The following is a 55162-nucleotide window of genomic DNA, read 5'->3' as shown; positions in this document are numbered from 1 at the left end:
CTGCGCGGCAGGAAGCGCTGCCTGATCGTCACCGACCGCTTCCTGTTCGAGAACGGCCATGTCAACGACAGCGTCCGCGTGCTGAAGTCGCTGGGGCTGGAGGTCGAGACCTTCTTCGAGGTCAGCGCCGACCCGACGCTGGCGGTGGTGCGCAAGGGTGTCGCTCTGGCCAACGCCTTCCAGCCCGACGTGATCCTGGCGCTGGGCGGCGGCTCGCCGATGGATGCGGCCAAGATCATCTGGGTGATGTACGAGGCGCCCGAGGTGGCCTTCGAGGATCTGGCGCTGCGCTTCATGGACATCCGCAAGCGCATCTACACCTTCCCCAAGCTCGGCGTGAAGGCGCAGCTGGTGGCGGTGCCGACCACGTCCGGCACCGGGTCTGAGGTGACGCCCTTCGCCGTGGTGACCGACGAGCGTACCGGAACCAAGTACCCGATCGCCGACTATGAGCTGACGCCGACGCTGGCGATCGTCGATGCCAATCTGGTGATGGACATGCCCAAGGGTCTGACGGCGGCCGGCGGCATCGACGCGGTGACCCATGCGCTGGAGGCCTATGTCTCGGTGGTGGCGAACGAGTATTCCGACGGTCAGGCCCTGCAGGCGCTGAAGCTGCTGAAGGAGAACCTGCCCTCGGCCTACCGCAACGGCGGCCAGGACCCGAAGGCGCGGGAGCTGGTGCACAATGCGGCGACGCTGGCCGGCATCGCCTTTGCCAATGCGTTCCTGGGGGTGTGCCATTCGATGGCGCACAAGCTGGGGGCGGAGTTCCACATCCCGCACGGCATCGCCAACGCGCTGCTGATCGCCAACGTGATCCGCTACAACGCGGCGGACATTCCGACCAAGCAGACAGCGTTCAGCCAGTATGACCGTCCCAAGGGCGTGGCGCGCTATGCGCAGATCGCCCGTCACCTGGAGTTGGGCGGCAGCCGCGACCATGAGCGGGTGGAGAAGCTGATTGCTTGGGTCGAGGAGCTGAAGCGGGCGCTGGACATCCCGGCTTCGATCCAGGCGGCGGGGGTGCCGGAGGCGGCGTTCCTCGCCAGGGTGGATGCGCTGGCGGAAGCGGCCTTCGACGACCAGTGCACCGGCGCCAACCCGCGCTATCCGCTGGTCGCCGAGATCAGGCAGCTCCTCATCGACAGCTATTACGGACGCGCCTATGTCGAGCCGGCGGATGACCGGACCCCGGCTGAGTTGACTGTCGTCGGCCAGAAGACTGCCGCAGAGTAAACGGTAGTTCCTTACATCAATGCCAAAAGCATCGGGGACCGCCCTGTCGGAAGCATTTGCTCCGACAGGGCGGTCCCCGTTTGCCTGTGGCCGGACCCGATTAGCGGTCCGATTGCAGGCCGCTGTCCGCCACCAGATCGGCGATGCTGACGATCGGCATGGACTGTTCCTCGGCAAAGGCGATCAGTTCCGGCAGGCGGGCCATCGTGCCGTCCGGGTTCATCACCTCGCAGAGCACGCCCGCCGCCTTGCGGCCGGCCCGCGCCATCAGTTCGATGGTGGCTTCCGTGTGGCCGCGGCGGGCCGCCAGCCCTTGCGGATGGGCGCGGATCGGGAAGACATGGCCCGGCCGCGCCAGATCCTCCGGCCGGCAATCGTCGGCGATGGCTGTGCGGATCGTCGTCACCCGGTCGGCCGCCGAGACGCCGGTGGTGACGCCGTCGCGCGCCTCGATCGACACGGTGAAGGCGGTTCCGAAGCGCGAGCTGTTGGCCGGCACCATCGCCGGCAGCTCCAGCCGCCGCAGATGCTCGTCGGGCAGGATCAGGCAGACGATGCCGCTGCACGCGCGGATCAGCAGAGCCATCTGTTCGACGGTGATGCTGTCGGCCGGATAGATGATGTCGCCTTCGTTCTCGCGGTCGTCGTCATCGACGACGATCACCCCTTCCCCCTGCTGAAGGCTTTGCAGGGCACGGGCGACCCGCTCACCCGGCGTGCCGAAGCGGGCGAGAAGGTCGTTCTGACGGTAAATCTGATTCATGGTTCTCACATCCGGTTAAGAGTGAGCCTGAATCAGGGCGTAAAGAGACCTCCGGCGCCCCGGACCGGGGCCCGAAGCACTGGCGCGAACCGACGGCGGCGGGCCTGCTCGCGGCAAGCCACCGGCGCGGTCTGCTCATTCTCTTCCATCCGGACTGTAACCGTCGGCCCCGGCTTCTCACCGGGTCTGCTGACCTCGCCGCCCCTGGGTCCTTCCCTGGGGGGCGGCAAGCGCTCGCGGGCTCCCCCTCTGTCGAAGGGATACCGCCGGTCGGGAGTTTCACCCTGCCCTGAGAACAAGCTTATGTTCGCCGACCGGGATCGGCCGACCATCCCACCATTCCGCACCCCGGCATCCGCTGTCAAGGAAGCCCGCTCTCCTTGCGGGGCTACACCTTGGTGCAAGGCGCTTTTCCGCGGGTCATCGCGTAGGGTCGGCCTGTCGAAGCGATCCAGCCGGGGCGGTCCGGCCGGGCTGTTCCGGCAGGCCGATTCCGATGGAGACCCCCGCATGACCGACGCCGCAGCGCCACCCCAGCAAGCGGCCCAACAGGCGCCCCAACAACCGGCTCCGCCTCCGCCGGCCGCCCCGCCGCCGGTGGCCTGGAGCCCGTGGGTGGTGCGGCTGGCGGTGCTGGGGCTGGCGGTGGTGCTGGTGGTGGCCTTCGCGACGCGCTGGGACCGCTGGATCGGCTCCGCCGCGCGCCAGACCACCAATGACGCCTATCTGCAATCCGACATCACCCCGCTGTCGGCCCAGGTGTCGGGCGTCGTCCGCGAGATGCCGGTCGGCGATTTCCAGCGAGTGAAGGCCGGTGACCCGGTGGCGATGATCGTCGACGACGACTACCGCGCCCGCGTCCAGCAGGCGGAGGCGGCGCTGGAGGCCGCCGACGCCGCCATCGCCCAGCTCGACATCCAGAAGCGCACCCAGCGCGCCCTGGTCGATCAGGCCGAGGCGAACGTCCATGGGCTGGAGGCCGAGGCATGGCGGGCGCGGCTGGAGGAGACCCGGCAGCGTTCCCTGAGCGAACAGGGGGTGGCCGGCACGCTCCAGGCCCTGCAACAGGCGCAGGCGACTTCCCGCCGCGCCCAGGCGGCGCTGGACGCGGGCCAGGCCCAGGTCGACCAGCAGAAGGCGACGCTCGACGGCATCGACGTGCAGGTGCGACAGGCCAGGGCCACCCGCCTGCAACGGCAGGCCGACCTGGACCTCGCCCGCATCACGCTCGACCGCACGACGATCCGCGCCCCGGCCGATGGTATGGTCGGCCAGCGGCAGGTCCGCCCCGGCCAGTATGTCGGGCAGGGCAGCCAGATCGTTACGCTGGTGCCGCTGCCCACCGTGTGGGTGATGGCCAACTACAAGGAAACCCAGATGACGCGGATCCGGTCCGGCCTGCCGGCGACGGTCCGCATCGACAGTTTCCCCGACGTGATGCTGACCGGCCGGGTCGCCGCCCAGTCGCCGGCCAGCGGCAGCCAGTTCGCCCTGCTGCCCCCCGACAATGCCACCGGCAACTTCACCAAGATCGTCCAGCGCATTCCGGTGAAGATCGTGCTGGACGACCCCAACCCGTTGCAGGACCGCCTGCGGCCGGGCATGTCCGTCGTCGTCACCATCGACACCGATGGAGACGTAAGGGAGGGCGGCCAGGAGAACGGGTCATGAGCGTCGGGCTGGCCGGCGGACGGCTGTCCCGGATCCTGCTGCGCCCGGCCCAGCCGATCCTGACCCACCATCCGATCGTCGGCCTGCTCGGCGTCATGCTGGGGGCGCTGATCTCCACCCTGACCTCGCGCATCACCACCTTCGGGCTGGCCGACATCCGCGGCGCCATCGGCGCCGGTTTCGACGAGGGGGCCTGGATCACCACCGCCTACACGGTGGCGCAGATGCTGGTCGCTCCGGCCGCCGCCTTCCTCGGTGTGGTGTTCGGGCCGCGGCGCGTGCTGCTGGTCTCCTCCCTCACCTACGGGCTGGCGATGCTGGCCCTGCCGCTGACCGGCACGCTGACCGGGGTGCTGACCTTCCAGCTGCTGGCCGGCCTGTCGTCGGGCACCTTCATCCCGCTGACCATCGGCTTCATCGTCCGCAACCTGCCGCCGCGCTATGTGGTCTACGGCATCGCCGTCTATGCGATGAATGTCGAGCTGTCGCTGAACTTCGCCGCCTCGGTCGAAGGCTGGGTGATCGAGCATCTCGACTGGCGCTGGCTGTTCTGGGACACCGCCCTGCTGGCGCCGCTGATGGCGCTGTGCGTCCATTTCGGCATGCCGGCCGAGCCGGTGCGCCGCGACCTGCTGAAGGACGGCGACTGGTGGGGCATCGCCTATGCCAGCCTCGGCTTCGCCCTGCTCTATGCCGGGCTCGACCAGGGCAACCGGCTGGACTGGTTCAACTCCGGCCTGATCACCGGCCTCTTCCTGGCCGGCGGCCTGCTGGTGACCGCCTTCGTCGTGCAGGAGCTGACCTGTCCCAAGCCCTGGATCACCTTCAGCGTGCTGTTCCGCGGCAACATCCCGCTGCTGTGCCTGCTGCTGGTGCTGCTGCGGCTGATCATGCTGTCCACCGCCTATCTGGTCCCGCAATTCCTGATCACGGTGAACAATTACCGGGCGCTGGAGGTGGGGGACACGCTGCTGCTGATCGCATTGCCGCAATTCCTGCTGGCGCCGCTGGTCGGCACGCTGCTGCGCCATGCCGATCCGCGCGTGGTGATGGCGGCCGGCTTCGCCGCGGTGGGGACCGCCTGCTGGCTGGCCTCGCACCTGACGGCCGACTGGGTCGGCGCCGATTTCCTGCCGTCGCAGATGCTCCAGGCCTTCGGCCAGTCCTTCGCCATGACCTCGCTGATCTACTTCAACATCAAGAACCTGTCCCAGGCCCACATCCTGGCGCTGGGCGCCCTGTTGCAGACCGCGCGCCTGCTGGGCGGCGAGCTGGGGGCCGCCTTCATGCAGACCTTCGTCCGGGTGCGCGAGCAGTTCCACAGCTTCCGGCTGGTGTCCGACGTGGTGGCCGGCAGCACCGACACCGTCCACCGGCTGGCCGGCACCGTGGCGCGGGTCGCCGCCCAGTCAACCGGAGCCGAGGAGGCGACGGGTCGCGCCCTGTCGCTGCTGTCGGCGGCGGTGCGCAAGCAGGCTTACGTGCTGGCCTACATCGACGGCTTCGTCGTCATCGCCTGGTTCATTGTCGGCGGCCTGCTGCTGATCGCCCTGCTGCGCCCGGCGCCCAGGCAATAAGGGGTGGTCAGATTCTGACCACCTTCCGCCGGCTCTTACGGCAGCAAGGACTGGAGCACCAGCTCCACCATATGGGCCAGCCGTTCCTCCTTGGCCGGTTCGGCCAGCAGGTCGCGTCCGAAGATCACCGACAGGGTGTGGACGTTGGACAGGTAGAAGTAGGACAGCCCGGCGATCGAGATGTAGAGCTGCACCGGATCGACCCCGGCGCGGAACACCCCCTGTTTCACCCCGCGCGCCAGCACGTCGGCGATCATCTGCACGAAGGGGGAGTGCATCGACTGCACCTGCGACGAGGTCTTCAGCAACTCCGCCCGGTGCAGGTTCTCGATGTTCAGCAGGGCCATGAATTCGGGATGGTCGATGAAATACTGCCAGGTGAAGCCGATCAGCCGGGCGATGGCGTCGGGTGGGGCCAGCTTGTCCAGGTTCAGGGTGCGTTCGGTGGCGCGGATGTGGGCATAGGCGTCCTCAAGGACCGCCAGATACAGCTCCTCCTTGTTGCCGACATGGTAATAGAGCATGCGCTTGTTGGTGCCGGCCTGCTCGGCGATGCGATCGACGCGGGCGCCGCCCAGGCCGTAGCGCGCGAACTCCTCCGTCGCGGCGGCCATGATGCGGGCGCGTGTCCCCTCCGGGTCGCGGGTCACCTTGACCGGCGCCGCAGGGATTGCGGGGGCGGGCGGCACCGGGTCGGGTGTGTCGGTCAGGCTGTCCATGCGGGAAGCCGGCTCCTGGGGTCCGGGGGGAGGGGGGTGGTTCTCCCCCATCGTAGAAGCCCCGGCCACCAATTTCAAACCACGCTGCGGTGCCGCTCGATGCAGGTGTCCAGCACCTCGCCCATTGGCTTCTCCCACCAGTTGCCTTGCGAGAAGATCTCCACCTCCGAAAAGCCGGCGAAGCCGCAGTCCTCGACCCAGCCGCGGATGCGCGGGATGTCGATGACGCCGTCGCCCATCATGCCGCGGTCCAGCAGCAGGTCGGTGGTCGGCACCAGCCAGTCGCAGACATGGAAGGCCAGCAGCCTCTCCTTGCCGGCGCGGCGGATCTGCGCCTCCAGATCCGGATCCCACCAGACATGGTAGACGTCGACCGCCACCCCCAGCGATCCGGTCCGCTCCGGATCCAGCCGGTCGCAGAGGTCGAGCGCTTGGGCCATCGTGTTCACACAGGCGCGGTCGGCGGCATACATCGGGTGCAGCGGCTCGATCGCCAGCGGCATCCCCGCCTTGCGGGCATAGTCCAGCAGCTCGGCGATGCCGTCCTCCACCTGCGAGCGGGCGAGTGCGATGTCCTTGCTGGCCGGCGATCCGGGGCGGGAATATTGCGGCAGCCCGCCGACCACCAGCACCAGGCAGGCGGCACCCAGCGCCGCCGCCTCGTCCACCGCGCGGCGGTTGTCGTCGCGCACCTCCGCCGCCTTGGACGGATCGGCCGGGAACATGCCGCCGCGGCAATAGCCGGACAGCGCCAGTTCGCCGCTGCGCACCGCCCGCACCGCGGCGTCCAACCCCACCGCCGCCACCTGATCGCGCCAGGGCGCTACGGCGCGGATGCCGCGGCGGGCGCAAGCATCGAGGATCTCGACCAGATCGCCCTGCTTGCGCACGGTGGCGGTGTTGATCGACAGCCAGCGGTGATCGCGTGAGAAATCCCGCATCACGAAATCCCCCGCACCGCCAGGACCGCCGCCATCCGCTGCGCCGCCCGGTCCGGGTCGGACAGCAACCCCGCCTTGTCGGCCAGCCGGAACAACTCGGCCAGATGCAGGGTGGAGCGCGTGCTCTCCTGCCCGCCGACCATGGTGAAATGGTCCTGATGGCCGTTCAGATAGGCCATGAAGACGACACCGGTCTTGTAGAAGCGGGTTGGCGCCTTGAAGATGTGGCGCGACAGCGGGACGGTCGGCGCCAGGATGTCGTGGAACCCCGCCTCGTCGCCATCGGCCAGATGGGCCAGCGCCGATGCTGCGGCCGGCGCGATGGCGTCGAAGATGCCGAGCAGCGCGTCGGAATGATGCTGCCCGTCTCCGGCGATCAGTTCCGCGTAATTGAAGTCGTCACCGGTATACATGCGGACCCCGCCCGGTAGGCGCCGGCGCATGACGATCTCCTTGTCCTTGTCGAGCAGCGAGATTTTGATGCCGTCCACCTTGGGCGCGAAGTCGCCGATGATCGACAGCGCGGTGTCCATCGCCGCGTCCACATCGCCGGTGCCCCAATAGCCGGCCAGCGCCGGATCGAACATGTCGCCCAGCCAGTGCAGGATCACCGGCTGCTTCACCTGCGACAGGATGCGGCCATAGACGCGGACGTAGTCCTCCGGCCCCCTGGCGACGCGGGCCAGCGCGCGCGACGCCATCAGGATGATGCGGCCGTCGAGCGCCTCGATGGCCTCGATCTGCTCCTCGTAGGCGCGGATGACGTCGTCGACGCTGCGGGCGTTCTCCGGCGGCAGATGGTCGGTGCCGGCGCCGCAGGCGATCACCCCGCCGCGCGCCTTGGCCGCCGACTGCGAGCGCCGGATCAGCTCCAGCGAGGTCGGCCAGTCCAGCCCCATGCCGCGCTGCGCCGTGTCCATCGCTTCGGCGACGCCGAGGCCGAGGTCCCACAGATGCTCGCGGAAGGCGATGGTCCGGTCCCAGTCGATGGCCGGGGCCAGCCACGGATCCCCCTCGGCCAGCGGGTCGGCGACCATATGGGCGGCGGCGAAGGCGATGCGGGTCAACGGCCGCTCGGTATGGGCGGGGAAGCCGCGCGGCGGGGCCAGCGTGTAGCTTTCGATGCTGCGGTCGGCGCGGGGGAGGCGAATGGTCGGCATGGGATGGTGTTCCTGGGAAAGGTCAGGGGAGAGGGTTGGGGAGGGGGCGATCCGCACCCCTCCCGCTCGACGCCTCACCCCGCGATGGCCGGCACGTCGACCCAGCGGCGCTCGCGCCAGCTCTGCAGCGCGCATTCCACCAGCTGGACGCCCTTGGCGCCCTCGATCAGACCGTGCTTGTAGGGCGCATCCTCCACCACATGGCGGATGAAGGACTCCCACTGCACCTTGAAGCCGTTGTCGAACACGGCATTGTCCGGCACCGGCTGCCAGGTGTCGTAGAAGTCGATGGTCTGCTTCTGGTCGGGGTTCCACACCGGGCGCGGCGTGCCCTGGCGCGGCTGGATCACGCAATCGGTCAGGCCGGCCACCGCCGAGCCGTTGGTGCCGTCGACCTGGAAGGTGACCAGATCGTCGCGGTAGACCCGCGTGCACCAGGAGGAGTTGATGGTGGCGATCACCCCGCCCTCAAGCTCGAACATCGCATAGGCGGCGTCGTCGGCGGTCGCCTTGTAGGGCTTGCCCTTCTCGTCCCAGCGTTCCGGAATGTGGGTGGCGCCCAGGCAGGAGATGCTCTTCACCTGACCGAACAGGTTGTCGAGCACGTAGCGCCAGTGGCAGATCATGTCGAGGATGATGCCGCCGCCATCCTCTTCGCGGTAGTTCCAGGACGGGCGCTGCGCCGGCTGCCAGTCGCCCTCGAACACCCAATAGCCGAACTCGCCGCGCACCGACAGCATGCGCCCGAAGAAACCGCTGTCGCGCAGCATGCGCAGCTTCTCCAGCCCCGGCAGGAACAGCTTGTCCTGCACCGTGCCGTTCTTCACCCCGGCCTCCTCCGCCAGCCGGACGACGCGCAGCGCCTCGTCCAGATTGGTGGCGATCGGCTTCTCGCAATAGACATGCTTGCCGGCGCGGATCGCCTTTTCCAGCAGCGTCGGGCGCATCTGGGTGGTGCCGGCGTCGAAGAAGATCACGTCGTCGCGGTTCTCCAGCGCGGCGTCGAGATTGTCGCTCCAGCGCTCGATGCCGTGGCGGCGGGCCAGCTCCTGCATCTTCTCGGCATTGCGGCCGACCAGGATCGGATCGGGCATGACGCGCGAGCCGTCGGACAGGGTGACGCCGCCCTGGGCGCGGATCGCCAGGATCGAGCGGATCAGGTGCTGGTTCATGCCCATCCGCCCGGTGACGCCGTGCATGATGAGGCCAAGGCGCTTGGTGCTCATGGGGGAACTCCTTCAGGAAAGCGCTGATGTCGGGTTTGAAAGGGGGGAAAGGCCGGCCCAGTCGGGCTCGGCGATATGGGCGAAACCGGGACCGGACAGCGGCGCCGTCGGCAGCCGGCCGCTGCCGGTGGCGAGCCTGACCGCTCCGCCGGCATGGCGTTCATAGAAACCGGGATGGGCATCGACGAAAGCGTCGGCCTCGGCGGCGCTGCCGAAGCCCTCGCCATACTGGTGCCCGTTGCGCTCGGCATGCGGGATGCCGAGGAAAGCGACCAGGGCGGTGTCCTGCTGCACCGACAGCCCGGCCTGACAGGTCAGATCCTCGGCGGAGATGAAGTGCGGCGGCCCCCACGCCGCGCAGCGGGCGCGGTTGAGCATCGCCTTGTAGAGGCCCTTGCAGGATTTCGACGACACGCCGCGATAGCCCAGGACGCGGGCGCGCGGGAAGGCGTCGTAGCCGTCGTCGGACTCGTCGATGATCACCGGCACCCGCTCCGCCACCGCGCCCAGCGGACGGGCGAGCGCCGCCTCCCGCGCGATCGGCTGTTCCAGATAAGCGAGCGCCCGGCGGAAACCGGCCAGGGCGGGGGAGGCGTCGATCCGGTCGAGCAGTTCCGCGACATGGGCGGCGTCGCGATACTGCTCGTTGCCGTCCAGCGTCGCGCGGTAGCCGGGGGCAGCCGTTTCCAGCACGCTGGCCAGTTCCGCCAGCCGCTCGACATCGGCGGAAACGTCACCGCCCAGCTTGATCTTGAACCAGCGCAGCAGTGCTTGCTCCAGCAGCGCGCGCAGGTCTTCGGGTTTGTCCAGCAGCCCGACGGTGTGCCGCAGCTCCACCTCGCCAAGTGGCGAGAGACCGCGCAGGAAACCGTCCAGATCGAAGCCGGCGAGGTCGGGCGCCAGCCGCGCATCCAGCCCGGCGACATTGCCGCCCAGCCCGTCGAACGCATTCAGTCCCAGCACCCGCAACAGCCCGTCGAGCACCGCCTTGTCGATCTGTGCCGGCCCGAAGGCGGCGGCCAGCTTCGGCTCCAGCGTCGGGCTGAAGGCGGCATGATGCCCAAACGCGGTGTCGAGACGGTCGTCGGACAGGTAGGCGTCGCGCGCCTCGACCAGCGAGCGGCGCAGCCCGTCAACCGTGTCGGCCGGGCTGCGGTCCGGACGCTTGTCGAACCATTTCGGCATCATCATCTCGGCCGTCGCCCCCCAGGCCTCGCCCCGTCCCTCCACCGCGACCAGGGCGCGGACGAAGGATTGCGGAGCGGCTTCCACCGTCACCGCGCCGAAGCGGAACGGCTTCACGAAGCGGACGGGCCGCTCGTACAGCTCGATGGCGCGGATGCGGAGACGGGGGGCGGACATCAGGGCTCCGAACTCAGGTTAACGGTACGCGGCGTAGGCCCTCTCCCCCCCGGGGAGAGGGAGGGGACCCACGCCGGAGGCGTGGGGAGGGTGAGGGGGCCGGCGCGCAAAGCGCGCCGCCAAGGGGCATACTGCCCCTTGGCAATCCCCTGGCGCAGGCGTTCTGCCCGCGCTGCCCCCTCACCCAACCCTCTCCCCGCTTTCGGCGGACCTTTGGTCCGCCTGTCGCGTCAGCGCAAACGAAGTTTGCGCGAGAGCAGGGGGGAGAGGGCTTATAGGGGCCCTTCTTAACTTGGCTTCGTTGCCCTGGGGCGGACATGGGATGGTCTTTCGTGTGATGGCGTCTCGTTCCCGTCGGCCCCGTGTGCGGGCGCACAGGGCCGCTCCCTTCCCCGCAGGGCGAAGAAGGGATGGACCGGGGAAGCTCATGGAAACTCAGTCCAGATGCCCCTGCGCCGCGAAATGCTTGCGGATGGTCTGGGTCAGCTGGATGAAGACCGGGTCGCCCATGACGTCCAGCGTCCGCGGGCGCGGCAGCGGGACCTCGTAGGTGGCGGCGATGGTGCCGGGCCGTTCCGACATCACCATCACCCGGTCGGCCAGGAACACCGCCTCGGGGATCGAATGGGTGATCAGGATCACCGTCTTGCCGGTCTCGTGCTGGATGCGTTGCAGCTCGACATTCATCCGCTCCCGCGTCATGGCGTCGAGCGCGCCGAACGGCTCGTCCATCAGCAGGATCTTCGGGTCGTGCACCAGCGCCCGGCACAGGGCGGCGCGCTGCTGCATGCCGCCCGACAGCTGCCAGGGATATTTGTGCTCGAACCCCTTCAGCCCGGTCATCTCGACCAGCTTGTGGGCGCGTTCCAGATAGCGCTCCCGCGGCAGGCGGCGGATTTCCACCGGCAGCATGATGTTGCGCAGGACCGACCGCCAGGCCAGCAAGGTCGGGCTCTGGAAAACGATGCCGGTGTCGTCGTGCGGCTCGGTGACCGTGTCGCCTTCGATTTTGATGGTCCCGCTGCTGACCGGCAGCAGGCCGGCCAGCATCTTCAGCAGGGTGGACTTGCCGCAGCCCGACGGGCCGACCACCACCAGGAACTCGCTCGGCCGCACGTCGAAGCTGATGGGGCGGAGCGACGGCACCTCGCCGTCGCGGGTGCGGTAGGTCTTGGTCACGCCGTCGATGCGGATCAGCGGCTCGCCGGACAGGCGTTGCGTTTCCGCCTCGCCCACCAGTTTCAACTGAGGCTGTGCCATGCTCTCCTCGTCGCTCCGTGCGGGGTCCAAGGTGGTTTACTTCGCCGCGGCGTTCACCGCGGCGGCGGCCGGGTCGGGCGGCAGGAAGTCGCGGCTGTAGAAGCGCTTCGGGTTCTCCTTGGCCGAGGCGTCGAGCCCGCCATATTCGACCAGCAGATCCACCGTCTCCTTCATGTTGGCGTCGGTGACCTGGAAGGGCCGCAGCTTCTCCGTCTCCTTGGTGCGGTAGAGCGGGATGGTCAGCTCGAAGCCTTCCTGGAGCGTGTCGGGCTTGCCGCCCTTCGGGTTGGCTTTCAGGATCGCCGCCGCGGCCTCCTTCGGCGCCTTCTCGGCTTCCTCCACCGCCTTGGTGGTGGCGGCCATGAAGCGGCGGACGAGGTCCGGGTTGCTCTTCAGCGTGTCGGTGTTGGCGATGATGCCGGAGGAGACCATGTTGACGCCGTAATCGGCGAAGCGGATCGGCGTCACCGACTTGCCGGTGGCATCCTTGATCTTCATGCTCTGGTCCATGACATAGCCCAGCAGCAGATCGGCCTGTCCGTTGATGACGGCGTTCAGCTTGGTCTGGGCGTCGCCCGACACCACTTCGAAGTCACGCTCCTTCAGGCCGGTCTTCTTCAGGAACAGCGGCCAGATCTGGGACATGCTGTCGCCCGGCGTCATGGCGACGATGCGGTTCCTGATGTCCTCCGGCTTGCGGATGTTCTTCTCGGTGAAGCCCATCGCCGACATCGGGCTGGTCTGCAGCAGCACGCCCGGCGAGGTCACCGGCGCGCCCTTCATCGCCGCCTTGATCATGGTCGGCACGTCGACATAGCCGAAGGTGACGCCCTTGCTGGCGACGAGCTGCGTCGTCACCGCCGAGCCGCGGCCCTCCTGGATTTCCAGGTCGATGCCCTCGGCCTCGTAGAGCCCCTTGTCCTTGCCGTAATAGAAGGGCGCGTGCTCGCCATAGACGTACCAGTTCAGCATCAGCGTCACCTTGTCGGCGGCCTGCGCCGGCAAGGTGGAGATGGCGGTGGAGGCGGCAAAGGCGCAGAGCGCCGCGACGATGGCTTTCTTTATCACGACCTTGAGTCCTCCCATGGGTGGTGGATCGCCCCGTCGGCCTGCGTTGTGCGGCGTCGGGGTTCTTGTCGGTGAATTGTGTTTTGAAAGCGCGGTTAGGCAGCCGGTCCGAACTTGTTGCGCTGGCTGGCGTGCCAGGGAATGGCGAAGCGCTCGACCACGTCGATCACCCAGAACAGCACGACGCCCATCAGCGCCAGCACGGTCAGCGCCGCGAACATCAAGGGCAGTTCGAAATTGCCGATGGAGCGTTGCAGGACGAAGCCGATGCCGGAGTTGGAGCCGACGAATTCGCCGACCACCGCCCCCACCACCGCCAGCGTGATGGAGACCTTCAGCCCGGCGAAGATCGCCGGCAGCGCATGCGGCAGGCTGACCATCTGGAAGGTCTGCAGGCGCGACGCCTTCATCGAGCGGGCCAGATCCATCATCTCGCCATCCACCGACTTGAAGCCCTGCACCGCCGAGACGACGACCGGGAAGAAGCCGAGCAGGAAGGCGGCGATCACCTTCGGCATCAGGCCGAAGCCGAACCACACCACGAACAGCGGCGCGATGGCGACCTTGGGGATCGACTGCGAGAAGACCAGCAGCGGGTAGACATAGGCTTCGACCACGCGCGATCCGGCGATCAGCATCGCGATGGGAATGCCGAACAGCACCGACAGCGCGAAGCCGCCGAGCGTGGCCGTGAAGGTCGGGACGGATTCAGCCAGCAGGCGCGGCCATTCGTCGATCATCGCCAGCACGACGTCGCCGGGCTTCGGCACGAGATAGGCCGGCACGCCGAACACCCGGACCGACAGATCCCACAGAACCAGCAGGATGACCATCAGCAGGATGGGGCGGACCCAGTCGGAATTGAGCAGGCGCAATGCTGCGCCCGAGCGAGAGCGGGGTTCCATGCGTCTCCTCCGGCCGGCGGGCTCGGGGCGACCAGTGTGGCGGTCGCTATGTTTTAACCGGCTGGTTAAAAGTACGTCCGCATGCCCCCTGCGGTCAACACAGAAAATGGCGCAGGCGAATCATTTGCGCTCTCAACCATCGGCGGAACGGCTCCGATGCCGCGCAAAAAAAACCCCGCACCGGGCAGGTGCGGGGCAGTCCAGGGAGGAAACCTTGAGGAAGAAGCGCCGCCGTCAGTCGCGGCCCTTGCCGACCAGCAGCCGCTCCAGCCCATAGACGCGGTCGAGCACCAGCATGGCGGCCACGGTCAGGAAGATCAGCACCGCCGACACCGCCGCGACCAGCGGGTCGATGTTGTCCTGGATGTAGAGGAACAGGCGGACGGGCAGGGTGGTGGTCTCCGGCGAGGCGATGAAGACGGTCATCGTCACCTCGTCGAAGCTGTTGATGAAGGCCAGCACCCAGCCGCTCGCCACACCCGGCAGGATCAGCGGCAGCGTCACCCGGCGGAAGCAGGTCCAGGAGGAGGCACCCAGCGAGGCGGCGGCGTTCTCCACCGCCCGGTCCATGCCGGTGGACGCCGCCAGGATCAGCCGCAGCGCGAAGGGCAGGATGATGATGACATGGCTCAGCACCAGCCCGGCGAAGGTGCCGCCCAGCCCGATCATGGTGAAGAAGCGCAGGAAGGCGATGCCGAGCACGATGTGCGGCACCATCAGCGGCGACAGGAACAGCGCCTGGATCGCCTCGCGCCCGAAGAACTGGTGGCGCGCGATGGCGAGTGCGGCCGGCACCGCCACCAGGATCGCCAGGGTGGAGGACACCGCCCCCAGCAGCAAACTGTCCTTGAAGGCGCGGATGAATTCCGGATTGTCGCCGATGGCGCGGAACCAGCGCAGCGACAGCCCCTCGGTCGGCAGCGACAGGTAGCCCTGCGAGGTGAAGGCCACCGCGCAGACGATCAGGATCGGCGCCAGCAGAAATCCCAGGAACAGGACATGGAAGATCAGCGCGATCGGGCCGTTGCGGTTCATTCGAACACCTGTTTGTAGCGACGTTCGACCAGCCGGTTGCAGCCGACGATGATGACGACGTTGGCGATCAGCAGCAGCACCGCCACCGTGGCGCCCAAGGGCCAGTTCAGCGTGTTCAGGAACTCGTCATAGGCGAGCGTCGCCGCCACCTTCAGCCGCCGCCCGCCGATGATCGCCGGGGTGGCGAAGGCGCTGGCCGCCAGCGCGAAGACGATGATCGAGCCCGACAGGATGCCCGGCACGATCTGCGGCAGCACCACCCGGCGCATCACCGTCAGCGGCCCGGCGCCCAGCGACAGCGCCGCATTCTCCACCTGCGGGTCGAGCCGCTGGAGCGAGGCCCAGACCGACAGCACCATGAAGGGCACCAGCACATGGGTCAGCGCGATGATGACGCCGGTCTCGGTGTACATGAACTCGATGGGCGTCGCGATCAGCCCCATCGCCATCAGCCCCTGGTTGACCAGCCCGGTCGAGCCGAACAGCAGCGCCCAGCCCAGCGTGCGCGACACCACCGAGATCAGCAGCGGCCCCAGCACGATCAGCAGGCACAGGCCCCGCCAGGGCGACTTCATCCGCCGCAGGATGTAGGCCTCCGGCGCGCCGAACAGCGCGCAGAGCAGCGTCACCACCGCGGCGATGCGGAAGGTGCGCAGGAACACCTCGTGGAAGTAGCTGTCGGCGATGATGTCGGCATAGTTGCCGATCTGCCAGACATTCTCGATGCCGCCATAGAAGCTGAAGCTGTTCAGCGACAACAGGAAGGTCATGACCAGCGGCACCAGCAGCAGCACCGCGAACAGCGCCAGCCCCGGCGCGCTCAGCAGATAGGGCGTCCAGGGCCAGCGGCGCGGCCGGCGCGGCGGCGGTGCGTGGGTGGAGGGATTTGCGGCAGTCGCCTGCACTTGGCTATCGGTGGATGCCGCCATGCTCATGCCGCCTCCCGGTCGGCGGGCATCACCGCCATGTCGTCCGTCCGCCAGCCGACCATCACCCGCTCGCGCTCCGCCGGCAGGGGCGAGCCGTCATGCTGGCGGATCACCATCAGCCGGCCGGCGGCGGTCTCGATCTCGAACAGCCATTGCGTGCCCTGGAAGACGCGGGCCAGCACGGTGCCGCTGAGGCCGCCGGCATCGACGAAGCCGATCTTTTCCGGCCGCACGGCCAGCGCCCCCGGACCCGCCGCCATCGGCTGCGCCACCGGCCAGACGCTGTCGGCCACCGTGATGACGGTCCCGCCCGCCCCGCCGCCGACCATGCCCGGCAGCAGGTTGGTGCGGCCGAGGAAATTGGCGACGAAGGCGTTGGCCGGGTGGTCGTAGGCCTCCTGCGGGGTGGCGACCTGCTGGATGCGGCCCTTGTTCATCACCACCACGCGGTCGGACAGCGCCATCGCCTCCGACTGGTCGTGGGTGACGAGGATCATGGTGGTGCCGACGGTGCGCTGGATGCGGCGCAGCTCGATCTGCATCTCCTCGCGCATCTTGGCGTCCAGGTTCGACAGCGGCTCGTCGAGCAGCAGCAGGCTCGGCTTGATCACCAGCGCGCGCGCCAGGGCGACGCGCTGCTGCTGGCCGCCCGACATGCGGCGCGGGTGGCGGTCGCCATACTGCTCCAGCCCGACCAGCTTCAGCGCGTCGGCGACCATGCGGTCGCGGTCGGCGCGAGCGATCCTGCGCATCTCCAGCCCGAAGGCGACGTTCTCCGCCGCGGTCATGTGCGGGAACAGGGCATAGCTCTGGAAGACGATGCCCAGCCCGCGCTCGTTCGGCTTCTTCGCCAGCAGATCCTGGCCGTCCAGCATCACCCGCCCGCCGTCGGCGTCGAGGAAGCCGGCGATCATCTGCAAGGTGGTGGTCTTGCCGCAGCCCGACGGCCCCAGCAGCGAAATCAGTTCGCCCTTCTCAACGGTCAGCGAGACGTTGTCGACCGCCGTCCAGTTTCCGAAGCGCTTGGTCAGTTGGTCGAGAACCAGATAAGCCATGCCGTCGTCTCCCTTTCCCTATATCCCCTCTCCCCCCGCTCACGCGCAAACTTCGTTTGCGCTGACGCGACAGGCGGACCCTTGGTCCGCCGAAAGCGGGGAGAGGGGATAAGCCCCCTACCTCAGCGCTCGATCTCGCGGGTCCAGCGCTTGTTCCAGACCTCGCGGTTCTTGTTGATGGTGTCCCAATCCACCACCAGCAGCTTGCCGACCTGCTCCGGACCGTAGGGGATGCCGGCCTGCTTCTCGGCGGGCAGCTCGACCGTCTTGTTCACCGGGCCGAAGCCGGCGCTGACGGCGAGCGCGGTCTGCGCCTCGACGCCCAGCATGTGCTGGATGAACTTCTGCGCTTCGGGCGCATTCTTGCTGCCGGCGATCTGGCAGGCGGCGGAGCCCAGCACGATGCCGCCTTCCTTGGGATAGACGAAGGTGGCGGGGAAGCCGGTGTCGGCCAGCGCCTTGGCGCGGCCCGAGCCCCAGACGGCGATGACGGCCTGGTTGCTCTGGAACAGCTCGGTCATCTTGCCCGGCGACGGCTCGTAGGCCAGCACGTTCGGGTTGATCTTGTCCTTGAACTCCTTGAATCCCGGCTCGATGTTGGTCTCGCCGCCGCCGTTCAGGCGGGCCATCATCACCAGCGCGTGCAGGCCGTAGCTGTTGTTGATCGGCGGGATCGCCAGCTTCTTCTTGAAGCGCGGATCCTCGATGTCCTTCCACGAGGTCGGGGCCGGGATCTTGTTCTCGTCGAAATAGGCCTTGTTGTAGAGGATGCCGGTGCCGACCGCGCCGAAATTGACCGCCTTGCCCGACGGCATCTTCGCCAGATCGTAGAGCTGGTCGTAGACCGGCGCCTTCTCCAGGTCGGCGCAGAAGTTCAGCGCCACCGCCTGGTACATCGGGCCGTCGTCGAGGATGACGACGTCGATCTGCTGGTTGCCCTTCTGGGCTTGCAGCTTGGCGAGGTTGTCGGTGGAGTTGCCGGCGACATACTCGATCTTCACCCCGTTCGCCTTCTCGAAGGCCGGGATGATGTCCTTGCGCATGGTCTGCTCGAACGACCCGCCATAGGCGGCGACATAGAGCGTCTTTTCCTGGGCCTGGGCCGTCTGCACCGCGGCCATGCCGCACCACAGGGCCGCCGTCGCCATCAACCCGCACATCACCGAGCGCATCGTCATTCTCCTCTAGAGCCTGTGTCCCTGTTTACGATCCCGGATTCATCGGAGCCCGATCTGCGGACCGCATGTCGATTGCGCTCCGGAGCACCGCTTTTACCGCATTTGACCTTGCCGGCCGTCTGCTGCGGGCTGTTCTTCTTGAGGCTTCGCGCCCGGGACATGGATCAAGGGTGATGGTGCGGTCACATAACCGTCAAATCGAATTCCCGCCATCATTCATCCGGTAATGTTATAATTCCGTGCTGCGAACGAGTTGAGGGGGCTTTCAGGCGCCGCCAATCCCGAGAAAATTGTCGCGGAAGCGGATCGCCTCCTCCATGAAGCCGGCCAGGAAGTCCTCGGCGATCATCGACAGCGGCACCTGGGCGGAGCGCAGGATGGCGATGTCGAAGCCGATGCGCGGCTCGAACGGGCGGACGACCAGCCCGTGCGGGACATAATCCTGGGCGGTGAAGGGGTCGACGATCGACATGCCGTACCCGGCCGCCACCATGGCGCAGGCGTTCATCGTCAGCTGGGTTTCCACCCGCATCAGCCGCGACACGTCGTGATCGGCGAAGATGGTGTCGATGCGGGAGCGCAGCAGGGCCGGCGGGGTGGTGGAGATGAAGCTCTCCCCCTCGAAATCCTTCGGTGCCAGCACGTCCCTGGCGGCCAGCGGATGGCCGGGCGGCAGGATGGCGACGGCGGGAATCCCGTGGATCTTCTCGGTCAGCACCGCCGCATGGTCGATGGGGGTGTGGGCGAAGCCCAGCTCGCACTGGCCGGTCGCCACCCAGTCCAGGATGATCGGCGAGGTGCTGCCGCGCAGCGCGATGTCCACCCGCGGCCGGTCGCTGAGGAAGCGCGCGACATAGCGCGGCAGGAACCCCACCCCCAGCGCCGGCATCGCCGCCACCCGCAGCGCCCCGCTGCGCCTCGCGGTCAGGTCGCGCGCCGTCTGCTCGATCAGTTCCAGCCCGACGAAGGCGCGGTCGACCACCTGATAGAGCGAGATCGCCTCGCTGGTCGGCGCGATGCGCGGTCCGCGCCGCTCGAACAGGGTCAGCTTCAGCGCATATTGCAGGTCGCCGATCAGCCGGCTGACCGCCGGCTGCGAGATGTTCAGCAGTTCCGCCGCCGCGGTGATGCCGCCGGTCAGCATGACGGCGCGGAAGGCCTCGATCTGGCGCGGATTGATCATGGCGCCCGCCCCATAGCCCAAATCGGCCTTAGTCCCCTCTCCCCGGGGGAGAGAGGGGGGCCGTCTCCCCCCAAAACCTCACCACCCCCCGCCGAATCATAACATTCAGACATGAAACGCCCCTTCGATCTGATTTGACAGTTATAGGTTGGCTGCCGATGCTGTCGCAAGGATCACGGGAACTTGGGGGCACCGTCGGGGAGCATAGGACAGACTCCCGCGGTGCTCCGGCAAAGAAAACCCTGCAGTTTGCAATACATCCATGTGTAACGCCGGCAGATCCGGCGCGACCTCAAAGATTTACGGCGTATCGTCAAATATTCGACACTGTATGCGGGTGCCGGATGGGGCGATGCGCGCCACACGATAAATGCGGCGGCCGATGCGCACGGGGAACGGTGCGGCGGCGGCGGGAGTGGAGACGATGACGCAGCCCAGTCGGGGCGGAGAATACGACGTCGCCGTGATCGGCGGCGGGCTGGTCGGATCGGCGATGGCCTGGGGTCTCGCCCGTGCCGGCCAGACGGTCGCCATGCTGGACGAGGGCGACATCGCCGTGCGGCCGTCGCGCGGCAACTTCGCCCTGGTCTGGGTGCAGGGCAAGGGCCTTGGCATGCCGGAATATGCCGGCTGGACCAAGAAGTCCTCCGACGACTGGAGCGGCTTCGCCGACCTGCTGCGCGAACAGACCGGCCTGGACGTCGCCTACCGCCGTCCCGGCGGCTTCATGCCGATGCTGTCGGAAGAGGATTTGCAGGCCCGCGCCAACACCATGATGCGGCTGCACAACCAGCCCGACATGATCCGTTACCCCTACGAGGTGATGGACCGCGAGACGCTGCGCAAGGAACTGCCCTTCATCGGGCCGGACGTGGTCGGCGGCACCTATTGCCCGCTGGACGGCCACTGCAACTCGCTGCGCCTCCTGCGCACCCTGCACAAGGGCATCGGCCTGCTGGGCGTCGATTACCGTCCCAACCACCGGGTCGAGCGCATCGAGCATCGCGACGGCGGCTTCCGCATGACCACCGCAGGCGGCGAAGTCCGCGCCGGCAAGATCGTGCTGGCCGCCGGCCATGACGGCGCCCGGCTGGCGCCGATGGTCGGGCTGTCGGCCCCCGTCCGCCCGCAGCGCGGCCATGTCATCGTCACCGAGAAGACCGCCCCCTTCCTGCATCACCCCACCGTTTATGTCCGCCAGACCGACGAAGGCGGGGTGATGATCGGCGACAGCTTCGAGGAGGTCGGCTTCGACACGACGCTGCAACCCGGCATTTCCTCGGCCATCGCAGAGCGCGCCATCCGTTTCTTCCCGCTGCTGGGCAAGCTGAACGTGGTGCGGAGCTGGGCGGCGCTGCGCGTGCTGACGCCGGACGGCTTCCCGATCTACGAGGAATCGAAGACGGCGCCCGGCGCCTTCGTCGCCACCTGCCACAGCGGCGTCACCCTTGCCGCCAACCATGCGCTGACGCTGGCGCCGCTGATCGCGGCCGGCGGCCTCGGCGACAGCTTCACGCCCTTCAGCGCCCGGAGGTTCCATGTTCCGCAGGCTGCCTGAGATCGAAACCGCCCTCAACGCAGCAGGGCACACGGTTTCCTTCACCATCGACGGCCGTCCAGCCAGCGCGCGGGCCGGCGACAGCGTCACCGCCGCCCTGCTGGCGAACGGCGTCACCGCCTGCCGCACCACCCCCGTCAGCGGGGCGGCGCGCGGTCCCTACTGCATGATGGGCGTCTGCTTCGACTGCCTCGTCACCATCGACGGCACCGGCAACCGCCAGGGCTGTCAGGTCCGCGTGGCTCCGGGCATGGCGGTGGAAACCCAGAACGGCAAGCGCGAGGTCGAGCGATGAGCGCCCCCAAGTTTGACTTCGACATCGCCGTCGTCGGCTCCGGTCCCGCCGGCCTCGCCGCCGCGGCGCTGGCCGCGTCGAAGGGCGCGTCGGTCGTCCTGCTCGACGAGCAGGCGGAACCCGGCGGCCAGATCTACCGCGCCGTCACCGAAACCCCGGTGCGCGACCGCAAGGTGCTCGGCCCCGACTATTGGCATGGCGCCGAGCTGCTGGGTCCGCTGCGCGACAGCGGCGCCGTCCACTGGCCCGGCACCATCGTGTGGAGCGTCGCCCGCCCGCGCGAGGACGTGGCCGACGGGCACCGCCCGATCCAGATCGGCCTGTCGCGCAACGGCGCCGCATCCATGCTGACCGTCCGCCACGTCATCCTGGCGACCGGCGCCCTGGAGCGGCCCTTCCCGATCCCCGGCTGGACCCTGCCGGGCGTGCTGGGTGCCGGTGCGGCGCAGGTGTTGCTGAAGACCTCCGGCCTCGTGCCGTCGGGCGCCACGGTGATGGCGGGCAGCGGCCCGCTGCTCTGGCTGCTGGCTTGGCAGTATCTCCAGGCCGGCGTCCGCATCGACGCCATCCTCGACACCACACCGAAGGAGAACTGGCGCGCCGCCCTGCCGCTGCTGCCGGGATTCCTGCGCTCGCCTTACCTCGGCAAGGGCATGAAGCTGATGCTGGAGGTCCGGCGCAAGCTGACCGTCATCGGCAACGTCACCGCCTTGCGCGCCGAAGGTGCCATCGGCGGGGACAGCGCCTTGAAGAGCGTCGTCTACACCCGCAACGGCGCCGAGCACCGGCTGCCCGCCGACACGCTGCTGCTGCATCACGGCGTCGTCCCCAACCTGAACCTCGCCAACGCCACCGGCTGCGCCCAGCGCTGGGACGAGCAGCAGCGCTGCTGGCGTCCGACCACCGACGAATGGGGCGCCACCTCGGTCGAGGGCGTGTCGCTGGCCGGTGACGGCGCCGGCATCGGCGGCGCCCGCGCGGCGGCGGAGGCCGGCCGGCTGGCCGCCCTCGACGCCCTGCACCGGCTCGGCCGCATCGGGCGCGAGCAGCGCGACCAGCTGGCGGTTCCCCATCGCGCAGCACTCGACCGCGCGCTGACCGGCCGCGCCTTCCTCGACACGCTCTACACCCCGGCGGAAGCCTTCCGCGCGCCGGCCGACGACACCATCGTCTGCCGCTGCGAGGAGATCACCGCCGGTGCGGTGCGCGAGGCGGTGCGGCTCGGCTGCTCCGGCCCCAACCAGGCCAAGAGCTTCCTGCGCTGCGGCATGGGTCCGTGCCAGGGCCGGCTCTGCGGCCCGACGGTGACCGAGGTCATCGCGGCGGAGCGCGGCGTCTCCCCGGCGGATGTCGGCTATTACCGGCTGCGCCCGCCGGTGAAGCCGATCACGCTCGCCGAACTGGCCGCCCTGCCGAAGACCGACGCCGACATCGACGCCGTCTTCAAGCATTGACCGGAGGCGCCCGATGACCGCGACCGCCTCCCCAAAACCGGACGTCATCGTCATCGGCGGCGGCCTGCACGGCTGCTCCGCGGCGCTGCACCTGTCGATGCGCGGCGTCCGCGTGCTGGTGCTGGAAAAGGACCATGTCGCCCGCCACGCCTCCGGCGTCAATGCGGGCGGTGTGCGCCAGCTCGGCCGCCATGTCGCCGAGGTGCCGCTGTCCGTCGCCTCGATGGCGCTGTGGCACGGCATCCGCGATCTGGTGGACGACGATTGCGGCTTCGAAAGCCACGGCCAGATCAAGGTGGCGGAGAGCGAGGCGGAACTGGCGACCTCGCACGCCCGCGTCGCCGAACTGAACGCGCTGGGCTTCACCCACGAGGAGGTGGTCGGTCGGGACGAACTGCGCTCGCTGGTGCCGGCCATCGCCGACCACTGCGTCGGCGCCCTGGTGTCGCGCGGCGATGGGGCGGCGATCCCCTTCCGCACCACCTTTGCCTTCCGCCGCAAGGCCATCGCGCTCGGTGCCCGCTTCCAGGAGGGCGGGACGGTGACGCGGCTGTCCCGCAAGAACGGCCTGTGGACCGTGGAGACCGCCGACGGTGCCCGCTTCGAAGCGCCGGTGGTGGTGAACGCCGCCGGCGCCTGGGCCGACCGCATCGCCGCCCAGGTGGGAGAGCCCGTGCCGCTGGAGGTCATCGCCCCCATGCTGATGATCACCGCCCGCGTCGCGCCCTTCATCAAGCCGGTGGTCGGGGCGACCGGCCGCACCCTGTCCTTCAAGCAGTTCCCCAACGGCACCGTGCTGATCGGCGGCGGGCTGCTCGGCCGGGCGGTGCGCGACGAGAACCGGACGGAGCTGGACTTCTCGCAGGTGTCGGTGAATGCCCGCACGGTGTGGGACCTGTTCCCGTGCATGCGCGGCGCCACCATCGTCCGCGCCTGGGCGGGGATCGAGGCGCGGATGCCGGACCAGATCCCGGTGATCGGCCCCAGCGGCACCGAGCCGGATCTCTACCATTCCTTCGGTTTCTCCGCGCACGGCTTCCAGCTTGGCCCTATTGTCGGGCGCATCACCGCCGACCTGATCACCGGCGGGTCCACCGACCTGCCCATCGCCCCCTTCCGCGTCGGCCGCTTCGCCGCCTGACCCTTTGGAGCATCGAACCCGTGACGATCCAGCGCTTCCACCTGACCCCGCGGCTCTGCGACATGGTCATCCACAAGGACACCGTCTATCTCGCCGGCCAGATCGTCGACGACGGGTCCACCACGGTCGAGGCGCAGACCCGCGACGTGCTGCGCCAGATCGACGCCCTGCTGGCCCAGGCCGGCACGTCGAAGAGCGGCATCCTGACCGCCACGGTCTATCTCGCCGACATCGCCACCTTCCCCGAGATGAACGCCGCCTGGGACGCCTGGGTCGACAAGGCCAACCCGCCGGCCCGCGCGACGGTCGAGGCCCGCCTCGCCGACCCGTCGATCCTGGTCGAGATCGTGGTCGTCGCGGGCCTCTAACCCCACCCACCTTCGCCATTTCCGGAGCCTGCCATGAAGCGCCTCGTCACGGGCGTTGCCGCCCTCCTCTTGCTTGCGTCCGGCGGCGTCGCCGCGGCGCAGGAGATCCGCATCGCCACCGAGGGCGCCTATCCGCCCTTCAACTTCACCCAGCCCGACGGCAAGGTGGCGGGGCTGGAGGTCGATCTCGCCAATGCGCTGTGCGAACGGATGAAGCGTCCCTGCACCGTCGTGGCGCAGGAATGGGACGGCATCATTCCGGGCCTGCTGGCGAAGAAGTACGACGCCATCATGGCGACGATGAACATCACGCCGGAGCGGGCGAAGGCCATCGGCTTCTCCACCCCCTACATGGTGGTGCCGGCCTATTTCGTGGTGCCGGCCACCTCGGCCATCGACGGCTCGCCGGCCAGCCTGCGCGGCAGGACCATCGGCGCCCAGGTCTCCACCACCCATTCCCGCTATGTCGAGAAGCATCTCGGCAGCGACGCGACGCTGAAGACCTACGACACCGCCTCCAACCTGCTGGCCGACCTGAAGGCCGGGCGGCTCGACGCCGCCATCACCACCGGCGCCACCGCTTCCGCCTGGGTGAAGGGCGATGGCGGCAAGTCGGTCAAGCTGGTCGGCCAGCCGGTGATCGACGCCGAGGTGTTCGGCCCCGGCATCGGCGTCGGGCTGCGCAAGGAGGACACAAGCCTGAAGCAGTCCTTCGACGAGGCGATCCGCGCGGTCGTTCAGGACGGCACGCTGGCGCGCATCGCCGCCCGCTACGTCGATTTCTCCATCACCCCCTGAGTTCTTTTCAAAGCCAAGGAGCAGTTTCCCGTGATCAAGCGCATCGAGAAGACCAAGATCATGCACCGCGTCGTCGTCAACAACGGCACGGCCTATCTCGGCGGCATCATCGCCGACGACGTCAGCGTCGGCATGGGCGGCCAGGTCACGCAGATCTGCGGCAAGCTCGACCAGGTGCTGGCGCTGGCCGGCAGCGACAAGACCAGGCTGCTGTCCGCCCAGCTCTTCATCACCAACATGAGCCTGAAGGACGAGATGAATGACGCTTGGCTGTCCTGGCTGGACGGCAACGACCTGCCGGCCCGCGCCACCATCGGCGTCGCCGATCTCGGCAAGCCGGAAATCCTGATCGAAGTGGTGGTGACTGCCGCGGTGTGAGGACCACCAACCCCGGAGGAGTCCCCTCTCCCCCCCGGGGAGAGGGTTAGGGTGAGGGGGATGCGCGGCGAGGATTCTCGGGATAGCCACGCAGTGCATCCCCCTCACCCCGCCCCTCTCCCCGGGGGGGAGAGGGGGAAAGCAACCGCTCGAACAGATCCTCGCCGCCCATCTGCCCGCCTTTCAGCATCAGCTCCAGCCCATTCACCGCCGGATCGTCGGCATGGGTCCTGCTGACGGTGACCCCCGGCGCCAGCGTGCAGCGGTAGGACAATCCCCAGCATCCCAGCGCCCGCACGGCGAGGCTGGAGGTATCGCCGCCGGCGATCCCGACCCGGCGCAGGGCCACCCGCCGCAGCACCGCCGCGACAAAGTCCGCCGTCGCCGCCGCGACCCGCCCGGCCTGGGCGGTGTCCGCCGTCCCGGCTTCCGCCGGTGCCGTCCAGACCAGCGTGTGACGCCCGGCCGTCAACGACGCCGCCACCTCTCCCAGCAATCTCTCCGCATACCCCGGATCGCCGCACAGCGCCGCCGCGTCGGCCTGGATCCGCGTGTAGGACCCCGCCGCCTCCACCTGCCGCCGCGTCACCGGCGACAGGCTGCCCGCCATCAGGAACACCGGAGAGTCCGTCGCACCCAGCGGCACCTCCTCCGCCACCCGACCGGCAGAGCCGGCGTTCCAGTGCGCGACGAGCGCCTGCGCCACGCTGCTCGGCCCGACCGCCAGCAGCGGAGCCTCCACCGCCCGCTCCCAGATCAGCCGCCCGACGATCGCCAGATCCTCACTGCGCGACACGTCCAGCAGCATCGCTGGCGGCCGTTCCGCCATCAGCCGGTCCATCAGCCGGGCGAGCGCATCGCCGCTCAACCCATAGTCCGGGAGATGCAGCGCCGCCATCCCCTCCAGCCCCTGGGCCGCAAGGTGCCGGCGCAGGTCGGCCTCGGCCATCGGCGTGACGGGATGCACGCTCATCGTCGGGTGGCGGTCGACGCGATGCACCGCACCGCCGGTGCCCGCAGCGGCGAACAGCGTGCTGAACAGGCAATAGCGCCCGATGTTCGGCTGCCCGCCCACCACCGGCCGGAAGCGGTTGGGAAAATGCGGCGCCAGCGTCCGCACCGCCTCGCCGATGCTGCCGACATCGGGCGCGCTGTCGAAGGTGGAGCAGCATTTGTAGTGCATCACCGCCACGCCGAGTGCTGCGAAGAAGCGGCCGACCGGCTCCAGCTCCGCCCGCATCGCCTCGGGCGCCATGCTGCGCGCCGCTCCGGCGATGCCGACGGCATCGAGCGGCCCACCGGCATCCCTCTGGGCTTCTCCCAGCCGGGCGACATCCGGCACGTCGAGGAACAGCAGCGCCCGCTGCCCGGCCTTCGCCAGCGCGGCCAGCGTGTCGGTCGCCCCGGTGAAGTCGTCGCCGTACCAGCCGAGCTTCGGGATCGCCGCCATGGCCTCACCCCTTCTTTCCGAAGAAGTCCAACGACCGCCGCAATTCCGGCAGCTCCCTCGCCGCGTCATCCAGGCTGCGCCCGGCCCGCACGGCGTCCCAGGCCTGCCGGATGCTCAGCACGCCGGCCGCCGGGCCATCGGGATGGGCCATGATGCCGCCGCCGGACATGAACAGCAGGTCCGCCGTCCCCACCGCCCCCCAGGTGACCGGCACCGTGCCGGCCCATTGCCCGGAGGAGAAGGCCGGCATCACGGCGTCGCCCCTATCAGGCGCATCCGCCGCCAGCGGCGCCAGACAGGCCCGCGCCCCATCGATCACCTCCGCGTCGGGCTGGGCGAACTTGCCGTTCAGCCCGTGGACATGCATGTGGTCCACCCCCGCCAGCCGCCACAGCGCCTGATAGGCATCGAAGCCGATGCCGAGCAGCGGGTGGCGCGACAGGGCGCCGAAGCCGTTGCGGTGGCCGTGCAGCACCAGCCCGCTGTGCCGGCGCAGGGTCTGCACCGCCGAATAGCCGCACCAGTTCAGGCTGACCATGATGCAGGACCCGCCCTCGCGCTCCACCAGATCGGCGTGGCGACGCATGGCGTCGGTCTCGTCGGTGATGTTGAAGGCGACCATCACATGCTTGCCGGTGCGGTCCTGGTGGCGGCGCACCCGCTCCATCACCGCCGGGATGCGCCGGGCCAGCGGCGCATGGGCCGGATCGGCGCAGATCTCGTCGTCCTTGATGAAGTCCAGCCCGGCGGCGCACAGCGTGCCGACCAGTTCGCCGGTCTCTTCGGCCGACAGCCCGACATTCGGCTTGATGATGGAGCCGACCAGCGGCCCGTCCGCCACCCCGGTCAGCCGCCTTGTGCCGGCGACGCCGTGGCACGGCAGGTCGAACTGTGCGCGGTAGGCCTGCGGAATGCGCAGGCTCTCCAGCCGCAGCCCCGTCACCTCGCCCAGGTCATAGAGGTTGCCCGCCACCGTCGCCGCCAGCGTCGGCAGATTGGCGCCGATGTTGGCGGTGGGGAAGGAGAGGGTGACGCGCGCCCGCCGCCACGGGCCGGTGTTGCGCTGCCGCTCCAGCCAATTGTTGGGTAGGGCAGGGGTCTCGGCGACGTCCAGCTTCTCGACGGATTCGACGATGGCGCGGGCCCGGGCGCGCAAATCGTCGGTTTCGCCATGGACGCGGGTGAAGGTGCCGCAGGACTGCTCCCCCGCCATCACCTCCGCCACCTTGCCCGGGGCGAGGGGGGTTTCGATCAGGTATGTCGCTTCGATGCGGTCGGCGTGCATGGTGGCCGCCCCTTACAGCTTGCTCAGATCCGGGAAGGGCCGCACCGGGTCGCTGCCGTCCCAGCCCATCGACGCCTCGCGAATCAGGTCGAACATCCGGCCCTTCGGCCCGGCGACCTCCGACAGCTCGATCACCGTGCCGGGATGGTATTCGGTGTCGAAATAGATGAAGCGGCCCTTCTCGCCGACCTCGCCGCTCATCACCGGCTTGAAGCCCTGGGCCAGCAGCCGCTCCAGGTCGGCGTCGTAATCCTCGGTCCAGTAGGCGACATGCTGCAACCCGGTGTTCCCGGCCTGGAGGAAGTCGCGGTACATCGACGGCGCGTCGTTGCGGGTCTGGATCAGCTCCATCTGCAGCGGACCGGAGTTGGCCAGCGCCACCGAATTGTGAACCTCGTAGGATTCGCCGCGGTAGGTATAGTTCCGGATCGGAACCCGCTCGTTGTAGAACCACGGGCCGATGCCGAGCTTGCGGCTCCAATAGTCCATGGCGGCTTCGATGTCGCGCACGACGTAGCCAGCCTGACGGATCTGGCCGAAGAATCGGCTCATTGAAGGAACTCCGGATAAGAGGGGATCGAATAAAACCGGTGGCCCTTACCGGGCCAGAAAACCGGTCGAAATCCAGGGAATGGCGGCGACGATCACCAGCCCGACCAGCAGCGCGCCGACATAGCCCCAGATGTGCTTCAGGCCGTCGTCGGGATTGACCTTGCTGATGGCGCAGGCGCCGTAGTAACCGACGCCGAAGGGCGGGGCGAACAGGCCGATGCCCATGGCGAAGATGACGACCATCGCATAATGGACCTCATGCACCCCGGCGGCGCGGGCGATGGGGAACAGCAGCGGGCCGAACAGGACGATGGCGGGGATGCCCTCCAGAACGCTGCCCAGGATGATGAAGGCGACGATGGAGATGGCGAGGAAACCATAGGCGCCGCCGGGAATGCCGGCCATGAAGCGCGCCAGATCGGACGAGAAGCCGGACTGGGTCAGGCCCCAGGCCATCGAGGTGGCGCAGCCGACGATGAAGATGATGGCTCCGGTCAGCGATGCCGTCTCGATCAGCATCGGCTTCAGCCGGCGCCAGTCGAACTGGCGGTAGATCAGCAGCCCGACGATGGTGGAATAGGCGATGCCGATGGTCGACACCTCGGTCGCCGTCGCGATGCCCTCGACCACCGCGGCGCGGATGACGAAGGGCAGCAGGATGGCGGGCAGCGCCACCATGGCGAGCCGGGCGATCTCGCGGCCAGGGGTGCGCTCGACATGGCTCAGATCCTCGCCCCGGTAGCGCCGCCAGACCACGAAGCACAGGCAGGCGCCCAGCACCACGCCCGGCAGCATGCCGCCGGTGAAGAGTGCCGCGATCGACACGCCGGTGACCGAGCCGATGGTGATCAGCACGATGCTGGGCGGAATGGTCTCGGTCTGCGCACCGGTCGCCGACAAGAGCGCCACCAGATCGCCGGGAGGGGCGCCGCGCTTCTTCATCTCCGGGAACAGCACCGGGGCGATGGCCGCCATGTCGGCGATCTTCGAGCCGGAGATGCCGGAGACCAGATACATCGCCCCGATCAGCACATAGGACAGGCCGCCGCGGACATGGCCGAGCAGGCTGGCGAGGAACTGGATCATGGCGCGGGCCATGCCGGTCATCTCGATCAAGAGGCCGAGGAAGACGAACAGCGGCACCGCCAGCAGGATCAGGTGGCTCATCCCCTCGTCCAGCCGGCCGACCATCACCAGCAGCGGCGTCGAGGTGGTCAGCGCCAGATAGGCGAAGGTGGCGAGCGCGAAGGAGAAGGCGATCGGCACCCCGGCGAAGACGTTGGCGGCGACCAGCCCGACGAAGAAGATGACGAGGTTCAGCTGCCCCAGCGGCTTCAGCACCGGCCCGGCGACCCAGAAGCCGGCGACGATGGCGCCGGTCACCAGCGCCGCCGCCAGCACCGTCAAGGGCTTGGCGACCCGCAGCAACCGGAACAGCGCCGCCACCAGCATCAGCCCCAGCCCGACCGGCAGCGCCGACGCCCGCCACGCGTTGGACACCTCCATCGCCGGGGTGGTGATGAACTGTTCCTCCATCGCGTAATCGACGGCGTGGTACAGCACCAGCGTCAGGAAGGCGATCGGGGCGGTGATGGCGATGCATTCCAGCAGGCTGCGCGCCTGCGGGCCGACGCGGCTGACCAGCCCGGTCATCCGCATATGCTCGCCCCGGCGCAGCGCCACCACGGCACCCAGCATCGACAGCCACAGGAACAGGATCGATGCCAGCTCGTCCGACCACACCAGCGGGGTGTGGAACAGATAGCGGGCGGTGACGCCGGCCAGCAGGACGACGATCTCGACCAGCACCAGAAGGCCCGCCACGACCTCGACCCCGACGGACAGGCCATGGTCGACCCTGCGCAGCAGCGAGGCGCCGCCGGCACCCAGACTGCCGGGAGCCTCGGCAAAGCCGTGGACCGGTTCGGACATGTGGGACATGGCGGGATGTTCCTTCATGGGACTGGCATGGGAAAGGTCCGGACAGGACTGCGGCGGCGGTCAGGCGAGCTTGCCGACCGCCTCTTCCAGCAGGCCCCAGGCCTCGTCGCCGAAGCGGCCCTTCCATTCGCTGTAGAAGCCGCTGTCGCGCAGCTTGGCGCGGAAACTGTCGGGTGCCGGCTGGTTGAAGGTCAGTCCCTTGGCTTCCAGGTCGGCCTTGACCGACTGGTTCAACGCCTTGATGTCGCCGCGCTGCGCCATGCCGGCATCGTTGATGGCGTTGGCGACGATGGCCTGCATGTCCGCCGGCAGGCCCTTCCAGGCACGACCGTTGGCGATGAACCAGAAGCCGTCCCAGATGTGGTTCGACAGCGAGCAGTATTTCTGCACTTCGTACAGCTTGGCGACCTGGATGATCGGCAGCGGGTTCTCCTGCGCATCGACGATCCGGGTTTGCAGCGACGAATAGACCTCGCTGAACTGCAGGCTGGCCGGCGCGGCCCCCAGCCCCTTGAACATGGCGATGCTGAGCGGGCTGACCGGAACGCGGATCTTCAGCCCGTTCATGTCGGCGGCCGAATTGATCGCCTTGTCGCCGCTGGTCATCTGGCGGAAGCCGTTGTCCCACATCTTCTCGAAGGCATAGAGCCCGACCTTGGAGATGGCTTCGCGGACATGGGCGCCCAGCTTGCCGTCCATCGCCTTCCACACCTGATCATAGTCGGAGAAGGCGAAGCCGACCGCATTGATCGCGGCGACCGGGACGAGTGTGGCGATCACCAGGGCCGAGGGGGTGAAGAAGGTCAGGCCGCCGCTGCGCACCTGGGACAGCATGTCGGTGTCGCCGCCCAGCTGGTTGTTGGGGAAGATCTTGACCACGACCTTGCCGTTCGACTCTTTCGCGATCCGCTCCGCCGCCTCGTTGGCGCGGACGTTCAGCGGATGGCTCAGCGGCAGGTTGTTGCCGTATTTCAGCTCGAAATCGGCGGCACGCGCGATGTGCGGCATGCCGATGACGGCACCTGCTGTCCCGATTGCGGGCGCGGTGGCGATGGCCTTCAGCATGGTGCGGCGGGTCAGACTGGTCATTTCAAACCTCCCATGGATCACCGGCCGACTTGCTGTTTCCGGCCTTGCGTTTCTGATGTGATCTGATGTCAATTGATGATTGTTGGTTGGACGGTATGTCCGGCGCCGACCAGTGTCAAACGACAAAGATGATGGTTTTTGATGGCCTCGACGAAGGATGAACCGGAAACCGCGGTAGCGTCGCGCGGCCTGCCGCGGGTGGCCGACATCGCCCAGGCGGCCGGCGTGTCCACCGCGACGGTCGACCGCGTGCTGAACCACCGGCCGGGGGTGCGCGCCGCCACCGTCCAACGGGTTTTGAAAGCTGCGGCGGAACTGGATTATCTGCCGGAGCCGGACCTCTATGCCGCCGCCGGGCAGAAGCCGATGCGGCTGTCCTTTCTGCTGCCGGCCGGCAACAACCGCTTCCTGACCGGCCTGGGGGAGATGATCCGCCGCGCCGACGCCACGCTCGCCCCGCACGGCGTCAAGGCGCAGGTGGAATTCATCAAGAGCTTCAATCCGGATTTGCTGGCGCGCAGCCTGTTCCAGCATGGCCGCCGCGCCGACGGTGTCGCCTTCATGGCGCTGGAGCATCCGGCGGTGAGGGAGGCGGTGGACGCGCTGGCCGACCGCAACGTGCCGAGCGTGACGCTGATCTCCGACATCCTGAACTGCCGGCGCGCCGGCTATGTCGGGCTGGACAACCGCGCGGCCGGCCGCACCGCCGGCTACCTGATCGCGCGTTTTTTAAAACATCGGCCGGCCAAGGTGGCGATGATCGCCGGCAGCCTCAGCTACCGCGCCCACGAGGACCGCGAGATGGGCTTTCTCCATGTCCTGAAGGAGATCGCCCCCGACATCGAGGTGGTCGGCCTGCGCGAGGGCCATGACGACGAGGGCAAGAGCTACCGCCAGACCCGCATGCTGCTGGGCCTGCACCCCGACCTTGCCGGCGTTTACAACATCGGCGGCGGAGCGGAGGGGGTGGCCCGCGCGCTGAAGGAGACGCGGCGGGAGCGCGAGATGGTCTTCATCGGCCACGGCCTGACCAACGAGACGCGCGGCCTGCTGATCGACGGGGCGCTGGACGCGGTGATCACCCAGGATCCGCGCAACACCCTGTCGGCCTGCGTCGGCATCTTCACCAACCTGCGCGCCGGCCGCCCGGCGATGCAGGGGGTGGAAACGCCGCGGGCGGAAGTGATCTTCCGCGAAAACCTGCCCAAGAACATGCTGCCGGACGAATGAAAGGCAAAATCCCCTCTCCCCCACGGGGAGAGGGTCACCGGTCGGTCGCGGATGGAAAGGGGATGCCGGTGATTTCCGCGCAGCGGCTGAGAAGCAATTCCTGAAGCGCGGGATCGCGGGTGTCCGGATTAGGGCTCCGGCGCTCCATATGATAGAAATATTCGCCCGATACCCGACCGGCGGCCTCGTCTGCGGCAAGCCAGGCCTGGGTAAGGTGGGCCTGCCTCATGTCGTCGGTGGCGGTTGGGCCGCCCATCCGCGTCTTCACCCAACCGGGCTCAAGCGCGTTCGAGAGAACGCCGGGCCAATGGCGGGCGACGGCGAAGGCGAACATCGCGTTATAGAGCTTGCTCTCGGAATAGGCCTCCGTGCCGTCCCAGCGGCGGGTTTCCCAGAGCAGATCGTCGAAGCGGGCCTGGGCGTGGTGATGCAGCGCAGAACTCAGATAGACCAGCCGCGCAGGACGCTCGATCAGCGCGGTGAGTATGTAGGGCGCGATGACATTGACGGCGAAGACATGGGGCAGGCCATCTTCGGTTTCGATACGATGCGGCTCGCGGTAACCGACGGCAACGTTATGGATGACCGCGTCGAAACGTCCGAGCGTGTTGGCTTCCCCGGCCACGGATCTGGCGCCCGCAATCGTGGCGACATCCCCGGTGACGACGGCCTCCGCACCCGGCAGCGCAGCCTTCGCGTCGCGTGCGCGCGCCGCATTGCGGGCATGGAGAACGACGGAGTGTCCCTGCTCCACAAGGAGTTGCCCGGCCATCAGGCCAAGACCTTCGGATGATCCGGTGATGAATATGCGGTACATATCGGCTCCTGTTTCAAGCTGACGATGTGCGGCGGCGCGACGCACGAACGGGTTGGGACTGTGGGGACAGCGCGGACCTTGCTCAGCCCTTGGCGATCAAATCGCCAAGCACCGTCTCGAAGGTGACGGTTCCGCTGCGTTGCTCCGCGCCTTGCCGCTCGAAGTCGATCCAGCCCTCGTTGAAGCCATCGAGCATGCGGATGCGGCCCTGTGGATTCTGCATGCCCTGCGCGCGGAATATCGATTCCCAGTTCTCGCGCGGTACGGCGACGGCTTCGACAGGGTGGCCCAGCGCAGCGGCGAAGCCTGCCGCTTCGTCCTTGGCACTGTACATGCGCGGACCGGAAAGCTCGACGGTCCGGACACCGGTCCAATCCTCCCGGAGCAGATCGGCGGCCGTACGACCGATGTCGCGGACGCTGACCATCTGGATCGCATGATCGAGCGGCTGAAGGTAGCTATCGATCCTGCCCCTGCGTGCACCGGCGACATCCCATGCGGCATTCTCCATGAACCAGGCTGCGCGGAGCAGAGCGACCGGAACGCCCGTGGCAGCCAGCGCGGGCTCGTAATACCGCGCCCAGTTGAGCAGATTGAACTCCGTCGCCTGCGCGCCGACCGTCGAGAGCAGCACCACGCGACCGGGCTTTGCATCGGCAATTGCCTTTGCCGATGCCTCCGCTCTGCGGCGGGTGTCGGGAAAGGTCGGTGCGGAATCGTAATTGGGCGGGTTCATCAGGAAGACCCCGTCCGTACCGGCGAAGGCGCGCGCGAGAGCCGCGGAATCGTCCGCTTCCGGAACGACCGCGATCTCACAGCCCCGGGCCCGCCAGGGAGCCCCCTTCTCCTCGTTCCGCACGACAGCGCGGACCTGCCGGCCGGCGTCCAGCAGCATGCTGGCGGCGATTGCGCCAACTTTTCCGGTAATTCCCGTGATTGCGAACATCATGGCCTCCTTGCGCCATTCCGGCGTTTCGATTCCGATGGCCGCAAACTATCCACTCCAGCACCTTTGCATTAGAGTGCGGAGAGGCAAACCAGACTTGAATAATGATAAGGAATGCGAAATGGCTTTCGACAGCCGGTTGCTCGCCGGCGTCAGCGTGCTGGCCAGCGTCGTGGAGAGCGGGAGCTTCACCCGCGCCGGTGCGATTCTGGGTCTCACGGCATCGGGGGTCAGCCGGTCGGTCTCGCGGCTCGAAGAGCGCATCGGTGTGCGGCTTCTCGATCGGAGCACGCGATCGTTGAGGCTCACCAACGAGGGGGCGCGGCTTTACGAGCTTGCCGCTCCCCATCTGTCCGGGATCGAAGAGGCGGCGAGTCTCGCGGCGGGGGCGGTGGGGCAGGCCCAAGGCTTGCTCCGGGCAAGCGTGAACCCGATCTTTGCGCGCAACGTGCTGGCGCCTCGCCTGCCGGAATTCGCGGCGCGCTATCCGGAGCTTCGGCTTATCCTCGTCCAGCAGCCGGACGCGGGCGATCTGGTCGCCGAGGGCGTGGATGTGGCGATCCGGTTCGGTCCCCAGCCCGACTCCACCCTATCGTCACGGCTGCTGCTGGAAACGCGGGTGCTGACCGTCGCCTCTCCGGCCTATCTGGCGGCGATGGGCCGTCCCGAAAGACCGATGGACCTCATGGGCCACGAATGCATCCAGTTCATGGACCCGCAGCGCGGCAGGCCTTTCGAATGGGAGTTCCGGCGTTCGCACGAGACGGTCATGGTGAAGGCGGGCGGCCGGTTCACCTTCACCGACGCGGATATGATGGTGGAGGCGTGTCTGGCGGGGTTGGGGATAGCCCAGGTCCTTGCCTTCGCGGTCGGAGGTCATCTGGCCGCCGGGGCGCTGGTCGAACTTTTCCCGAATTGGCCGGACGAGACTTTCCCTCTCTATGCCGTCCGGCCGTCCAGGAGGTTGTCGCCCGCCAAGGTCGAGGCCTTCCTCTCATTCTGCGAGGAGATCGCAACACCGCGAAATCCCTAGAGTGTGATCGTTTCAAGCTGCTTCAATAAGCACCAGACAGGCTCTAGGGCCGGGAGACTCATTCACATCCATCCGCAAAAAAGGGCGGCGGGGGGCGAGGGTTTCCAAAACCCCCGCCCCGCGCACGCCCTTCACCGCGGCTCCTCACCCCAGGCCATCTCCCCCCGCTCACGCGCGAACCGCTTGCGTGTGGGCGGGGGAAGAGGGAGCTATCAGCCCATCTTCCACTCCGCCGGCTGCACCCCGCCATGCACCGGCGCCGCTGCCCGACGCTCCGCTCCGGCCAGCTTGCGCAGCAGCACGTAGAACACCGGGGTCAGCACCAGCCCGAACAGCGTCACGCCGATCATGCCGGCGAACACCGCGACACCCATCGCGTGCCGCATCTCCGCCCCGGCGCCGGTGGAGGTGACCAGCGGCACCACACCCATGATGAAGGCGATGGAGGTCATCAGGATCGGCCGCAGCCGCAGCCGGCTCGCCTCGATCGCCGCCTGCACCACGCTGCGCCCCTCATGCTCCAGCTCGCGGGCGAACTCGACGATCAGGATGGCGTTCTTCGCCGACAGGCCGACCAGCACCATGAAGCCGATCTGCGTGAAGATGTTGTTGTCGCCCCCGGTCAGCCACACCCCGAACAGCGCCGACAGCACGCTCATCGGCACGATCAGCAGGATGGCGAGCGGCAGGGTCAGGCTCTCGTACTGCGCCGCCAGCACCAGGAACACCAGCAGCACGCTGATCGGGAAGACCCAGAGGCCCGCATTGCCGACCAGGATCTTCTGATAGGTCAGGTCGGTCCATTCCAGCTTCACGCCGCGCGGCAGCACTTCGGCCGCGATGCGCTCCGCCGCCGCTTCCGCCTGCCCCGAGGAGAAGCCCGGCGCCGGCCCGCCATTGACGTCGGCGGCGGTGAAGCCGTTGTAGCGCACCACCATCTCCGGCCCGTAGCTCGGCTGCACCGTGACCAGCGACGACAGCGGCACCATGGTCCCCGCCGCGTTGCGCGTCTTCAGCAGTCCGATGTCGTCGGCGGTGTCGCGGAACGGCGCGTCGGCCTGCACCCGCACCTGGTAGACGCGGCCGAAGGCGTTGAAGTCGTTGACGTAGAGCGATCCCAGATAGATCTGCATGGTGTCGAACACGTCGGCGACATTGACGCCCAGCTGCTTGGCCTTCACCCGGTCGAGGTCGACGTCGAGCTGCGGCACGTTGATCTGGTAGGCGGAGAAGGTCGGCCCCAGTTCCGGCGTCTGCGCCGCCCGCTTGACGAAGGCGTTCACCGCATTGCTCAGTGCCTCGTAACCCAGGTTGCCGCGGTCCTCCAGCTGCATCTTGAAGCCGCCCAGCTGCCCCAGACCCATCACCGGCGGCGGCGGGAAGATGGCGACGAAGGCTTCCTTCAACCCGGCATAGCGCTGCTGCAAATCCATGGCGATGGCGCCGGCCGACAGCGACGGGTCGTGGCGTTCGGCAAACGGCTTCAGCGTGACGAAGACGATGCCGGCGCTGGAGCTGTTGGTGAAGCCGTTGACCGACAGGCCGGGGAAGGCCACGGCACTCTGCACGCCGGGACGCTTCAGCGCGATGTCGGTCATCTCGCGGATCACTGCCTCCGTCCGGTCGAGCGAGGCGCCGTTGGGAAGCTGGGCGAAGCTGATCAGATACTCCTTGTCCTGCATCGGCACGAAGCCCGACGGCACCGTGCGGCCGAGCAGCACCGTGGCGCCGATCAGCAGGGCATAGACCGCCAGCATGACGCCCTTGCGCCGCACCACCCCATTGACGCCGCGGCCATAGCCGTCCGACGCCTTGTGGAACACCCGGTTGAACAGCCGGAAGAAGCCGCCGAACACCCGGTTCATCGCGCGGGTCAGCCAGTCCTGCGGCTGGTCATGGCCGCGCAGCAGCACCGCCGCCAGCGCCGGCGACAGGGTCAGCGAGTTGAAGGCGGAGATCACGGTGGAGATCGCGATGGTCATCGCGAACTGCTTGTAGAACTCGCCGCTGAGGCCGGTCATCGCCGCCAGCGGCACGAAGACGGCGACCAGCGTCAGCGCAATCGCGATGATCGGCCCGCTGACCTCCTGCATGGCGCGGATGGTGGCGTCGCGGGCCGACAGGCCGGACGCGATGTTGCGCTCGACATTCTCGACCACGACGATGGCGTCGTCGACCACGATGCCGATGGCCAGCACCATGCCGAACAGCGACAGCGCATTGATCGAGAAGCCGAAGGCCAGCAGCAGCGAGAAGGTGCCGACGATGGAGATCGGCACCGCCAGCAGCGGGATGATCGACGCCCGCCAGGTCTGCAGGAAGACGATCACCACCAGCACCACCAGCGCCACCGCCTCCAGCAGGGTGTGCACCACCGCCTCGATGGAGGAGCGGACGAACTGCGTCGGGTCGTAGACGATGGAATAGTCCACCCCCTCCGGCATGTCCTTCTTCAGCTCCGCCATCACCCCGCGCACCTCGTCGGAGATGGCGAGCGCATTGGCGTCCGGCGTCTGGGTGATGGCCATCGCCACCGCCGGCTTGTTGTCGAGCAGCGAGCGCAGCCCATACTGCGCCGCCGCCAGCTCCACCCGCGCCACGTCGCGCAGGCGGGTGACGCCGCCCTCCTCGCCGGTCTTCAGCACGATGTCGCCGAACTCGTCGGCGGTCTTCAGCCGGCCGCGCGCGTTGATCGACAACTGCAACGGCACGTCGGGCAGCGAGGGCGAGGCGCCGATGACGCCGGCCGCCACCTGGACATTCTGTTCGCGGATGGCGTTGACCACGTCGGTGGCGGTCAGCCCGCGCTGCGCCACCTTGCCGGGGTCGAGCCACACCCGCATGGCATAGTCGCCGGCGCCCCACACCTGCACCTCGCCGACGCCGGCGATGCGGGTCAGCCGGTCCTTGACGTTCAGCACCGCGTAGTTGCGCAGATAGGTCATGTCATAGCGGTCGTTGGGCGACAGCAGATGCACGACCATGGTCAGCGTCGGCGAGCTTTTCACCGTGGTGACGCCCAGCCGCTGCACGTCGGACGGCAGCCGCGGCATCGCCTGGGACACGCGGTTCTGCACCAGCTGCTGCGCCTTGTCCGGATCGGTGCCCAGCTTGAAGGTCACCGTCAGCGCCATGTTGCCGTCGCTGTTCGCCTGCGACTGCATGTAGAGCATGCCTTCGACGCCGTTGATCTGCTCCTCCAGCGGGGAGGCGACGGTCTCGGCGATGACCTTGGGGTTGGCGCCGGGGAACTGGGCGCGCACCACGACGGACGGCGGCACCACCTCGGGATATTCGGAAATCGGCAGGCGGAACAGCGCGATGGCCCCCGCCAGGAACAGCGCCACCGACAGCACGCCGGCAAAGATCGGCCTGTCGATGAAGAATTTCGAGATGTTCATCTGGGGTCTCCCAGCGTGCACGTTCCCCATCCCTCCCCGCATCCGGCGAATAAAGCCGGGCGAGGAGGGCCAGCCAACGCGCACGCCCCTGTTGTGTCTTACGGGGGTCCGTGTCTTACCGGGCCGCCGTCTGGGTCTTCTCGACCCCCATGGCGACCGTCTTCGGCGTCACCGCCATGCCCGGCCGGGCGTGCTGCATGCCGTTGACCACCACCTGTTCGCCGGCCGACAGCCCCGCCGTCACCACGCGCAGCCCGTTCTGCAAGGTGCCCAGCTTCACCGGCCGGTATTCCACCTTGTGCTCCGGCGTCACCACCAGGACGAACTTCTTGTCCTGGTCGGTGCCGATGGCGCGGTCGTCGACCAGCAGCGCGTCATAGGGCTTGGTGCCTCCCACCTTCACCCGCGCATAGAGCCCCGGCACCAGCGTGCCGTCGTCATTGTCGAAGCGGGCGCGCACGCGGATGGTGCCGGACACGCTGTCCAGCCGGTTGTCGACATGCTCCACCGTGCCCGACCGCGAGTAATCCTCCTCGTTGGCAAGGCCGAGCCGGACCGGGATCGTGCCGGAATCCCGCATCGGCGCGATGTGGCGCAGATAGGTCTGCTCATCGACGTCGAAGGAGGCGTAGATCGGCGACTGCGACACCAGCGTGGTCAGCGGCTCCGCCGCGGCACCGGCGGCCACCACATTGCCGACCGTCCGTTCCGCCCGCGATACCCGGCCGGACACCGGCGCCGTCACCCGCGTGTAGCCGAGATTGAGCCGCGCGATGTCCAGCGCCGCCTGCGCCGCCTTCAAATTGGCGGTCGCCTCGCGGGCGGCATTGTCGCGCTGGTCCATGGTGCTGCGCGAGATGGTGTCGTCGCGCACCAGCTTCTGCGCGCGGTCGAGGTCGGCGACGGTGAAGCGCACCCGCGCCTGCGCCGCCGCGACCTGCGCCTCGGCCCGCGCCACCTCCGCCTCATAGGGGCGGGGGTCGATGGTGAACAGCACGTCGCCCTGTTTCACCAGCGCACCGTTGCGGAAATGCACGGCGACGATGGTGCCGGGGACCTGCGGCCGGATGTCGACGCGGTCGACCGCCTCCAGCCGGCCGGAATAGGCCTGCCAGTCGGTCACCGGCCGGGCGAGCACGGTGGCGACGTCCACTTCCGCCGGCGGCGGGGCGGGCGATGCCGTTTGCGCTTCGGCCGGGCTGCGCAGGGTGACGGCGCCGGTCAGCGCCGCCACGGAAACACCGGCCGCGATCAGGAGGGAGAGTGCCTTGCGTGACTTGGAGCTGGACATGGGCTTTACCTTTGGCTCGAAGTGTCGGGACGGGCGCCGGTCAGGCGGCGCCGGAAGAAATCGGCTGCGGCGGCGAGCGCCGGCGGGTGGTGGGCGAGGCCGGCATGGCTGACCCCATTGAAGCGGGTGACCTCGGTCGGCACCCCGGCGTCGATCAGCCGGGCGGCATAGCTTTCCGCCTCCGGCCGCAGCACGTCGTTCTGTGCCGTGGCGATCAGGATCGGCGGCAGCCGGCCGAGCCGGCGCGATTCCAGGGGCGCCGCATAGGGATGCAGCCGCAGCGCCGCCTCCGGCAGATAGGCGCGGTAACAGCGGGCGCAGTCGGTCACGCTGTTCTCGCCATCCCCGACCCGCGTCAGGCTGGGATCGAGCATCGGCCCGAACAGCGCCTGCGCCGCGATCTCCGGCCCGCCGCGGTCGCGGGCGAGCAGGGTGAGCGACACCGCGACATGCCCGCCGGCATCATGCCCGGCGACCCCCAGCGGCCCGGCCCGCTCCGCCAGCCACACGGCTGCCGCATGGGCATCCTCGATGGCGGCGGGAAAGGGATGGGCGGGGGCCAGCGCATAGCCGACCGCGACCACCAGCGCCGGAATGCTCTCCGCCAGCGCCGTCGCGGTGATCTCCACCTCCTCGACGGAGCCGGAGGTGAAGCCGCCGCCATGGAAATACAGCAGGCCGGGCAGCGGCCCGGAAACCGCGGGCCTGAACAGGCACAGCGGAACCTTGCGGCCTTCCACCATCAGCGACGTGCGTGAACGATCCATCCCGATCCGGCGACCAGCGCCCCTCCTGCAATGCGGCAAGAGCGATAGTGGCTAACCGACCGGCCAGGATAAAGCCGCTGTGGCTGGGAACAGAATTCAGCCGAGACGAACAATCTCGGCGGGGTGTGGGTGGTCGTTCGCGGGGGGCAAGCTATTCGGACGGGTGCCATCCCGGTGAGATGGGACCCCTGCGATGCTTGGTGGTGTCTCAGTTTGAATTTCGTTCGGAGGCGAATGCGGCGCGAAGGGCGTTCGCATCCGGCTGCACGATCCTATATGCTTGACGCAAAGCATAACGGTGGAGGATGCGGGAATGCGCTATCACATCACGGGGAGTTCTCAGGTTGGCGTTATGGGCCTGAAGCGGGACACTCTCGAAGGTGCGCTCAAGAAGGCCAGGGAACTCCGCCAACAAGGCATCTATAACGACGTGCAGATCATTGATATCGAGACGGGAGATGTCGTCAAAGAGCCGTTGCCTGAGGGTGATCGGTAAGAGAATTGAGTCATGTCCAAAGGACCCCCAGGCAGTCCGCCATCCTGCTCATGGATGACCTGCGCAGCCGGCTGAACAACCGGGCGCAGATCACCACGGACGGGCCAAAGCGTATCTGGAAGCGGTGGAAGGAACCTTCGGCGGGGATATGCCCAACTCATCAAGTTCCAGGGTGATGTTCCAGCGTCCCATAAGGGCAGCTATCTGGCAGGGGAGGGTGTGATGTCCGATCCCATGCGTCACTTCACGTGGAATCCGCAGAAACGCTCGACCCACACCGGAACGCATGAGCCGAGCGAGGAACTCACCCGGGTGGCGCTGTCCAAGCCGGTGGAGACCGAGGACGGCGTGCTGCCTGCCGGGTCGATGGGGACCGTCGTCGGCGTCTACCGGTGCGGTGCGGCCTACGAGGTCGAGTTCGCGAAGCCCTTTCACACCGTCGCCACCGTCATGCCGGACGCCATTCGACATACACGTGCCTGACGCTGACAAGGCGACGCTGGACCTCAAGAAGATCACCCATCACCTGCTGGTACCCGATCACCCCGAAGGAGGGCCAAGGCCAAATTCTTCATGGCTTGCGGCTTCAGCCATGACAACGTCACCGCGTTCGAGGCGGCGTTATTGGCGCACCCGGTCAGGAACGCGATCGCGAAAACTACCAAGTCACCGTTGGGGGTGAAATATTCCGTCGAGTGCACCCTGACGACTCCGGACGGACGAAATCTCTGCATCCGGACCATCTGGACCGACGATGCGGATGGCACTTCGCCGCGGTTCGTAACGGCCTACCCCTTCCTATAGCCGATTTGGCCGCCAATGGTTCGATGTCCACCCGGCTCCTCATGCCGGTTATTGCTGGTCAGCGCCACCGGAGACGATGAGCCCGTTCTGGCGTACCGTCACATAGGCATCATCCAGCCATAATTGGGGTTCGAATAGCAGTGGAACAGAAAGTCCTATTGGGCTCGGATAACTGGCAGGGAAACCCTGGCAGGGAGATTTTCGTACAGCCTGTCAATCCGACAGGGTATCCCGGCTACGATTTGACGGGATGGGGGCCGGAGACATTCCGGTTCCCGACCCCAGTCAGAAAACACATGTTAGCCGATGCTCTGTGGTGGCTCAGGTCTACAAATCGATGTGCAGATTGCAACATTTATCCAAACTGATGTGGCCGTCGTTGACACGACGGATGCGTCAAGCGCGGAATGCGATTCTAAGAGAATTCGCCGCGGCTTGAATCCAGCCAGTGGACATCAATAGGATTTTTGAACCAGATTTTACAATTTTGCAATTAAGTCACAACCAACGCGGCTTATATACGGACCACAGTGCCTTTCCATTTTGTACCTCAATATATCTGACAGTAACATAGATATCTTCGCGGTCTTTTGCGATCAATTTCATCCCCAAGACAACATTGTTATATGTGTTCGTGTGCCCGCCTATCAGGCTACCCTGACTTTTTATCTCAGATGTCAAGAAATCCTCTACCTCTGCATTAACGACACCGTTAACATCAGTCGACCAAGAGAATTGGTAGCTGGCGTCTCCAACAAGAATCTCGTGAATAACATATTTAGCAAGACCTGCGTAATGTTTGCAATCTTGTTCAAATTCGATGGCATCCTTAGCATATGTTAGAGATGGACCCGTATCAACGGAAATAATTCTGGCGTTTCCTATTTTGAGTTTTGCCTCACTCACAAATCTCGTTCCAGCGTTGATTTTTGCTTTCACTTGAGGAAAACGAGCAAGATTTGTGTCCGGTATTTGTGCAATCAGCTTGTTTATATCTGCGCTAACATCGACAGAACTCTCTGAACTCAGGGAATTAGCCCATTCATCATTACCTGTTCCGGAATCTCGTTTGGTTTTAAGAGCTGACACGCCGCGAGTCAGAGAAACGTTGCATACCCTTGTAGGGAAAACTCCTTTATCAAACGAGTCATTCGCTTGGAATACAATAATATCGAGCAATGTCGGATCGCCAGACGGAGGCATAACAGGAATGTAGCCCTTGTCTATAACCGCTGTTTTAACTGTGTTGCATGCTGTCAACGCAATGGCAGCTATAGAGAGCATTGCAAAATTTTTAAACCACATCTTCGCCTCCAAACACGTGGATGACAGAGGACCACCAAATGTCGGCAAACACCTGTTTTCCGATAGGCCCCGCAGTCTTGCTGCGGATCGACTCTCCAGCCCGCTTTTCTGTGCGGCAAACCCATGTCGGAATGGCAGGCCGCACGGGGACCACCGCAGAGGGGTTTTCCGTATAGCCATCCCGACCTCAAGGCATGCCTCGCCTTCCTGAAATCCGGCGACACGCTGGTGGTGTGGAAGTTCCACCGTCTCGGCCGCTCGTCGCCCCATTTGCTCGACATCGTGACCGATCTGCGCGACAGCGCGTATCGCGTTCTGGTCGCTGACAGAGGGAATGAACACGAACATGCCACATGGAGCGCTTCTGTTCCATATCTTTTTGGCGCTTGCCCTATATGATCGTGTCTTATCTCTCGAACAAATACAATCAACGCTTGTTTTATGTGCAAATCGCCGCCTCTAGCGTTCTCTATAGAACAGTATTGCGCTCGTTTGCCCTGGCCGACGAGGATGCTTGCATCGGACTTTCCGTCCCGTTGCTACTCGCCCCCCTACCAGACCGGTCGCCTTCTATGGGGCGTCCAATGAAGCGTCCTCACCCGCCCGTGGATTTCGCCGCACAGCCCCGTCCGGCCCCGGCATCCGCCGGAAATCGAAGGTCCGCTCATCCGCACCCAAGCCAATTCCGCACAAAAATGTGGCGCAATGCCCTCACAGACGCCAAAAAGCCGGCCTCACCCACCGGCGACAGCGCCGTTCCACCCCTCTTCGGACAGACCTTCTATGGTAGATTTCTTCCCGCGCTGGCCGCTTGCGACCGGCCCCGTCGTCCAGCCGGACGAGCGCCTTCCCTGGGGCTCGACGCTGACGCTCGGCGTCCAGCATCTCGTCGCCATGTCCGGCTCGACCATTCTCGGGCCGCTGCTGATGGGGTTCGATCCGAACCTCGCGGTGCTGTTTTCCGGCATCGGCACCCTGCTGTTCCTCGTGCTCACCGCCGGGCGGGTGCCGAGCTATCTGGGATCCTCCTTCTCCTTCATCGCCGTGGTGATCGCGGTGACCGGCTACAGCGGCCAGGGACCCAACCCGAACATCGGGCCGGCGCTCGGCGGCATCATCGCGGCCGGTGTCGTCTATGTCCTCATCGGCCTGTTGGTGAGCTACACCAGCACCAATTGGATCGAGCGGCTGATGCCGCCGGCGGTGACAGGGGCCGTCGGGGCGGCCATCGGCCTCAACCTGTCGCCGGTCGCCGTCAAGGGCATCGAGGGCAGCGGTCCGCACATCCTCGTCGCCCTGTTCACCCTGGTCGCCACCGCCCTGATCGCGGTCTATGCCCCGCTCGCCATCCGCCGGGTGTCGATCCTCGTCGGCATCGCCGCCGGCTATGTCTTCTATCTCGTGCTGGCCAACGGCATGGGCCTGCTGCCGCCGGTCAGCTTCGCCGAGCTGGACGCCGCCCCCTGGTTCGGCATGCCGGCCTTCCGCACCCCCACCTTCGATGCCGGCGCCATGGCGCTGGTCGCCCCGATCGCCTTCATCCTGGTCGCCGAGAATCTCGGCCACATCAAGGCGATCGGCGCGATGACCGGGCGCAACCTCGACCGCTTCATCGGCCGCGGCTTCATCGGCGACGGCATCGCCACCATCGTCTCGGGCAGCGGCGGCGGCACCGGCGTCACCACCTATGTCGAGAACATGGGCGTGATGGCGGTCACCCGCGTCTTCTCCACCCTGATCTTCGTCGTCGCCGCCATCGCCGCCATCCTGCTGGGCTTCTCGCCGAAGTTCGGCGCCCTGCTGCGGACGATCCCGGCGCCGGTGCTGGGCGGGCTTGCCACCGTCGTCTTCGGCCTGATCGCCGCGGCGATGGTGCGGCTGTGGGTCGACAACCGCGTCGACTTCTCCGATCCGCGCAACCTCATCACCGTCGGCGTCACGCTGGTGCTCGGCGCCGGCAACTTCACCGTCACCGCCGGCGGCTTCTCCATCGGCGGCATCGGCACCGCGACCATCGCCGCACTCGGCCTCTACCAGCTGCTCGGCATCGGACGGGCGCGCGAGGGCTCCCGCACCGCCGCCCAGCCGTCGGACCCGACGATTCACTGACGGCGAAATCCCGGGATGGCGCGCTCTCGGCAGGGCCGGTGACGATCGGCACCGGCCCTGCCAGGGGCACCGCGCCCTGCGGACCCGTCCCCCGTGCCCTGCTTTTACGTGTCCTGCTTTTACAAAAGCTCTCCGCTCAAGGACTAATATCCTATATTTTCTCCGCAATGCCCACCCATTCGCGGAGCCACCCCATGCCCCTCGACCCCCGCAGCTTCAACAACGACAACTTCCCCCGCTGGGCCGAAGAGCCGCCGACCCCGTCGGAAGGCTCGCTGGTCCCCGGTTCGCAGTTCCATGAGGAACAATGGATTATGGCCGCCGGCATGCTGGCCCGCGGCAACAGCTTCCTCCAGGTCTCCCGCGCCATGGGGTGCAGCCGCACCACGCTGTGGCGGGCCTATTACGGTTCCCAGGATTTCCGTCACAGGGTGTGGTGGGAGCGGCAGGCGCTGAACCGCGAGGCCGAACTGCGTCTGTCCTCTCTGCGCATCCTGGTGGCCGAGCAGATCGAGCGGCTGGTCACCTCCGGTGATCCCGCCACCGTGCGCTGGCTGGCCGAGCGCCTCGGCCTGTTCGCCGGCCTCGACCTCCCGGCGGGCAAGCGGCAAGACTCCAAACCCGATCAGCCGCCCGCCCCAAAGCCGGCCCCCAAGCCTGAGGACCCGCCCGCCGTCACCGTCCCCGAACTGGACGACGACGACATCCCCGGCGCCATTCGCGAACGCAGGATGCCCAACCCCGCCATGGTCGCCGCCGTCGTGGCCCAGCCGGAGGCGGAGGGACCGAAGGGCGTCTTCCCCTATACCGTCAACCAGTACGAGGAATTCCCCAACCTCAACCCCGGCCCGGTGCCCCGCCGTGGCGCCGGCGCTTTCTCCCACCGGCTCTGAAGATGGAACAGCCGCCGGAAAGCGTTTCACGCCGTTCCAACCTCCCCGCCGGACGTCGCATAAAACGCATGCCCCCTTGAAACCCAGCCGCCCGGTTGCTATTCGCCAGTCATCGGCGGACACTCTCCCCTCTTGCGGGGGCCGCGATCGAAAGGACGGGATCCGTATGGACAAGCTGCATGCGATGCGCGTCTTCATCCGGGTGGTCGAGGCGAACAGCTTCTCGAAGGCGGCGGAAACGCTGGGGCTGCCGCGCGCCTCGGTGACGACGACGGTCCAGAATCTGGAGGCGGCGCTGGGTGTCCGCCTGCTCCAGCGCACCACGCGCAAGCTCAGCCTGACGCTGGACGGCGCCGCCTATCTGGAGGGGGCCAGCCGCATCCTGTCGGAAATCGACGAGATCGAATCGACCTTCACCAGCGCCCGCAAGACGCCGCGCGGCCGGCTGCGGGTGGACATGCCGGGTTCGATCGGCCGGCTGGTCATCATCCCTTCGATCCACGAGTTCCACGACAAATACCCCGACATCGACCTGATGCTGGGGCTGGGCGACCGCGCCGTCGACCTGATCCAGGAGGGGGTGGACTGCGTCGTCCGCGTCGGCGAGCTGGCCGATTCCAGCCTGCTGGCCCGCCGGATCGGCGCCATGCAGCCGATCACCTGCGCCAGCCCGGCCTATCTCGCCGAGCATGGCGTGCCCAGGACCATCGAGGATCTGGAACGCCACATCGCGGTGAATTATTTCAGCAACCGCACCGGCCGGAACATGGAGCTCTGCTTCCAGCGCGACGGCGCGGTGGAGGAAATTTCCATGAAGGGCGTCATCTCGGTCAACGATGCCGACGCCTATGTCACCTGCGGGCTGGAAGGGCAGGGCATCCTGCAACCCGCCCGCTTCATGGTATTGCCGCACCTGCGCAGCGGCGCCCTGCGCGAGGTTCTGACCGACTGGCGGCCGCCGCGCATCCCGATCTCCGCCGTCTACCCGCACAACCGGCACCTGTCGCCCAAGGTGCGGGTCTTCGTCGACTGGCTGGCCGAACTGTTCGAACGCTGCCCGCTGCTCCAGGGCGAGGAGCTGCCGGACGACCTGTGCGAGAAACACGAGGCGGAGAAACTCAAGGCGGAGAAACTCAAGGCCGCGAAAACCAAGGCGCCGGTGGAGCGGGAAGAGATGCGCGAGTGCGTGATGTGAGGCGGTTCTAGCCGGCCCTCTCCATCAGGGCGCGATAGGCCATCTGGTCCTCGTGCATCCGCAGGAACACGGCGTATTTGGCGTCGTGATAGGCCTGCAACCGGCCGCCGGCCGGCTGGATGCTGCGGCCGGCGCGGCTCATCCCGGCCATGCCGGCGGCGATGTCGGGGAAGGCGCCGCCCGCCACCGCCCCCAGCACGGCGGCGCCCAGCAGCACGGCCTCCGGCTCCTCCGGCAGGACCAGGGTGCAGCCGGTGGCGTCGGCATGCGCCTCCAGGAACACCGGGTTCTTGGTGCCGCCGCCGCAGGCGAGGATGGTGTCGATGGCATAGCCCCGCCCGTTCATCGCCGCGACGATGTGCCGGGTGCCATAGGCCACCGCCTGCACCGTCGCCAGATAGAGCAGCGCCAGATCCTCCAGCCCGTCGGACAGGCGAAGCCCGGCGATGGCGCCGCGCAGGCTGGCGTCGGCCCGCGGCGAGCGGTTGCCGTGAAAATCGGGCAGCACATGCAGGTCGCGGGTCAGCAGCGCCATCGGCCCGCCGCTGCGCCCGGCCAGCGCCGCCAGCTCCTCGTTCAGCAGCTGATAGACCGTGGCGCCGCGCCGGGTGGCTTCGGTGGAAAGATCGGCATGGCGGGGATGGCCCTGCACCACATGGTCGATCAGCGCCCCGGTCGCCGACTGCCCGCCCTCGTTCAGCCACAGGCCCGGCAGCATGGCCGAATGATAAGGTCCCCAGACGCCGGGAATGAAGCGCGGTGCTGCCGGGCTCATCACCATATGGCAGCTCGACGTACCGCCGATCAGCGCCAGCCGCCGGTCGAAATCGACGGTCCCCGTTGCCTCCAGCGGCACCCCGATCACCCCGATCCCGCCGGCATGGGCGTCGATCATCGAGGTGCCGACCGCGATGCCCGGCGTCAGCCCAAGCTCGTGCGCCGCCTCGGCGCTCAGCCCGCCGGCGACGGCGCTGCCGACCTCGCCGACCTCGGTGCCGATGCGGGCATAGCCTTCGTCGACCAGCTCCCCCAACCCGATGGCGCGGAGATAGCCGTCGTCCCACCGCCCCTCATGCCCCAGATAGGTCCATTTGCACACCAGCGAGCACAGCGACCGCCGCGCCGACCCGGTCGCCCGCCAGGTCAGGAAATCCGGCAGATCGAAGAAATGGGCGGCCCGGCTCCAGCTTTGCGGCATTCTCTCCTTCAGCCACAGCAGCTTGGGCGTCTGCATCTCCGGCGACAGCCGCCCGCCGACATAGCGCAGCACCTGATAATCGCCGGCATTGATGCGGTCGGTCTGCTCGATGGCGCGATGGTCCATCCAGACGATGACGTTGCGGGCGTCGTCGCCCTCCGGATCGACCGTCACCGGCCGCCCGGCTGCGTCGAGCACCACCAGCGAACAGGTGGCGTCGAAGCCGATGCCGACCACCTCCGGCTTCTCGCCGCAGGCCGCCAGCGCCTCCTGCACCGCGGCGCAGACCGCGGCCCAGATGTCGTCGGAGGACTGCTCCGCCCACTCCGGATCGGGCTTCCATATCCGGATCGGGCGGGAGGCAGCGGCCAGCCGGCGCCCCTCAAGGTCGAAGATTCCGGCGCGGGCGCTGCCGGTGCCCACATCGACTCCGATCACGGCGCGTGTCATGGCATGTCCTTTTTCCGATGCTTACAGGCTGGCGCAGAAGGCCTCGAACGCCTCGCGGCCGGCATAGGATTTCTGGGTGCCCGGCCGGGTGATGCTGTCGGCGGCATAGCGCACCGCCATGTGCAGCGCGGCGTCCAGGTCGCGGTCCTCGACGTAATAGCGCGCGAAGCTGCCGATGAAGGCGTCGCCGGCCCCGGTGGTGTCGACCGGCGTGACCCGCACCGGCTCGATCCGCCGGGTTTCCTCGCCCTTGGTCACCAGAAGCGCGCCACGGGCGCCCAGCGTGACGATCACCGTGCGGATGCCGCGCGCGATCAGCGAGCGCGCCGCCGTCTCGGCCTCCACCTCCGAATTCACCGGCAGACCGGAAATGGTCGCCAGCTCGGTCTGGTTCGGCACTAGGAAGGTGACCTGCTCGATCCGCTTGGGGTCCAGATCGGTAGGCGCCGGAGCGGGGTTCAACAGCGTCTCGATGCCGTGCCGCGCCCCGAAATCGATGGTGTGATAGACTGTCTCCAGCGGGACTTCCAGCTGCATGACGATCAGGTCGCAGCCCTTCAGATCCTCGGCGGCGCGATCGATGTCGGCCGGCGACAGCAGGGCGTTGGCGCCCTTGATGATCAGGATGCTGTTCTCGCCCGACGGCTCGACGAAGATGGGCGCCACGCCGCTGGAGGTGCCGGGCACCCGTTCAACATGGCGGGTGTCGATGCCGGACTCCTCGAAGTTGCGGATGGTGTTGTCGGCGAAGACGTCGTCGCCGACCTTGGTGACCATCATCACCGCGGCGCCCAGCCGGGCGGCGGCGATGGCCTGGTTGGCGCCCTTGCCGCCGCAGCCCATCTCGAAGCGCGGCGCCTCGATGGTCTCGCCGGGACCGGGCATGCGGGCGGTGTAGGTGATCAGGTCGACCATGTTGCTGCCGACCACGGCGATCTTGCCCATCTTCTGCTACTCCTCTCACAGCGCCCCAAATCACAACGCCCGGATGGCGCATTCCTCGGCTTCGGCCTCGTCGGCGGTCAGGTAGCCCAGCCGCACCGAGAAGCGCCGGATCTCGCCGCCCGCCAGCGTCTGGACATTGCCCTTGGCGCTCTCCGCATTGTAGCCCTCCGGCTCGCAGGTGGAGGGCAGGGCGAAGGCGCAGACCTTCTGGTCGCTGTTGACCAGCACCCAGCGCACCGTCTTGGGGAACTCGCGCGTGCTGTAGGCGATGTGGAAGGCGTCGCCCTGGCGCCGCCGCATCATCACCGCGGTGCCGCCCTCCTCGTCGGTGCGCAGGCCGCGGATGTAGAAGACCTGTTCCGGGTCATAGCGCCCAGGTTCGTCCAGCACCTCCATCACCGCCGGATCGCGGGCGAGGTCGGCCAGCAGCGCGTCATAGGCCGGGCTGCGCGGCACATGGGCCGGCACCACCGTACGTACCGCCGTCGCCTCCGGCGTGAAGGGCGCCGGCTGGATGATGCGCGCACCCTCGGCGAAGGCGAAATTGACGTGGCACATGTACATCAGGTCCATCGCCGCACCCGACAGGTTCTCCACCGCCATCCTGATGTCGAACAGGGCGGAGCCGGGACGAAGCACCACCCGCGGGCGGGCGACATAATGGGCGCCGAAGCCCATCACATATTCGCGCCGGCCGGTCACCGCCATATAGGGGCCTTCGTCGTCCTCCCCTACTTCCAGCCCGGCGGCGTCCATCGGCGCACAGGGCATCTCGCCGTGCAGAAGATGGCTATCTTGCGGGCCGGGGCAGCCGTTGCGCAGCAGCCCGGAATGGAAGGCGAAACAGCCATAGGTGCCGACGATCTCGGTCGCCGGACGCGGCATATCGAACATGTTCGCCATGGTCAGGTCGACCCCGTCGAACACGGCGTCCCACACCATCTGGCCATAATAGGGCAGCACCACCAGATGGCCGCGCCGGTTGGACAGCCGCACCGCTTCGATTCCGCTGTCATAGCGGAACAGGCTGGCGGTCATGTCATGCGCCTCGGCAATCGGGCGCTCCGCCTCGCCGAAGAAGTTTTTGCGGAAATGGATTGCGGTTCGGACGCTCATGGGATTTCCTCCCTATGGGAAGCCGGCCTGAAAGCCGACTAGCGGGTGCGGTTCTTGTAGGCGTTGATGGCGATGACCAGCAGAAGGAACGCCCCCCAGATGAAGTCGATCAGGTGGTTGGAGAAGCGCAGGATCTGGAAGCCGCTCGACAGCAGCATCAGCGCTGCCACCGCGATGGTGATGCCCAGCACCGTACCGCGTCCTCCCGCCGGGTTGGTGCCGCCCAGCACGGCGATCAGCACCGCCTGCAACAGGTAAGAGGTGCCGTAATCCGACTTCGCCGCGTTGGTCCGCCCCGACAGGATGATCCCGGCGACCGAGGCCAGAACGCCGGTCAGCATGTAGCTGTACAGCACCATCCGCTCCCGCTTCAGCCCGGCGAACAGCGCCGCCTTCGGGTTGGTGCCGATCAGCATCAGGTTGATGCCGAGCGCGGTGCGGCTCAGCACGAAGGCGATCAGAGCGGCGATGGCTGCGAACAGCACGAAGGGCGTCGCCAGCCCCAGGATCTTGCCGTTGCCGAGAAAGGCCCAGGCGGTGGGAAAGCCGACGATGGCCGGGCCGCCGGTCAGCACGATGGCGAGCCCGGTGAAGACCTGTCCGGTGCCCAGTGTCGCCAGGATTGGCGTGATGCCCAGCCGGGTGATCAGCAACCCGTTCACCGTCCCCGCCACCAGCCCGGTGCCGAGTGCGATGACCCCGCCCAGCAGGACGGTCAGGATACCGGTATCGGCGATGCCGGCGGCCCCCGCCATCTTGTGGAACAGCACGCCGGCCAGGATGCCCGACAAATTGGCGACCCCCACCACCGACAGGTCGATGCCGCCGGTCAGCATGGCGATCATCATCGCGATGGAGAGCAGCCCCAGCTCGGGGAAGATATAGGTGATCGATTCGAAATTATAGTAGCGCAGGAACTTGTCCGGGCTGAGCGCCGTCATCACGGCGAAGATCAGCACCGTCATCACCAGAAGCTGGACGATGTTGTTGTCGCGGTTGACCAGGCTGCGGATGTTCATTTGTGCCTTCATGCTCCCGCCTCCTCACGCCGCCCGGCGGCGGTCGCGCCACGCCGACAGGGCGGTCGCGGCGATGACGATCAGACCCACGACGACGAGCTGCCAGGTGGTGTCCACACGCATGATGATCAGGCTGTTCTTGACCATCACCAGCATGAAGACGCCGAGCATGGTGCCGAGCACGCTGCCCCGCCCGCCGAAGATCGACGCCCCGCCCAGCACCACCGCCGCGATGACGTCCAGCTCCAGCCCGACGAAGTCGCGCGGGTTGGCCAGCCAGATCATGCCGCTGTGGAGGAGCCCGGCGAAACCCGCCAGCGCGCCGGCGACGCAATAGATGAAGAAGATGGTCTTGCGCAAATCGAAGCCGGCACGGCGCGCCGCCTCCGGATCGCCGCCCAGCGCGTAGGCGCTGCGGCCGATCATGGTGTAGCGCAGCACCAGATGCATGGCGAGCGCCAGCCCCAGATAGATCAGCACCATCGCCGTCAGGCCGTAGGTGGTGCTGTCGGCCTTGGTCACGCTGACCACGTCGGTGCGGGCGAAGTCGATCAGGGCGGTCGGCATCTTGTTGATGTTGATCATGCTGGTGCCGACGATGCCCAGCAGGAAGCCGCGCACCATGGCGCTGGTGCCCAGCGTCACGATCAGCGGGATCATGCGGAACTTGTAGACGAAGAAGCCGTTCACCGCGCCGAACGCCAGCCCCATGAGGGTGGCGGCCAGCAGCGGCAGGACGACGCCGTTGTATCCCAGCGCCAGCATGCCCTTGATCGTCAGGTACATGGCGGCGACGGCGAAGGCCGGGAACGACACGTCGATGCCGCCGGAGATCAGCACCAGCAGCACGCCCATCGCCATGATGCCGATGATGACGTTGCTGCGCATCAGGCTGAACAGGTTGTCGAGCTGCCAGAAGGCGGGGTTGATCGTGCCGATGAGGACCATGGCGAGCAAAAGGATGCCCGCGATGACCGTTTCCGACCGGCGGAGCAGGGCCATCGGTTCCTCCCTCAGGTAAAGGTCTTGAGCCGGTCGCTGACCGTCTCTTCGGTGACGTCGGCGGCGGGCAGATCCTCGATGAAGCGCCCGCGATGCATCAGCACGATGCGGTTGCAGTTCTGCACCAGCTCCAGCACGTCGTCGGAGATCATCAGGACGGCGAGGCCGTGATGCTGCGCCAGCTCCCGGATCTTGGCATGGATTTCCGCCTTCGACCCGACGTCGACGCCGACGGTCGGGCCGTTCAGGATCAGCACGCGGGCGTCGGTCAGCAGCCAGCGGGCCAGTACCACGCGCTGCTGGTTGCCGCCCGAGAGCTGCATCACCGGCTTCTCGGCGGTCGGTGTGGCGATCTGCATGGCGCGGACCATGCCCTGCGTCATCTCCTCGGCCTGCCCGCGGTCGATCACCAGCCTGCGCGCCAGCCGTTCATAGGAGGTGGCAAGCATGTTGCGTTTGATGCTCTGCGGCAGGAACAGCCCTTCGCTCAGCCGGTCCTCCGGTACATAGGCGATGCCGGCGTCAATGGCCTCCTGGGTCGTGCGCAGCCGCACCGGCGCGCCATCGATCAGGATCTCGCCCTGATAGCGCGGCACCATGCCGAAGAGCGCCAGCGCCAGATCGGTGCGGCCGGAACCCAGCAGGCCCGACAGCCCGACGATCTCGCCGGGGCGGATGGCAAGGCTCAGATCCTCGCACTTTCCGGGCACGGTCAGGCTGCGGATCTCCAGCCGGGGCACCGGCGGCGGGCCGGGCGGCGGGGTCCAGACATAGGGTTCGTTGAGGATGTCGCTGCCGGTCATGTGGCGGGTGATCAGCGCTTCGTCGAAGCCGCCGGTCGGCCCCTCCGCCACCTTGCGGCCGTTGCGGATCACGGTGATGCGCTCGCTGATTTCCAGCATCTCGCGCATCTTGTGGCTGACGAACAGGATGGCGATGCCGCGCGCCTGGATGTCGCGGACGATGCGGAACAGCGTCTCGACCTCCTTGCGGGTCAAGGCCGTGGTCGGCTCGTCCATGATGATCAGGCGGGCGTCGGACATCAGCGCGCGGGCGATGGCGACCAGCTGCTTGCCGGCGGTCGGCAGCGAGGCGACCTCGGCATCCAGGTCAAGTTCCACGCCCAGCCGGTCCACCGCCTCGCGGGCGATGGCGCGGGTGCGCCGCCAGTTCATCAGGCGCCGCTTTTCGCCAAGATGGACGTTCATCGCCAGATTCTCGGCGACGGTCAGGTTCCCGAACAGCGAGAAGTCCTGGTAGATGACCTGGACGCCGTGGGCAATGGCCTCGATCGGCGACATGCCGGGCATCGTCCTGCCATCGATCAGGATCTCGCCGCCGTCCGGCTGATAGACGCCGGACATGATCTTGATGACGGTGGATTTGCCCGAGCCGTTCTCTCCGGCCAGGCAATGGATCTCGCCGGGTTTGATGACCAGCGACATGGCGTCCAGCGCGACGACGCCGGCAAACACCTTCCGGATGTTCCGGAGTTCGATGAAACCGTCCGACATATCTTCCGCCCGGCGGTTCGAGGAAAGGATGAAGACAAGGGGGCGCCGGCA

49 protein-coding genes, 1 pseudogene and 1 riboswitch are annotated in these 55162 nt (G+C 67.3%); of the genes and pseudogenes, 19 read left to right on the top strand and 31 right to left on the bottom strand.

Annotated elements, in window-relative coordinates:
* Positions 1–1239 (top strand): iron-containing alcohol dehydrogenase (locus J2848_RS25920; protein ID WP_253568745.1); only part of this gene is annotated, 1239 nt, incomplete at its 5' end.
* Positions 1240–1339: 100 nt separating this feature from the next.
* Here the strand turns inward: J2848_RS25920 and ribB are convergent.
* Positions 1340–2002 (bottom strand): 3,4-dihydroxy-2-butanone-4-phosphate synthase, encoded by a 663-nt coding sequence (ribB, locus tag J2848_RS25915; protein ID WP_149235661.1) that lies wholly within the window; start codon positions 2000–2002, stop codon positions 1340–1342.
* Between the two features lie 133 nt (positions 2003–2135).
* Positions 2136–2303, bottom strand: a riboswitch (FMN riboswitch).
* A 209-nt stretch (positions 2304–2512) separates the two neighbouring features.
* Here ribB and J2848_RS25910 point away from each other — a divergent pair.
* Both J2848_RS25910 and J2848_RS25905 read left to right on the top strand, forming a co-directional pair.
* A complete protein-coding gene (locus tag J2848_RS25910; protein WP_149235660.1) occupies positions 2513–3673 on the top strand; it encodes an HlyD family secretion protein in 1161 nt (386 codons plus the stop codon).
* Positions 3670–5250: an MFS transporter gene (locus J2848_RS25905; RefSeq protein ID WP_149235659.1), complete on the top strand. Its 1581-nt coding sequence runs from the start codon at positions 3670–3672 to the stop codon at positions 5248–5250. The genes J2848_RS25910 and J2848_RS25905 overlap by 4 nt, the downstream gene beginning before the upstream one ends.
* Positions 5251–5285: 35 nt before the next feature.
* Here the strand turns inward: J2848_RS25905 and J2848_RS25900 are convergent, their stop codons facing one another.
* From J2848_RS25900 to J2848_RS25840, 13 genes are all read right to left on the bottom strand, one after another.
* Positions 5286–5969 (bottom strand): TetR/AcrR family transcriptional regulator, encoded by a 684-nt coding sequence (locus J2848_RS25900; RefSeq protein ID WP_149235658.1) that lies wholly within the window; start codon positions 5967–5969, stop codon positions 5286–5288.
* A 74-nt stretch (positions 5970–6043) separates the two neighbouring features.
* Positions 6044–6910 (bottom strand): sugar phosphate isomerase/epimerase family protein, encoded by an 867-nt coding sequence (locus tag J2848_RS25895; protein WP_149235657.1) that lies wholly within the window; start codon positions 6908–6910, stop codon positions 6044–6046.
* Entirely contained in the window at positions 6910–8070 is a 1161-nt protein-coding gene (locus J2848_RS25890; protein ID WP_149235656.1) for a dihydrodipicolinate synthase family protein, read from the bottom strand. The genes J2848_RS25895 and J2848_RS25890 overlap by 1 nt, the downstream gene beginning before the upstream one ends.
* Before the next feature lie 74 nt (positions 8071–8144).
* Positions 8145–9296: a Gfo/Idh/MocA family protein gene (locus J2848_RS25885; protein ID WP_149235655.1), complete on the bottom strand. Its 1152-nt coding sequence runs from the start codon at positions 9294–9296 to the stop codon at positions 8145–8147.
* A 12-nt stretch (positions 9297–9308) separates the two neighbouring features.
* Positions 9309–10658: a hypothetical protein gene (locus J2848_RS25880; RefSeq protein WP_170307325.1), complete on the bottom strand. Its 1350-nt coding sequence runs from the start codon at positions 10656–10658 to the stop codon at positions 9309–9311.
* 435 nt (positions 10659–11093) lie between these two features.
* Positions 11094–11918, bottom strand: a complete 825-nt coding sequence (locus J2848_RS25875; RefSeq protein WP_149235654.1) for an ABC transporter ATP-binding protein — start codon at positions 11916–11918, stop codon at positions 11094–11096.
* Positions 11919–11954: 36 nt separating this feature from the next.
* Positions 11955–12986 (bottom strand): ABC transporter substrate-binding protein, encoded by a 1032-nt coding sequence (locus tag J2848_RS25870; protein WP_211103378.1) that lies wholly within the window; start codon positions 12984–12986, stop codon positions 11955–11957.
* 95 nt (positions 12987–13081) lie between these two features.
* Complete coding sequence (locus J2848_RS25865; RefSeq protein WP_149235653.1) at positions 13082–13891, bottom strand: ABC transporter permease; 810 nt, start codon at positions 13889–13891, stop codon at positions 13082–13084.
* 234 nt (positions 13892–14125) lie between these two features.
* Positions 14126–14926, bottom strand: coding sequence for an ABC transporter permease (locus J2848_RS25860; protein WP_109049671.1), 801 nt, complete (start codon positions 14924–14926; stop codon positions 14126–14128).
* Positions 14923–15855 carry an ABC transporter permease gene (locus J2848_RS25855; protein WP_246194543.1) on the bottom strand — a complete coding sequence of 311 codons (933 nt, stop codon included), beginning with the start codon at positions 15853–15855 and terminating at the stop codon, positions 14923–14925. Before J2848_RS25855 ends, J2848_RS25860 begins: the two co-directional genes overlap by 4 nt.
* A 2-nt stretch (positions 15856–15857) precedes the next feature.
* Positions 15858–16910: an ABC transporter ATP-binding protein gene (locus J2848_RS25850; RefSeq protein ID WP_149235651.1), complete on the bottom strand. Its 1053-nt coding sequence runs from the start codon at positions 16908–16910 to the stop codon at positions 15858–15860.
* A 122-nt stretch (positions 16911–17032) separates the two neighbouring features.
* The gene (locus tag J2848_RS25845) at positions 17033–18082 is read right to left on the bottom strand and encodes an ABC transporter substrate-binding protein (protein ID WP_109095745.1); all 1050 of its coding nucleotides are present in this window, start codon (positions 18080–18082) and stop codon (positions 17033–17035) included.
* Positions 18083–18353: 271 nt separating this feature from the next.
* Positions 18354–19271 carry a LysR substrate-binding domain-containing protein gene (locus J2848_RS25840; RefSeq protein ID WP_109452273.1) on the bottom strand — a complete coding sequence of 306 codons (918 nt, stop codon included), beginning with the start codon at positions 19269–19271 and terminating at the stop codon, positions 18354–18356.
* Positions 19272–19695: 424 nt separating this feature from the next.
* Here J2848_RS25840 and J2848_RS25835 point away from each other — a divergent pair, with 424 nt between their 5' ends.
* From J2848_RS25835 to J2848_RS25805, 7 genes are read left to right on the top strand one after another with little or no spacing between them, the layout of a single operon-like run.
* Entirely contained in the window at positions 19696–20829 is a 1134-nt protein-coding gene (locus J2848_RS25835; RefSeq protein ID WP_149235650.1) for an NAD(P)/FAD-dependent oxidoreductase, read from the top strand.
* Positions 20810–21124, top strand: coding sequence for a (2Fe-2S)-binding protein (locus J2848_RS25830; RefSeq protein ID WP_109450915.1), 315 nt, complete (start codon positions 20810–20812; stop codon positions 21122–21124). The genes J2848_RS25835 and J2848_RS25830 overlap by 20 nt, the downstream gene beginning before the upstream one ends.
* Positions 21121–22578: an FAD/NAD(P)-dependent oxidoreductase gene (locus tag J2848_RS25825; protein WP_149235649.1), complete on the top strand. Its 1458-nt coding sequence runs from the start codon at positions 21121–21123 to the stop codon at positions 22576–22578. Before J2848_RS25830 ends, J2848_RS25825 begins: the two co-directional genes overlap by 4 nt.
* A gap of 13 nt (positions 22579–22591) precedes the next feature.
* A complete protein-coding gene (locus J2848_RS25820; protein ID WP_149235648.1) occupies positions 22592–23719 on the top strand; it encodes an NAD(P)/FAD-dependent oxidoreductase in 1128 nt (375 codons plus the stop codon).
* Between the two features lie 20 nt (positions 23720–23739).
* On the top strand, positions 23740–24087 hold the full coding sequence (locus tag J2848_RS25815; RefSeq protein WP_149235647.1) for a RidA family protein: 348 nt from the start codon (positions 23740–23742) through the stop codon (positions 24085–24087).
* Positions 24088–24120: 33 nt separating this feature from the next.
* Positions 24121–24885 (top strand): transporter substrate-binding domain-containing protein, encoded by a 765-nt coding sequence (locus J2848_RS25810; protein ID WP_149235646.1) that lies wholly within the window; start codon positions 24121–24123, stop codon positions 24883–24885.
* A 30-nt stretch (positions 24886–24915) separates the two neighbouring features.
* On the top strand, positions 24916–25263 hold the full coding sequence (locus J2848_RS25805) for a RidA family protein (protein ID WP_149235645.1): 348 nt from the start codon (positions 24916–24918) through the stop codon (positions 25261–25263).
* Between the two features lie 46 nt (positions 25264–25309).
* Here the strand turns inward: J2848_RS25805 and J2848_RS25800 are convergent, their stop codons facing one another.
* The 5 genes from J2848_RS25800 to J2848_RS25780 are packed head-to-tail and all read right to left on the bottom strand — an operon-like array spanning position 25310 to position 31580.
* Positions 25310–26713 carry a four-carbon acid sugar kinase family protein gene (locus J2848_RS25800; protein ID WP_253568743.1) on the bottom strand — a complete coding sequence of 468 codons (1404 nt, stop codon included), beginning with the start codon at positions 26711–26713 and terminating at the stop codon, positions 25310–25312.
* Between the two features lie 4 nt (positions 26714–26717).
* Entirely contained in the window at positions 26718–27998 is a 1281-nt protein-coding gene (locus J2848_RS25795; RefSeq protein ID WP_149235106.1) for a ribulose-bisphosphate carboxylase large subunit family protein, read from the bottom strand.
* A gap of 12 nt (positions 27999–28010) precedes the next feature.
* Entirely contained in the window at positions 28011–28550 is a 540-nt protein-coding gene (locus tag J2848_RS25790) for a VOC family protein (protein ID WP_149235107.1), read from the bottom strand.
* Positions 28551–28595: 45 nt separating this feature from the next.
* Complete coding sequence (locus J2848_RS25785; protein WP_149235108.1) at positions 28596–30491, bottom strand: TRAP transporter large permease; 1896 nt, start codon at positions 30489–30491, stop codon at positions 28596–28598.
* Positions 30492–30551: 60 nt separating this feature from the next.
* Positions 30552–31580: a TRAP transporter substrate-binding protein gene (locus J2848_RS25780; RefSeq protein ID WP_149235109.1), complete on the bottom strand. Its 1029-nt coding sequence runs from the start codon at positions 31578–31580 to the stop codon at positions 30552–30554.
* Positions 31581–31721: 141 nt separating this feature from the next.
* Here J2848_RS25780 and J2848_RS25775 point away from each other — a divergent pair, with 141 nt between their 5' ends.
* A complete protein-coding gene (locus J2848_RS25775; protein ID WP_149235110.1) occupies positions 31722–32810 on the top strand; it encodes a LacI family DNA-binding transcriptional regulator in 1089 nt (362 codons plus the stop codon).
* 34 nt (positions 32811–32844) lie between these two features.
* Here the strand turns inward: J2848_RS25775 and J2848_RS25770 are convergent, their stop codons facing one another.
* Together J2848_RS25770 and J2848_RS25765 are read right to left on the bottom strand one after the other, a co-directional pair.
* The gene (locus J2848_RS25770; RefSeq protein WP_149235111.1) at positions 32845–33627 is read right to left on the bottom strand and encodes an SDR family NAD(P)-dependent oxidoreductase; all 783 of its coding nucleotides are present in this window, start codon (positions 33625–33627) and stop codon (positions 32845–32847) included.
* A gap of 82 nt (positions 33628–33709) precedes the next feature.
* Positions 33710–34576, bottom strand: a complete 867-nt coding sequence (locus tag J2848_RS25765; protein ID WP_211103338.1) for an NAD(P)H-binding protein — start codon at positions 34574–34576, stop codon at positions 33710–33712.
* A gap of 118 nt (positions 34577–34694) precedes the next feature.
* On the opposite strand from J2848_RS25765, the gene J2848_RS25760 reads away from it, so the two are divergent.
* On the top strand, positions 34695–35606 hold the full coding sequence (locus J2848_RS25760; protein ID WP_149235112.1) for a LysR family transcriptional regulator: 912 nt from the start codon (positions 34695–34697) through the stop codon (positions 35604–35606).
* Between the two features lie 212 nt (positions 35607–35818).
* Here J2848_RS25760 and J2848_RS25755 read toward each other — a convergent pair whose 3' ends face one another.
* From J2848_RS25755 to J2848_RS25745, 3 genes are all read right to left on the bottom strand, one after another.
* Positions 35819–39007: an efflux RND transporter permease subunit gene (locus J2848_RS25755; RefSeq protein ID WP_149235113.1), complete on the bottom strand. Its 3189-nt coding sequence runs from the start codon at positions 39005–39007 to the stop codon at positions 35819–35821.
* A 115-nt stretch (positions 39008–39122) separates the two neighbouring features.
* The gene (locus tag J2848_RS25750) at positions 39123–40298 is read right to left on the bottom strand and encodes an efflux RND transporter periplasmic adaptor subunit (protein ID WP_149235114.1); all 1176 of its coding nucleotides are present in this window, start codon (positions 40296–40298) and stop codon (positions 39123–39125) included.
* Between the two features lie 5 nt (positions 40299–40303).
* Positions 40304–41065, bottom strand: coding sequence for an alpha/beta hydrolase (locus tag J2848_RS25745; protein WP_149235115.1), 762 nt, complete (start codon positions 41063–41065; stop codon positions 40304–40306).
* Positions 41066–41378: 313 nt separating this feature from the next.
* On the opposite strand from J2848_RS25745, the gene J2848_RS25740 reads away from it, so the two are divergent.
* From J2848_RS25740 to J2848_RS36175, 3 genes and pseudogenes are all read left to right on the top strand, one after another.
* Positions 41379–41561, top strand: a complete 183-nt coding sequence (locus tag J2848_RS25740; protein WP_149235116.1) for a hypothetical protein — start codon at positions 41379–41381, stop codon at positions 41559–41561.
* A gap of 222 nt (positions 41562–41783) precedes the next feature.
* The gene (locus J2848_RS25735; RefSeq protein ID WP_211103339.1) at positions 41784–42044 is read left to right on the top strand and encodes a DUF4926 domain-containing protein; all 261 of its coding nucleotides are present in this window, start codon (positions 41784–41786) and stop codon (positions 42042–42044) included.
* Positions 42045–42113: 69 nt separating this feature from the next.
* Positions 42114–42365, top strand: a pseudogene (locus J2848_RS36175) (DUF6883 domain-containing protein); the annotation flags it as partial.
* A 498-nt stretch (positions 42366–42863) separates the two neighbouring features.
* On the opposite strand, the gene J2848_RS25730 reads toward J2848_RS36175, so the two are convergent.
* Positions 42864–43670, bottom strand: a complete 807-nt coding sequence (locus J2848_RS25730; RefSeq protein ID WP_149235117.1) for a hypothetical protein — start codon at positions 43668–43670, stop codon at positions 42864–42866.
* 123 nt (positions 43671–43793) lie between these two features.
* Between J2848_RS25730 and J2848_RS25725 the strand changes: the two genes are divergently transcribed.
* The 4 genes from J2848_RS25725 (at position 43794) to J2848_RS25710 (ending at position 47867) form a co-directional block, all read left to right on the top strand.
* Entirely contained in the window at positions 43794–44069 is a 276-nt protein-coding gene (locus J2848_RS25725; RefSeq protein ID WP_246194422.1) for a recombinase family protein, read from the top strand.
* 384 nt (positions 44070–44453) lie between these two features.
* Complete coding sequence (locus J2848_RS25720) at positions 44454–45779, top strand: solute carrier family 23 protein (RefSeq protein WP_149235118.1); 1326 nt, start codon at positions 44454–44456, stop codon at positions 45777–45779.
* Positions 45780–45973: 194 nt separating this feature from the next.
* The gene (locus J2848_RS25715) at positions 45974–46672 is read left to right on the top strand and encodes a hypothetical protein (RefSeq protein WP_149235119.1); all 699 of its coding nucleotides are present in this window, start codon (positions 45974–45976) and stop codon (positions 46670–46672) included.
* A 166-nt stretch (positions 46673–46838) separates the two neighbouring features.
* Positions 46839–47867, top strand: a complete 1029-nt coding sequence (locus J2848_RS25710; RefSeq protein ID WP_149235120.1) for a LysR family transcriptional regulator — start codon at positions 46839–46841, stop codon at positions 47865–47867.
* 7 nt (positions 47868–47874) lie between these two features.
* Here the strand turns inward: J2848_RS25710 and J2848_RS25705 are convergent, their stop codons facing one another.
* Genes J2848_RS25705 through J2848_RS25680 form a run of 6 tightly spaced genes read right to left on the bottom strand, consistent with a single transcriptional unit; the run spans position 47875 to position 55111 of the window.
* Positions 47875–49515 (bottom strand): FGGY-family carbohydrate kinase, encoded by a 1641-nt coding sequence (locus J2848_RS25705; protein ID WP_149235121.1) that lies wholly within the window; start codon positions 49513–49515, stop codon positions 47875–47877.
* Between the two features lie 21 nt (positions 49516–49536).
* The gene (gene rbsK, locus J2848_RS25700) at positions 49537–50460 is read right to left on the bottom strand and encodes a ribokinase (protein WP_149235122.1); all 924 of its coding nucleotides are present in this window, start codon (positions 50458–50460) and stop codon (positions 49537–49539) included.
* 30 nt (positions 50461–50490) lie between these two features.
* Positions 50491–51576, bottom strand: coding sequence for an aldose 1-epimerase family protein (locus J2848_RS25695; RefSeq protein WP_149235123.1), 1086 nt, complete (start codon positions 51574–51576; stop codon positions 50491–50493).
* Positions 51577–51614: 38 nt separating this feature from the next.
* Complete coding sequence (locus tag J2848_RS25690; protein WP_149235124.1) at positions 51615–52607, bottom strand: ABC transporter permease; 993 nt, start codon at positions 52605–52607, stop codon at positions 51615–51617.
* A gap of 12 nt (positions 52608–52619) precedes the next feature.
* Positions 52620–53597, bottom strand: a complete 978-nt coding sequence (locus J2848_RS25685) for an ABC transporter permease (RefSeq protein WP_149235125.1) — start codon at positions 53595–53597, stop codon at positions 52620–52622.
* 11 nt (positions 53598–53608) lie between these two features.
* Entirely contained in the window at positions 53609–55111 is a 1503-nt protein-coding gene (locus J2848_RS25680; RefSeq protein ID WP_149235126.1) for a sugar ABC transporter ATP-binding protein, read from the bottom strand.
* Positions 55112–55162 lie beyond the last annotated feature (51 nt).

It is taken from the genome of Azospirillum lipoferum (assembly GCF_024170005.1).
Lineage (GTDB): Bacteria > Pseudomonadota > Alphaproteobacteria > Azospirillales > Azospirillaceae > Azospirillum > Azospirillum lipoferum.
Note: the sequence above shows the minus strand (reverse complement) of the source record. Positions and strands in the feature narration are given on the sequence as shown.

Bases quoted from the DNA above. Each gene is read 5' to 3' on its own strand.
- J2848_RS25730 (WP_149235117.1), bottom strand. From the start codon at position 43,670: ATGTGGTTTAAAAATTTTGCAATGCTCTCTATAGCTGCCATTGCGTTG.
- J2848_RS25880 (WP_170307325.1), bottom strand. From the start codon at position 10,658: ATGTCCGCCCCCCGTCTCCGCATCCGCGCCATCGAGCTGTACGAGCGG.
- J2848_RS25910 (WP_149235660.1), top strand. From the start codon at position 2,513: ATGACCGACGCCGCAGCGCCACCCCAGCAAGCGGCCCAACAGGCGCCC.
- J2848_RS25860 (WP_109049671.1), bottom strand. From the start codon at position 14,926: ATGAACCGCAACGGCCCGATCGCGCTGATCTTCCATGTCCTGTTCCTG.
- J2848_RS25715 (WP_149235119.1), top strand. From the start codon at position 45,974: ATGCCCCTCGACCCCCGCAGCTTCAACAACGACAACTTCCCCCGCTGG.
- J2848_RS25735 (WP_211103339.1), top strand. From the start codon at position 41,784: ATGTCCGATCCCATGCGTCACTTCACGTGGAATCCGCAGAAACGCTCG.
- J2848_RS25850 (WP_149235651.1), bottom strand. From the start codon at position 16,910: ATGGCTTATCTGGTTCTCGACCAACTGACCAAGCGCTTCGGAAACTGG.
- J2848_RS25905 (WP_149235659.1), top strand. From the start codon at position 3,670: ATGAGCGTCGGGCTGGCCGGCGGACGGCTGTCCCGGATCCTGCTGCGC.
- rbsK (WP_149235122.1), bottom strand. From the start codon at position 50,460: ATGGGCAAGATCGCCGTGGTCGGCAGCAACATGGTCGACCTGATCACC.
- J2848_RS25820 (WP_149235648.1), top strand. From the start codon at position 22,592: ATGACCGCGACCGCCTCCCCAAAACCGGACGTCATCGTCATCGGCGGC.
- J2848_RS25720 (WP_149235118.1), top strand. From the start codon at position 44,454: ATGGTAGATTTCTTCCCGCGCTGGCCGCTTGCGACCGGCCCCGTCGTC.
- J2848_RS25875 (WP_149235654.1), bottom strand. From the start codon at position 11,918: ATGGCACAGCCTCAGTTGAAACTGGTGGGCGAGGCGGAAACGCAACGC.
- J2848_RS25750 (WP_149235114.1), bottom strand. From the start codon at position 40,298: ATGTCCAGCTCCAAGTCACGCAAGGCACTCTCCCTCCTGATCGCGGCC.
- J2848_RS25765 (WP_211103338.1), bottom strand. From the start codon at position 34,576: ATGATGTTCGCAATCACGGGAATTACCGGAAAAGTTGGCGCAATCGCC.
- J2848_RS25745 (WP_149235115.1), bottom strand. From the start codon at position 41,065: ATGGATCGTTCACGCACGTCGCTGATGGTGGAAGGCCGCAAGGTTCCG.
- J2848_RS25900 (WP_149235658.1), bottom strand. From the start codon at position 5,969: ATGGACAGCCTGACCGACACACCCGACCCGGTGCCGCCCGCCCCCGCA.
- J2848_RS25685 (WP_149235125.1), bottom strand. From the start codon at position 53,597: ATGGCCCTGCTCCGCCGGTCGGAAACGGTCATCGCGGGCATCCTTTTG.
- J2848_RS25825 (WP_149235649.1), top strand. From the start codon at position 21,121: ATGAGCGCCCCCAAGTTTGACTTCGACATCGCCGTCGTCGGCTCCGGT.
- J2848_RS25690 (WP_149235124.1), bottom strand. From the start codon at position 52,607: ATGAAGGCACAAATGAACATCCGCAGCCTGGTCAACCGCGACAACAAC.
- J2848_RS25890 (WP_149235656.1), bottom strand. From the start codon at position 8,070: ATGCCGACCATTCGCCTCCCCCGCGCCGACCGCAGCATCGAAAGCTAC.
- ribB (WP_149235661.1), bottom strand. From the start codon at position 2,002: ATGAATCAGATTTACCGTCAGAACGACCTTCTCGCCCGCTTCGGCACG.
- J2848_RS25895 (WP_149235657.1), bottom strand. From the start codon at position 6,910: ATGCGGGATTTCTCACGCGATCACCGCTGGCTGTCGATCAACACCGCC.
- J2848_RS25755 (WP_149235113.1), bottom strand. From the start codon at position 39,007: ATGAACATCTCGAAATTCTTCATCGACAGGCCGATCTTTGCCGGCGTG.
- J2848_RS25780 (WP_149235109.1), bottom strand. From the start codon at position 31,580: ATGACCAGTCTGACCCGCCGCACCATGCTGAAGGCCATCGCCACCGCG.
- J2848_RS25785 (WP_149235108.1), bottom strand. From the start codon at position 30,491: ATGTCCCACATGTCCGAACCGGTCCACGGCTTTGCCGAGGCTCCCGGC.
- J2848_RS25790 (WP_149235107.1), bottom strand. From the start codon at position 28,550: ATGAGCCGATTCTTCGGCCAGATCCGTCAGGCTGGCTACGTCGTGCGC.
- J2848_RS25710 (WP_149235120.1), top strand. From the start codon at position 46,839: ATGGACAAGCTGCATGCGATGCGCGTCTTCATCCGGGTGGTCGAGGCG.
- J2848_RS25680 (WP_149235126.1), bottom strand. From the start codon at position 55,111: ATGTCGGACGGTTTCATCGAACTCCGGAACATCCGGAAGGTGTTTGCC.
- J2848_RS25760 (WP_149235112.1), top strand. From the start codon at position 34,695: ATGGCTTTCGACAGCCGGTTGCTCGCCGGCGTCAGCGTGCTGGCCAGC.
- J2848_RS25835 (WP_149235650.1), top strand. From the start codon at position 19,696: ATGACGCAGCCCAGTCGGGGCGGAGAATACGACGTCGCCGTGATCGGC.
- J2848_RS25725 (WP_246194422.1), top strand. From the start codon at position 43,794: ATGTCGGAATGGCAGGCCGCACGGGGACCACCGCAGAGGGGTTTTCCG.
- J2848_RS25775 (WP_149235110.1), top strand. From the start codon at position 31,722: ATGGCCTCGACGAAGGATGAACCGGAAACCGCGGTAGCGTCGCGCGGC.
- J2848_RS25740 (WP_149235116.1), top strand. From the start codon at position 41,379: ATGCGCTATCACATCACGGGGAGTTCTCAGGTTGGCGTTATGGGCCTG.
- J2848_RS25885 (WP_149235655.1), bottom strand. From the start codon at position 9,296: ATGAGCACCAAGCGCCTTGGCCTCATCATGCACGGCGTCACCGGGCGG.
- J2848_RS25800 (WP_253568743.1), bottom strand. From the start codon at position 26,713: ATGGCGGCGATCCCGAAGCTCGGCTGGTACGGCGACGACTTCACCGGG.
- J2848_RS25770 (WP_149235111.1), bottom strand. From the start codon at position 33,627: ATGTACCGCATATTCATCACCGGATCATCCGAAGGTCTTGGCCTGATG.
- J2848_RS25845 (WP_109095745.1), bottom strand. From the start codon at position 18,082: ATGCGCTCGGTGATGTGCGGGTTGATGGCGACGGCGGCCCTGTGGTGC.
- J2848_RS25795 (WP_149235106.1), bottom strand. From the start codon at position 27,998: ATGCACGCCGACCGCATCGAAGCGACATACCTGATCGAAACCCCCCTC.
- J2848_RS25830 (WP_109450915.1), top strand. From the start codon at position 20,810: ATGTTCCGCAGGCTGCCTGAGATCGAAACCGCCCTCAACGCAGCAGGG.
- J2848_RS25865 (WP_149235653.1), bottom strand. From the start codon at position 13,891: ATGGAACCCCGCTCTCGCTCGGGCGCAGCATTGCGCCTGCTCAATTCC.
- J2848_RS25840 (WP_109452273.1), bottom strand. From the start codon at position 19,271: ATGATCAATCCGCGCCAGATCGAGGCCTTCCGCGCCGTCATGCTGACC.
- J2848_RS25705 (WP_149235121.1), bottom strand. From the start codon at position 49,515: ATGACACGCGCCGTGATCGGAGTCGATGTGGGCACCGGCAGCGCCCGC.
- J2848_RS25810 (WP_149235646.1), top strand. From the start codon at position 24,121: ATGAAGCGCCTCGTCACGGGCGTTGCCGCCCTCCTCTTGCTTGCGTCC.
- J2848_RS25855 (WP_246194543.1), bottom strand. From the start codon at position 15,855: ATGGCGGCATCCACCGATAGCCAAGTGCAGGCGACTGCCGCAAATCCC.
- J2848_RS25695 (WP_149235123.1), bottom strand. From the start codon at position 51,576: ATGAGCGTCCGAACCGCAATCCATTTCCGCAAAAACTTCTTCGGCGAG.